The following is a 55,880-nucleotide window of genomic DNA, read 5'->3' as shown; positions in this document are numbered from 1 at the left end:
GTGTGCACGATCGCGCCCAGCTCGCGACGGAGCTGGGCGGAAACGCGATCGGTGCGATGGAACGACTTGGTCGGCATGACGTCGGCACCTTACAGCGTGCGCTGGACCTCGATGCGTTCGAAGCATTCGATCTGGTCGCCCGGCTTGACGTCGTTGTACGCCTTGACGCCGATACCGCATTCGGTGCCGTTGCGCACTTCGTCGACGTTCTCCTTGAAGCGGCGCAGCGATTCCAGCTCGCCCTCGAAGATGACGGTGTTGTCGCGCAGCACGCGGATCGGCTTGTGGCGCTTGACCACGCCCTCGACCACCATGCAGCCGGCAACCGCGCCGAACTTGGAGCTGCGGAAGACATCGCGGACCTCGGCGGTACCGATGATCTCTTCGCGGATCTCCTTGCCCAGGATGCCCGACGCGACCTGCTTCACCTGGTCGATCACGTCATAGATGATCGAGAAGTAACGCAGGTCGACGCCGTTGCCCTCGATCACCTTGCGCGCCGACGCATCGGCGCGGACGTTGAAGCCGATGATCGTGGCCTTGGACGTCGCGGCGAGCGTGGCGTCGGATTCGGTGATGCCGCCGACGCCGCCGCCGATCACGTTGATGCGGATCGCGTCGGTGGACAGGCCGGTGAGCGCTTCGCGCAGGGCCTGGACCGAACCATGCACGTCGGCCTTGACCACCAGGTTCAGCGTCTGCTGGCCGGCACCCTCGCCCATCTGGGCCATGATGTCTTCCATGCGGTTGCCCGCCTGCGCGACCAGGCGCGATTCGCGGCGCTTGGCGTCACGCTGCTGCGCGACGTCCTTGGCCAGGCGCTCGTCCTCGACCACGACGAAGTCATCGCCGGAATCGGGCACGCCCGACAGGCCCAGGACCTGCACCGGGATCGACGGGCCAGCGGCGTTGACCTGCGAGCCGGTTTCGTCGAACAGCGCACGCACGCGGCCGTACTGCACGCCGCACACGAGGTAGTCGCCCTTCTTGAGTTCGCCCTGCTGCACCAGCACCGTTGCGACGGGGCCGCGGCCCTTGTCGAGGGAGGATTCGATCACCACGCCGGTGGCGCGGCCGGTCGGCACGGCCTGCAGCTCGAGCAGCTCGGACTGGATCAGGATCGCGTCGAGCAGGTTGTCGACGCCGGCGCCGGTCTTGGCGGACAGCTCGACCATCTGCGTGTCGCCGCCGAAGTCTTCGGCCACGACTTCTTCGGCCAGCAGCTCGTTCTTGACGCGCAGCGGATCGGCGTCGGACTTGTCGATCTTGTTGATCGCCACGATCAGCGGCACCTTGGCCGCCTTCGCGTGCTGCACGGCTTCGCGCGTCTGCGGCATCACGCCGTCGTCCGCGGCAACCACCAGCACCACGATGTCGGTGAGCTTGGCGCCGCGTGCACGCATCTGCGTGAACGCCGCGTGGCCCGGGGTATCCAGGAAGCTGATGACACCCTTGGGCGTTTCCACGTGGTACGCGCCGATGTGCTGGGTAATGCCACCGGCTTCGCCCGAGGCCACCTTGGTGCGGCGGATGTAGTCCAGCAGCGAGGTCTTGCCGTGGTCGACATGGCCCATGATCGTGACCACGGGCGGGCGCGCCGTCTTGTCGCCCTGGGTCTCCTCGACATGGGCGAGCAGCGCGTCTTCGGCGGTGTTCTCGCTCGCCTTGACCACGGTGTGGCCGAGTTCCTCGGTCACCAGGGCCGCGGTGTCGTGGTCGATCGACTGGTTGATGGTCGCCATCACGCCCATCTTGAACAGCGCCTTCACCACGTCGCCGCCCTTCAGCGCGAGCTTCTGCGCGAGGTCGGCCACGGTGATGGTTTCGCCGATGGCCACTTCGCGCACGATGGGTGCGGTCGGGCGGGTGAAGCCGCTGCCGGAGCGCGCCTGCTCGGCCTGGCGGCGTTGCGGCTTGGCCTTGCCCCGGGCACCGGTCGAACGGCGTGCACGGTCGGATGCGCTCAGGTGCATCTGGCCGGCGAAGCGGTTGGTGCGTTCGTCATCCTCGACCGTCGCGACCATCGCGTGCGAGCCACGGGTCTTGTGCGCGGGCGCGCCACGCGCCTCGGGCGCGCGCGCCGGCGCCGGCTTGGGATGGCCATGGCCGTGCGCGGGCTTGCGCACCGGCGCGTCGTCTTCGCCCGCCACGGCACTGGCATCGGCGAGCTTGGCCTTTGCCTCTGCCTCGGCCTTGAGGCGCGCAGCCTCCTCGGCTTCCTTGCGGGCGCGCTCGATCTCCTCGGCGCGACGCTTGTCGACTTCGGCGAGCTTCTGCTGCTCGGCGAGGTTGCGCTGCTTGGATTCCTCCAGCTTGCGCAGGATCTCGGCGCGCTCGTCGGTAACCGGATCGCCCGACTTCTCGGTCGGCTTGACCAGGGTGACCTTCTTGCGCACGACGACGTCGACGGTCGCCTTGCTCTTGCCGCCGCCGACGGTCAGTTCTTCCTTGCGGCTGCGATTGAGCGTGATCTTCTTCGGCGCCTCGCTGGCTTCGGCGGTGTCCGCCTTGCCGTGCGAGCGCTTGAGGAAGCCAAGCAGCTTGACCTTCTCGATGCTGGTCACGACCTGGTCGGGGCCGCTGAAGGTCATGCCGGCCTCGGCCAGCTGCTCCAGCAGCTTCTCGACCGGCGTATTCACCAGTTCAGCGAGCTTGCGGATGGTGGTTTGCTGCGACATTCGGTTCCGTGTCCTCGTGGCGCGGGACGCATCCCGCGCGTGATGGAGCGATTCTAACGTGTGGCTACCGGCCCGCCCTTCCGGGCGCCGGATCGGGTGTTACTCGAACCAGTGCTTGCGCGCTTCCATGATCAGCGCCTTGGCCCGGTCCTCGTCGACGCCCTCGATATCGGTCAGCTCGTCGGTCGCCAGGTCGGCCAGGTCGTCGCGCGTGATCACGCCGCGCGCGGCGAGCGTGAAGGCGAGTTCCTCGTCCATGCCCTCGACTTCGAGCAGGTCGGCGGCCGGCTGGTGCTCGTCGAGCTCCTCCTCGGCGGCCAGCGCTTCGTTGAGCAGCGCGTCGCGGGCGCGCGAACGCAGCTCCTCGACGATGTCCTCGTCGAAGCCCTCGACCGCGAGCAGCTCGCCGACCGGGACGTAGGCGATTTCCTCGACCGTGTTGAAGCCTTCCGACACCAGGATGCCGGCGATTTCCTCGTCGACCTCGAGCTTGTCCATGAACAGCTGTCGCGCGGTGGCCTGCTCGGCTTCCGACTTGGCGGTGACCTGGTCCTGGGTCATCACGTTGAGCTGCCAGCCCGACAGGCGGCTGGCCAGGCGCACGTTCTGCCCACCCTTGCCGATCGCCTGGGCGAGGCGGTCCTCGGCCACGGCGAGATCCATGGAGTGCTTCTCTTCATCGACGATGATCGACTGCACTTCGGCCGGTGCCATCGCGTTGATGACGAACTGGGCCGGGTTGTCCGACCACAGGACGATGTCGACGCGCTCGCCATTGAGTTCGTTCGACACCGCCTGCACGCGCGAACCGCGCATGCCGATGCAGGCGCCGATCGGATCGGTACGGTTGTCGTGCGCCTGCACGGCGATCTTGGCGCGGTCGCCCGGATCGCGGGCGCAGGCCTTGATGGACACCAAGCCCTGGCCGACTTCCGGCACTTCGAGCTTGAACAGTTCCATCATGAATTCCGGCGCCGCGCGGCTGATGAAAAGCTGCGGGCCGCGCGGTTCGGAGCGCACGTCGAACAGGTAGCCGCGGACGCGGTCGCCGGTACGCAGCACGTCGCGCGGAATGCCCTTGTCCTTCGGGATGATCGCTTCGGCGTTGCCGCCAAGGTCGACGTAGATGTTGCCGCGCTCGGCGCGCTTGACGACGCCGGTGACCAGCTCGCCGACGCGGTCCTTCCATGCGTCGACGACCTGCGCACGCTCGGCTTCGCGCACGCGCTGCACGATCACCTGCTTGGCGGCCTGGGCGGCGATGCGGCCGAATTCCGGGTTCTCGATCTGCTCTTCGATGTAGTCGCCGAGCTCGACGCCTTCGGCCTCGTCGACGGCATCCATCATGCGGATCTGGCGGTCGGGCGACTCCATAACGACGTCGTCGGCCACGACTTCCCAGCGGCGGAAGGTTTCGTAGCTGCCGTCCTTCGAGTCGATAGCGACGCGCACCAGCACGTCCTGGTCGTGGTAGCGCTTCTTGGCGGCGGACGCCAGCGCAGCCTCGATGGCCTCGAAGATGACCTCGCGCGGGACGCCCTTTTCGTTGGCGACCGCATCAACGACCAGCAGAAGTTCCTTGCTCATCTTTACTTACTCCGCACGGGACGGCTTGCTCGCCGCCGGCTTGTTGGTGGATTTCTTGCCCTTGGCCGGCCCCTTCCCCGGCTTGGGTTTTTCGGCGCTCAGGCCCAGCGCTGCCCAGTCGGGAACCAGGCGGGCCTTCTCGATGTTGTCGGCGCGCACGGTGAACTCGCTGCCGTCGACATCGAACGTGATGTCCTCACCCGTCACGCGCACGATCTGGCCCTGCAAGCGGCGGCGGCCATCCTGCGGCAGGCGCAGGACGACCTTTGCCGATTCGCCGGCAAAGCGCGCGAACTGTGCGGCGCCGAAGAGCGGGCGATCGATGCCGGGCGAAGATACTTCCAGCGTGTAATGGCTGCTGATCGGGTCCTCGACATCGAGCTGGGCGGAGACTTCCCTGCTTACCGCCTCGCAATCCTCGATGGTCACCGCGCGCGGCTCTTCGCCTTGCGCGGCGTCGGCGGGAACATCGATGTACAGGCGCAGCATCGCGCCACCCGGCGAGGGCAGGTATTCGGCACCGAGCAATTCCAGGCCCAGCGACGCTACGGTCGGAGCGAGCAATGCGGTGATTTCGTTGGCCTTGTCCGTCATGTCTTCCCTAGGAAGTCCCGTTACCCGGGCGCTTGCATGGAGAGTGCGAAATCGTTCGTGCCTTGCTTGAAACTGACAACCGGATGAACCGATCAGCGCGCGCAATTCAGAAACGCAGAAACAACAAGGGGCCCAACGGGCCCCTTGTCCGTTACAACTGGATTTCGGTGCAGTGGCGCCTGTGCCGGCATCACTGCAAAGCCCGAGCCTTGCGACTAAAAAGAAAAGCCTCCTGAGAGGCCTTTCTCCAGCCGAAGCTGGTAGCGGGGGTAGGATTTGAACCTACGACCTTCGGGTTATGAGCCCGACGAGCTGCCAGACTGCTCCACCCCGCAGCAGGAGCGGAATTATGACGGCTTGTGAAATTCCTTGCAAGCCATCCGATGAACAAAAATTACAGCCGTGGCCCACGCCGACGGAAAACAGGCGTTTTCACGCGCCGAACGCGTACTTGCACCAGGCCATGATCGGGCTCCAGGCGAAACCCAGGGCCAGCAAAGCCAGCGCATTGACGCCGAACAGCACGCGCAGCGGGCGGTCCTCGTTGGGCGCGTGCTGCTCGCCCTGCGGCTCTTCGAAATACATCGCCTTGACCACGCGCAGGTAGTAGAACGCGCCGACCACTGCGAACACCAGGCCGACCAGCGCCAGCCACCACAGGCCGCCCTCGAACGCCGCGCGGAGCACCGCCAGCTTGGCCCAGAAACCCAGGAAGGGAGGCACGCCCGCCAGCGAGGCCATGACGCACAGGATCAGTCCAGCCAGCCAGGGATTGCGGGCGTTCAGACCGCGGTAGTCGTCGATGTTGTCGGCCTCGAAGCCCTTGCCGGCCAACACCACGATCGCGCCGAAGGCCGCCGCCGACATCACCGCATAGCTGATCGCATAGAACAGCGCGGCCGCCATGCCCTGCTCGCCGCCGCCGGCCAGGCCCAGGAACAGGAAGCCCACGTGGGATACGGTCGAATACGCCAGCAGGCGCTTGAAGTTGCTCTGCACCAACGCGCTGAGGTTGCCGATCACCAGGGAGGCGACGGCCAGCGCCGCCAGCAACAGACGCCAGCGGTCGTCGAGCGGGCCGGCGCCGGTTTCCAGCAGGCGGAAGGCCATGCCGAAGTAGGCCAGCTTGGGCGCCGAGCCGATGAACAGCGTGATCGGGGTCGGCGCGCCGTGGTAGACGTCCGGCAGCCACATGTGGAACGGCGCCGCGCCGAACTTGAAGGCTATGCCCGCGACGGCGAACACCACGCCGGTCAGCAGCAGGGTCATGTTCTCGGTCGCACCGGCGGCCGCACCGATCGTGGCCAGATCGAGGGTGCCGGTCGCGCCATAGATCAGCGACATGCCGTACAGGATCAGACCCGAGGCGAGCGAACCCAGGACGAAGTACTTGATCGCCGCTTCCGAGGCGATGGGGCTGTCGCGGTCCACGGCAACCAGCGCGTACGAGCACAGCGCGAGCATTTCCAAGCCCAGGTAGACCATCACCAGGCTGCCCGCCGACACCAGCAGCATCATGCCGGCGATCGCAAACAGCATCAGCACCGCGATCTCGCCCTGGTAGAGGTTGCGCTGGCGCAGGTAAGGCCAGCCATAGACCAGCGCGAACGCGCTGACGCCGCAGATCGCAACCTTCATCACGTCGGCCGCCGTGTCGCGCACGAACATGCCATTGAGCACCGTGCCCTGCCCGCCCACGCCGGTCGCGATCATCCCGATGACGACCGCGAGCGTCGCGATCGACAGCACGTGGGTGACCACGCGGTGGCGCGCGTCCAGGAACAGGTCGAGCATCAGCCAGGCGAACGCCGCACCGACGAGCACCAGCTCGGGCAGCAGCGGCATCAGGTCGGCAAGGGTGGGCGTGGTCATCTGCATGTCTGGATCTCTAGCGGCACGGCGCGCGGCGCCTTACAGCTTGGAAGTGGCGATCTGGGTGGCGAGGTTGGCGATCGAGGGTTCCATCAGGTCGGTGAGGGGCTTGGGCCAGATGCCCAGCACCAGCACGCCGGCCGCGAACACCCCGAGCACGATCGCCTCGCGGAAATTGATGTCTTCCATCTCGGCCACGTGGGCGTTGCCGACCTCGCCCCAGATCACGCGCTTGACCAGCCACAGCGTGTAACCGGCGCCGATGATCAGCGTGGCGGCAGCGGCAAAGGCGATCAGCGGGTGCTTCTGGAAGCTCGACAGGATCACCATGAACTCGCCGACAAAGCCGGAGGTGCCGGGCAGGCCCGAGTTGGCCATCGCGAACAGCACGAAGAACGTCGCGAACCACGGCATGACGTTCACCACGCCGCCGTAGTCCTTGATCATGCGGCTGTGCATGCGGTCGTACAGCACGCCCACGCAGGTGAACATCGCACCCGAAATGAAACCGTGGCTGATCATCTGCACCATCGCGCCCTGCAGGCCGAGGCGCGCGGCATCGTAGTTGCCGTAGTCGCGGACCAGGGCGAAGGCGATGAACGTGCCGAGCGTGACGAAGCCCATGTGCGAAACCGACGAGTACGCGATCAGCTTCTTCATGTCGTCCTGGACCAGCGCCACCAGGCCGACGTAGATCACCGCGATCAGGCTCAGCACGATCACGAAGGTTGCCCATTCGGTGCCAGCGTCAGGGACGATGGGCAGGGTGAAGCGCAGGAAACCGTAGCCGCCGATCTTCAGCATGATCGCGGCCAGGATCACCGAACCCGCGGTCGGCGCCTCCACGTGCGCATCCGGCAACCAGGTATGGACCGGGAACATCGGCACCTTGACCGCGAAGGCCGCGAGGAAGCCCCAGAAGATCCACTTCTGCTCCTCGGCCGTGAGCTGCAGCGCGTACATGTCGGCGAGCTGCCAGCTGCCGCCCTTCAGATACATGTAGATCAGCGCGGCGAGCATGAACACCGAGCCGATGAAGGTGTACAGGAAGAACTTCACCGCCGCGTACACGCGACGCGGCCCGCCCCAGACACCGATGATCAGGAACATCGGGATCAGCATGGCCTCGAAGAACACGTAGAACAGCATCGAGTCCAGCGAGGAGAAAACGCCGACCATCAGGCCTTCGAGGATCAGGAACGCGGCGTAGTACTGGCTGACGCGTTTGTCGACCGAGCCCCACGCCGAGATCAGCACCAGTAGCGAGGTCAACGTGGTCAGGCCGATCAGCGCGACCGAGATGCCATCGGCGCCCAGGCTGTAGCGGATGTCATACGCCGGGATCCACGCGTGCTCTTCGCCGAACTGCATGCCCGGGTTGGGGTAGTCGAAGCCGGTGAACAGCAACACGCTCAGCAGGAGCGTCGCGAAGGCGACAGCGAGGCCGAACCAGCGGGCGCCGTTCGCGCGCTCGTTGCCGAAAGCGAGGGTGAAGAAGCCACCGATGATGGGCAGCCAGATCAGGAGGCTAAGCAAGGGCCAGGAGGTCACGTTGCGAGGTCCTTGTTGTAATCAGCGCCAGTAACGGATGACGGCGGCCAACGAAATAATCAGGCCGATGATCATCGCGAACGCGTAGTGGTAGAGGTAGCCGGTCTGGCCGCGGCGCACCAGGCCGGCGGTGAACTCAGTGAGACGGGCACTGGCATTGACCAGGCCGTCGATCACATTGGTGTCGAACCATCGCGACAGCTTGCCGATCAGCACACCGCCGCCGGCGAAGCCGCCAATCCAGAGCGAGTCCATGCCGTACTTCTCCTCAAGGATGCGCACGGGCAGCGAGAACGCCTTGCGCAGCTTGCCCGGCAGCTCCGGCCTGACCAGGTACAGGAAGGTCGCCAGTGCGAAGCCAGCGAAAGCCAACCAGAACGCCGGCGCGGTGAAACCATGCAGGGCGAACTTGACCGGGCCATGGAATTCCTGGGCCAGCTTGCCGACGGTGTCCTGCGCGGCCGGGAGGTCGATCGAGCCCAGGAAGAACGGCAACTGCCTGGCGTGACCCATGACGTCGGTGCCGAACAGCATCGGACCGACGGTGAAGAAGCCGATGAGAACGGACGGAATCGCCAGCAGGACCAGCGGCAGCGTCACCACCCACGGAGATTCGTGCGGCGTATGCGCGTGCTCGTCATGGCCATGATCCGCGTGCGCATCATGCTCGTGCGCCAGCGCGGCTTCGTGCTCGGTCGAGTCCGCTTCCGGAGCCACGTAGTGGTCCGGCGCCGGGTCATGGAAGTGTTCCTTCCCGTGGAAGGTCATGTACAGCAGGCGGAAGCTGTAGAACGAAGTGACGAACGCGCCCAGCAGCACCGCCCAGTAGCCGTAGGTCGCCACCCAGTTGTGCGCTTCGTGGGCGTGCTCGGCGGCGGCCTCGATGATGGTGTCCTTCGAGTAGAAGCCACTGAAGAACGGCGTGCCGACCAGGGCCAGCGTACCGATCACCATGGTGATGTAGGTGATCGGCATGTACTTCTTCAGGCCGCCCATGCGGCGCATGTCCTGCTCGTGGTGCATGCCGATGATCACCGAGCCGGCGCCGAGGAACAGCAGCGCCTTGAAGAAGGCATGGGTCATCAGGTGGTACACGGCGGCCGAATACGCCGACACGCCCAAGGCAACGGTCATGTAGCCCAGCTGCGACAGGGTCGAGTAAGCGACCACGCGCTTGATGTCGTTCTGCACGATGCCGATCAGACCGGTCCAGAACGCGGTGGTTGCGCCGACGAACAGCACGAAGTTCAGCGCGGTCTCGCTCAGCTGGAACAGCGGCGACATGCGCGCGACCATGAAGATGCCCGCGGTCACCATCGTCGCGGCATGGATCAGCGCGGAGATCGGGGTCGGGCCTTCCATGGAGTCCGGCAGCCACACGTGCAGCGGCACCTGCGCAGACTTGCCCATGGCGCCGATGAACAGGCAGATGCAGATCACCGTGGCGACCGACCATTCATGGCCGTTGATGATCGAGATGCCGGTGGTGGCGATCGTCGGCGCGTTGGCGAAGACGGTGGCGTAATCGAGCGTGCCGAACATCAGCAGCACGGCGGCGATGCCTAGCAGGAAGCCGAAGTCGCCCACCCGGTTGACCAGGAACGCCTTGAGGTTGGCGAACACCGCGGTCGGGCGCTTGAACCAGAAGCCGATCAGCAGGTACGAGACCAGGCCCACCGCCTCCCAGCCGAAGAACAACTGCAGGAAGTTGTTGCTCATCACGAGCATCAACATCGAGAACGTGAACAGCGAGATGTAGCTGAAGAAGCGCTGGTAGCCCGGATCCTCTTCCATGTAGCCGATGGTGTAGACGTGCACCAGCAGCGAGACGAAGGTCACTACCACCATCATCATCGCGGTGAGCTTGTCGATCATGAAACCGACGTGCGCATCGATGCCGCCCACCTGGAACCAGGTATAGACGTTCTCGTTGAACGGCGCGGCACCCTGCGAGACCAGCTGCCACAGCACGTACATGGACAGCGCGCAGCTGACCGCCACGCCGCCGATGGTGACGCTGTGGGCGCCGACGCGGCCGATACGGCGGCCGAACAGACCAGCGAGGATCGCGCCCAGCAAGGGCGCGAGCACGATGATCAGCAGATGGGTTTTGGAGATGGCCATTTTTTATCCGTTGATCAGCCGTGTTGCGCGGACCATGAACTTTCTTGTTTCTAGCGCTGCCATCCATGGCTAAACCGAGCGGGCTTTCGGAAAGCCCGGCCCGGACATCCTGTCCGGGCGTTCGCCGGCACGCGAGCCAGAGGCTCGCGAGCGCGCCGACTCACCCCTTGAGCGTGTCGATCTGAGCGACGTTGATCGTGTGGCGGTTGCGGAACAGCGTGACCAGGATCGCCAGGCCGATCGCGGCTTCCGCGGCCGCCACGGTCAGGATGAAGAACACGAACACCTGCCCCGCCGCGTCGCCCAGATGGCGCGAGAACGCGACGAAGTTGATGTTGACCGAGAGCAGCATCAGCTCGATCGACATCAGCAGGATGATCACGTTCTTACGATTCAGCACGATGCCGGCGATGCTGATGCAGAACAGCGCGGCGCCGAGCGCCAGGTAGTGCCCCAGGGCTACGCCCTCACCCAACAGACTCATGGCTGTACCTCCTCGCCCGCGGCCGGGGTTTGCGGCTTCACCGCATCCATCTTCACCATGCGGATGCGGTCGCTGGCGCGCACCCGCGCCTGTGCGGACGGATCCTGGTGCCGGGCGCCCGGACGGCGACGCAGGGTCAGCATCACCGCGGCGATCACCGCCACCGTCAGGATCACCGCGGCGACCTCGAACGGCAGCATGAAGTCGGTGAACAGCGCATTGGCCAGCCACTTGGTATTGGGGATGTCACCGAGGTTGTCGGCAAAGGGCGTGGCCATCGCGGCCTTGGCGCCGATCAGCGTCAGCATTTCGGCCAGCATTACCACGGCAACGATCAACCCGAACGGCAGGTAGCGGACGAAACCTTCGCGCAAGGGCGCGACGTCGATGTCCAGCATCATCACCACGAACAGGAACAGCACCATCACCGCGCCGACGTAGACCAGGATCAGCGCGATGCCGAGGAACTCGGCGCCGGAGATGATCCAGGTGCAGGCGACGGAGAAGAAGGTCAGCACCAGCAGCAGCGCGGCATGCACCGGGTTGCGGACTGAGATGACGCCCAGCGCCGCGATGGTGGCCATCGCCGCGAAGGCAAGGAAAGCAATCTGCACGAAATCCATGGCAGGCCTCAGCGGAACGCGGCGTCGGTGGCGCGGCGCTCGGCGATTTCGGCCTCGAGCCGGTCGCCAATCGCCAGCAGCTGCGGCTTGGTGATGATGTTCTGGCCGCGCTTCTCGAAGTGGTATTCGTGGATATGGGTTTCCACGATCGAGTCGACCGGGCAGGACTCTTCGCAGAAGCCGCAGAAGATGCACTTGAACAGGTCGATGTCGTAGCGCGTGGTGCGGCGAGTGCCGTCGGCGCGCTTTTCAGAGTCGATCGTGATGGCCAGCGCCGGGCAAACGGCCTCGCACAGCTTGCACGCGATGCAGCGCTCTTCCCCGTTGGGATAGCGGCGCAGCGCATGGATGCCGCGGAAGCGCGGCGACTGCGGCGTCTTCTCCATCGGGTACATCAGCGTGTACTTCGGCTTGAACAGGTACTTCAGCGTCAGCCAAAGCCCCTGGCATAGCTCGATGAGCAGCAGGCTCTTGAAGTAGGAAACGATGCGGTTCATGTGGGTCTCAGCGTTTCCCGTGTCACTCGAACGGCAGGAAGATCTTGTAGTACGCCAGCAGCGCGGTGACGCAGATCCAGGCGATGGTCAGCGGAATGAACACCTTCCAGCCCAGGCGCATGATCTGGTCGTAGCGGTAGCGCGGGAACGAGGCGCGGAACCAGATGAAGCAACTGGCGAAGAAGAACACCTTGGCCAGCAGCCACCACCAGCCACTGCCGAGGACGACCGACAACACCGGCACGTCCGCAATCCACGCGGCCGGAATCGGCGACAGCCAGCCGCCAAGGAAGAACAGCGAGACCAGAAAGCTGATCAGGATCATGTTCGCGTATTCGGCCAGGAAGAACAGCGCGAACGCCGAACCCGAATACTCGACCATGTGACCGGCGACGATTTCCGACTCGCCCTCGACCACGTCGAACGGCGCGCGGTTGGTTTCAGCCACGCCCGAGATGAAGTACACCACGAACAGCGGCAGCAGCGGCCACATGAACCATTCGAAGACGCCGGCATTGCCGGCCTGCGCCATCACGATGTCGGTGAGATTGAGGCTGCCCGCGGCGATCAACACGCCGACCATGGCGAAGCCCATCGCGATTTCGTAGCTCACCATCTGCGCTGCGGCACGCATGGCGCCGAGGAAGGCGTACTTCGAGTTCGAAGCCCAGCCGGCGAGGATGATGCCGTACACGCCCATGGAGGTCATGGCCAGCAGGTACAGCAGGCCCGCATTGGCATTGGACAGCACAAGCTTCGCGTCGAACGGCACCACCGCCCAGGCGGCGAACGCCGGCGCCAGCGCCAGCAGCGGCGCGAACTTGAACAGGAACGGCTGCGCGCGCGTGGGCTGGATGACTTCCTTGAACAGCAGCTTGAACACGTCGGCGAAGGCCTGGAGGATGCCCTTGCCCACGTACATCGGGCCGCGACGCACGTGCATCCAGCCGATCAGCTTGCGCTCCCACACGACGTAGAACGCAACCGTGATGATCACCGGCATGGCGATCAGCAGGATCCTCAGCACGATCCAGGCGACATTGCCGCCGGGGCCGAAGCCGAGCATCCAGTCGCGGAAAGTATCAACGGCCTGCATCACGCCCTCCCCGCCTGCACGCGGCCCACGCCAAGCGGCGCGGTGGCGCCGTGGCCGCTTTCGATCCAGACCGTCCCGCGCGCGACCCGGTCGCTAACGATGACCGGCAACGTCGCCGTACCGGCGGCAGCGGTGAACTTGCCGATCACGCCATCCCTGAAGCCGAGTGCTTCCGCATCGGCCGGGTGCATCACGGCCTGCGGCTCCAGGTTGAGCGGATGCGCCTGCAGGTTCGCGGCACGACGCACCACGGCGTCGCTGCGGTAGATCGCCGCGCTCACCGCGAGCTCGAGCCCTTCGCCGGCGATGCTCGGCGCGGCACCGGCCACCACGTGCGCATCCTGGCGATGAATGCCGGCACGCAGGCCAGCCAGATCGGTGAAGTCGAAACCGGCAGCGCCCAGCTCGCCACCCAGGGCGCGCAGCACGCGCCAGCCGGCGCGTGCGTCGCCCGGCAGCTTGCCGCCAGCGACGGTGGCCTGTTCGAGACCTTCGAGGTTGGTCAGCGTCGCTTCGATTTCCGGCAGCGCGCCGATCGGCAGGATCACATCGGCGACGGCGCGGGTGGAGCGGCAGGCGAACTGGCTGAACGCGACGACCTGTGCGGACTTGAGCGCCTGGTTGGCGGTCGCGGTGTCGGCGAAATCCAAGCCCGGTTCGATGCCGTACAGCACGTAGGCCGAGCGCGGCTGCGCCAGCATCGACTGGGCGTCGCGCGACCGCGGCAGCACGCCGTGCTTGGCCAGGCCCACGGCGTTGGCGCCCTGCGGGATACGGCACAGACTCGCGTTGGTCGCGGCGGCAAACTCAGCGGCAGCCTTGCGGACCGCCGCGGCGTACGGGCCGCTTTCGGCCACGCCACCAATGATGACGACGGCACGCGTCGCGTTCTTCAGCGCATCGCGCAGGCCGGCGTCGGCCAGCGTCGCAGCCATCTGCGACGGCGCGACAAGGCGACTGCTCGCAGCCTTGAAGGTGAAGTCGAAGTCGACCGGATTGACCACATGCACCTTGGCGCCACGCGTCCACGCCTTGCGCACGCGAGCGTGGAGCAGCGGGACCTCCTGGCGCAGGTTGCTGCCGACGATGACGATGGCATCGGCATTGGCAAGATCGGAGACCGGCATGCCGAAGGTCTCGGCGACGGCGGCATCCGACAGGTCGTGCTGGGAGATGCGATGGTCGATATTGCCGGTGCCCAGCGCCTCGGCCAGCCGTGCCAGCAGCGTGCCCTCTTCGTTCGAGGTCGCCGGGTGCACCAGCACGCCGAGGTTGTCGGCGCCGTTGTCGCGCAGGATCTTCGCGGCCTTGGCCAGCGCCTCGTCCCACGAAGCTTCGCGGAAGTCTTCACCGTCCCTGATGAGCGGGCGGGTCGCGCGGTCGGCGGCGTACAGGCCCTGGTGCGAGTAGCGGTCGCGGTCCGACAGCCAGCACTCGTTCACGGCTTCGTTGTCGCGCGGCACGGTACGCAGGACTTCGCCCCGACGCACATGCAGGAACAGGTTGCTGCCGAGCGCATCGTGGTAACCCAGCGATTCGCGCGCGGTCAGTTCCCACGGACGCGCCTTGAACTGGAACACCTTGTTGGTGAGCGCGCCGACCGGACAGACGTCGATGACGTTGCCGGACAGTTCGGTGGTCAGCGGCTTGCCGTCGAAGGTACCGATCTGCAGGTTCTCGCCGCGGTACATGCCGCCCAATTCGTAGGTGCCTGCGACTTCCGCGGTGAAGCGCACGCAGCGCGTGCACTGGATGCAGCGGGTCATCTCGGTGGCGACCAGCGGACCCATGTCCTCGTCCGGCACCACGCGCTTGCGTTCGGCGAAGCGGCTCACCGAACGGCCGTAGCCCATCGACAGGTCCTGCAGCTCGCACTCGCCGCCCTGGTCGCAGATCGGGCAGTCAAGGGGATGGTTGACCAGCAGGAACTCCATCACATTGCGCTGCGACTTCAACGCCTTTTCGCTGCGCGTGGTGACCTTCATGCCGTCCATCACCGGGGTGGCGCAGGCCGGCGCCGGCTTGGGCATCTTCTCGACTTCGACCAGGCACATGCGGCAGTTGGCCGCGATGCTGAGCTTGTCGTGGTAGCAGAAACGCGGGATCGCGATGCCGGCCTTGTCGGCGGCACTGATGATCATCGAGCCCTTGGGCGCGGCGCACTCGACGCCGTCGATGAAGACGGTGACGTGGTCCGGCGGCAGGTTCGGGTTAATTGGTTGCGCGCTCACGCTGCAACTCCTTCAAACGAAGCGACGCAGCCCCTTGAGTCAAGGGGCGAATTGTTCGCTTGCGAACAATTGGGGTTGTGGAAGCATGCAGCGCTCATGCGGCTACCTTCTCCACGACGGTGCCGGCGCGCTGGTCGTCGACCAGGAAGCGCTTGTTCACGATCGCGTACTCGAATTCATCCCAGTAATGGCGCAGGAATCCCTGCACCGGCCACGCGGCGGCTTCGCCGAACGCGCAGATGGTGTGACCCTCGATCTGGCCGGCGGCGGCGCGCAGCATCTGCAGGTCCTCCAGCGTGGCCTGCTTCTCGACGATCCGGGTCAGCATGCGGTACATCCAGCCGGTGCCCTCGCGGCACGGCGTGCACTGGCCGCAGCTTTCCTTGAAGTAGAAGCGCGCGATGCGCTGGCAGGCGCGCACCATGCAGGTGGTGTCGTCCATCACGATCACGGCGCCCGAACCCAAGCCGGAACCGGCTTTCTGGATCGAGTCGTAATCCATGGTGAGGCCCATCATGGTCTCGCCCGGCAGCACCGGCATCGAGGAACCACCCGGGATCACGCCCTTGAGCTTGCGGCCGTCGCGCATGCCGCCGGCGAGCTGCAGCAGCTCCGCGAACGACGTGCCCAGACGGATCTCGTAATTCCCCGGACGGGCGACGTGGCCCGACACCGAGAAGATCTTCGGACCGCCGTTGTTCGGCTTGCCCAGGTTGAGGAACCACTCCGAACCATTGCGGATGATGGCCGGCACCGAGGCGTAGGTCTCGGTGTTGTTGATCGTGGTCGGCTTGCCGTACAGGCCGAAATTGGCCGGGAACGGCGGCTTGTAGCGCGGCTGGCCCTTCTTGCCTTCCAGCGACTCCATCAGCGCGGTCTCTTCGCCGCAGATGTAGGCGCCGGCGCCGAGCGCGTTGTAGATGTCGATGTCGATGCCGGAGCCGAGGACGTTCTTGCCCAGCCAGCCGTGCTTGTAGGCCTCGGCCAGGGCTTCCTCGATGTGCTCGAACGGCTCGTGGTGGAATTCACCGCGCAGGTAGTTGTACGCCGCGGTCGAACCGGTCGCGTAGCACGCGATCGCCATGCCCTCGATCACCGCATGCGGGTTGTAGCGCAGGATGTCGCGGTCCTTGGCGGTGCCCGGCTCGGACTCGTCCGAGTTGCACAGGATGTACTTCTGCGTGCCCGAACCCTTGGGCATGAAGCTCCACTTCAAACCGGTCGGGAAGCCCGCGCCGCCGCGGCCGCGCAGGCCGGACTGCTTGACCATCTCGATGACGGCCGCAGGATCGATCTTCTCGGTGAGGATCTTGCGCAGCGCGGCGTAACCGCCGGTCTTGAGGTAGTTCTCGTACGACCACGGCTTCTCGAAGTGCAGCGTCGTGTAGACGACGTTGTGCTCCTGCGGAACCGGGCCGACCGGGCCGTAGCCCTGGGAGTAATCGTGGCTGCCGTGATGGTTGTCGTGCGCCATTACCCGAGCCTCACTTCAGACCGTCGAGCAGCTCGTCCACCTTCGCGGTGTCGAGCTTCTCGTGGTAATGGCCGTTGATCACGACGACCGGGGCGCCGCAGCACGCGGCCACGCACTCTTCCTCGCGCTTGAGGTAGACGCGGCCGTCGGCGGTAGATTCGCCCAGCTTGCAGCCGAGCTTCTTCTCGGCGTGCCTGACCAGGTCTTCGGCGCCGTTGAGCCAGCAGCTGATGTTGGTGCAGAAGGCGACGTTGTTGCGGCCGACCTTCTCGGTCTCGAACATCGAATAGAACGATGCGACCTCATAGGCCCACACCGGCGGCAGGTCGAGGTACTTGGCGACCGCGGCGATCAACTCGTCGCTCAGCCAGCCGTCGTTCTGCTCCTGCGCGGCGTGCAACCCCTGCAGCACGGCCGAACGCTTGCGATCCGGCGGGAACTTGGCCAGCCAGTGGTCGATGTGCGCGCGGGTCTTGTCCGACAGTACGACCATCGGATCGACATTGCGGGCGTTTTCGAAGTTGCCAGTGGCCTTCATCGGTCGATCTCACCAAACACGACGTCGTAGGTACCGATCATCGCCACCACGTCGGCCAGCATGTGGCCCTTGACGATCTCGTCCATCGACGAAAGGTGCGCAAAACCTGGCGCACGCAGCTTGCAGCGGAACGGCTTGTTGGCGCCGTCGGAAACCAGATAGCAGCCGAACTCGCCCTTGGGCGCTTCCACCGCGGCGTAGGCTTCGCCAGCAGGGACGCAATAGCCTTCGGAGAACAGCTTGAAGTGGTGGATGAGGGCTTCCATGTCGTCCTTCATCTCTTCGCGCTTGGGCGGCGCGACCTTGAAGTTGTCGACGATTACGGGGCCCGGATTGGCCTTCAGCCACTTCACGCACTGCTGGATGATGCGGTTGGACTGGCGCATCTCGGCGACGCGGACCAGGTAACGGTCGTAGCAGTCGCCGTTGACGCCGAGCGGGATGTCGAAGTCGACTTCCGCGTACTTGGCGTAGGGCTGCTTCTTGCGCAGATCCCAGGCGATGCCGGAGCCGCGCACCATCGGGCCAGTCATGCCCCACGCGAACGCCTGCTCCGGCGAGACCACGCCAATGCCGACGGTGCGCTGCTTCCAGATGCGGTTGTCGGTCAGCAGCGTCTCGTATTCGTCGACGCGCTTGGGGAAGTCTTCGGTGAAGCGCTCGAGATAATCCAGCAGCGAGCCTTCGCGCCATTCGTTGAAGCGCTTGAGCGACTGGCCCTTGCGCCACGGCGATTCCTTGTAGCGCGGCATCTGCGCCGGCAGGTCGCGGTAGACGCCACCCGGGCGGTAATAAGTCGCGTGCATGCGCGCGCCGGAGACCGCTTCGTAGCAGTCCATCAGCTCTTCGCGCTCGCGGAACGCGTACAGGAACACCGCCATCGCGCCGAGGTCGAGCGCGTTCGAACCCACCCACATCAGGTGGTTCAGGATGCGCGTGATCTCGTCGAACATCGTGCGGATCCACTGCGCACGCTCGGGCGCCTCGATGCCGAGCAACGTTTCGATAGCACGCACGTAGGCATGCTCGTTGCACATCATCGACACGTAGTCCAGTCGATCCATGTAGCCGATCGACTGGTTGAACGGCTTGGATTCGGCCAACTTCTCGGTGCCGCGATGGAGCAGGCCGATATGCGGATCGGCGCGCTGCACGACTTCGCCGTCCATCTCGAGGATCAGTCGAAGAACGCCGTGCGCGGCCGGATGCTGCGGACCGAAGTTCAGCGTGTAGTTGCGGATCTCGGCATTGAGGACGCCGGAACCATTGGAATTGGACAGCACGGAGCTCACTTCTTCACCTCCGCCTTCTGCGCGGCTTCACCGGCGGCGGTTTCGTAGCGTGCGTCGTCGCGGATCACGCGCGGGACGAGCACGCGCGGCTCGATCGATACGGGCTCGTACACGACGCGCTTCTTCTCGGCGTCGTAGCGCACTTCGACGTTGCCGATCAGAGGGAAGTCCTTGCGGAACGGATAGCCGACGAAACCGTAGTCGGTCAGGATGCGGCGCAGGTCCGGATGGCCTTCGAAGACGATGCCGAACAGGTCGAAGGCCTCGCGCTCGAACCAGTTGGTTCCGGCCCACACCGAGGTCAGCGAAGCCACCACCGGCAGGTCGTCGTTTTCGGCGAAGGTCCGCAGGCGCAGGCGCTGGTTGTGCTGGTACGACAGCAGGTGCGCAACCGCGGCGAAGCGGCGTTCGGGCGCACTGGCGGCGCCGTTCGGGACTTCGCCCCATACGAAGCGGCCGGCGCTCTTGCCTTCCACGCCACGCGAAAAGCCTTCCGAGGACACGTCGGTGTCCCACTCGTCGCTGCCGTAGCTGAGGTAATCGACGCCACTGACGTCGACGCACTGCTCGAAGCCGAATTCGTCGCGCAGCGCGGTGGCCGCGGACAGCCAGGCATTTGCGGCGACGTCGATCGTCACTTCACCGCGAGGCTCGGCAACGGTGACGAGCGCGTCGGGAAAGCGCTCGCGCAGGCGGTCGGCGAAGGAGGATGCGGTTTCCATGTCAGCGCACGCCCTGCTTGTGCTCGCCGAAATTGGTGCCGCGGCGGATCTTCTTCTGCAACTGCAGGATCCCGTAGACCAGCGCCTCGGCGGTCGGCGGGCAGCCCGGCACGTAGATATCGACCGGGACGATGCGGTCGCAGCCACGGACCACGGCATACGAGTAGTGGTAGTAGCCGCCACCGTTGGCACACGAGCCCATCGAGATCACCCACTTCGGGTCGGGCATCTGGTCGTAGACCTTGCGCAACGCCGGGGCCATCTTGTTGACCAGGGTGCCGGCCACGATCATCACGTCGGACTGGCGCGGCGAGGGACGGAACACCACGCCATAACGGTCGAGGTCCAGGCGCGCGGCGCCGGCATGCATCATCTCGACCGCGCAGCAAGCCAGGCCGAAGGTCATCGGCCACATCGAGCCGGTGCGTGCCCAGTTCCACAGCGTGTCGAGATTGGTGGTGACGAAGCCTTGCTGCATCACCGGGTTCTGGTCTTCGGGCAGCAGCAGATCGTCCAGCCGCCCTTCCGGCAGCGGGTTGTGCATCAGCCCGGAAACGGTGCCACCGATGGTCTGGATCACTCCCATTCGAGCGCGCCCTTCTTCCACACGTAAATGAAGCCAATCACCAGCAGCGCGAGGAACACGCCCATTTCGACGAGGCCGAACACGCCGAGCTCGCGGAATACCAGCGCCCAGGGAAAGACGAAGGCGATTTCCAGGTCGAAGACGATGAACAGGATGGCGATGAGGTAGTAGCGCACGTCGAACTGCATGCGCGCATCCTCGAAGGCGGCAAAGCCGCATTCATAGGGCGAGAGCTTCTCGACAGAGGGGCGCTGGGGGCCGAGCAGGCGGCCCACTACCAGCAGGGCGACGCCGATGCCACCGGCGACGATCAGGAACAGCAGGGTCGGCAGGTATTCGGCCAGCACTCGCGTTCTCTCGGCTATGCCGCTTCGAAGCGGCGTTGGCTCGGCATCTGGGTGCCGTCGTTGCTTACGCTGAAGGGGCCGCACGCCGTGCGAACCCCTTCAGAAGTTTGGTGCCCAAGGGGGGACTCGAACCCCCACGACCTAAGTCGCTACCACCTCAAGGTAGTGCGTCTACCAATTCCGCCACCTGGGCTTGAAACGTTCGGCCGTCCCGGCCGCTTCCGATCACCGCCGAAACTTTGGCGCTGACTGGCACCCGACTACTCCGTGCCGGGCTGGAAAGATGCATATGGTACCGCGTTTACCCCGATCAGCCGCCAGATGCGGGCTGTGCCGGAGCAGGCTGTTGCTGCGTCGCCGGCGCGGGATTCGCCGGGGCCGCATTGCTGGCGGGCGCGGCGGGAACCGTCGTGGCAGGAGCGCTCGAAGCCGGAGCCGCCGGGACACTGGCCGGCGCCGACGGGATCGCGGCGTTGCCCGAAGCGGGCGCGGCCGGCGCCGCCGGCACTTCCGACATCAGCCCCTTCTCTTCGGTGACCGGGCCGGAGACCTTGCTGCCATGGCTCGCGTTCCAGGCCATGAACAGGCTGATGACGAAGAAGGCGACGGCCAGCCACTTGGTCGACTTCGACAGGAAGTTCGAAGCACCGCGTGAACCGAACACCGTGCCCGACGCGCCCGCGCCGAAGCCCGAACCCGCCTGCGCACCGGCGCCGCGCTGCATGAGGATCAGCGCGATCATCGCGATGGCGATCAGCACATAGATGACGTTGAGGAACAACAGCATCGTGGAAGAACTCTTTAGGTTATGCCGCCGCGGCGACGATGGCATTGAAGTCGGCAGCGACCAGCGAGGCCCCGCCTACCAGGCCGCCGTCGACGTCCGGCTGCGAGAACAGCGCGGCCGCGTTGTCGGCCTTCACGCTTCCGCCGTACAGGATCGGCAGCGAGCCAGCGATTCTAGCATCGTATTGCGCGATTTCGCCACGGATGAATGCGTGGACTTCCTGTGCCTGCTCCGGCGTGGCGGTTCGGCCGGTACCGATCGCCCAGACCGGCTCGTACGCGATGATGGCGCCCTGCACCGCGGCGGCCCCATGTTCGAGAATGGGACCGAGCTGCTCCTGCAGGCGCCATTCCATCTGACCGTTCTCGCGTTCGCCCAGCGTCTCGCCGACACACAGGATGGGCACCAGTCCGGCCGCCTTGGCGGCGAAGAACTTGCGCGCCACCACGGCACTGCTCTCGTGGTGATGCTGTCGGCGCTCGGAGTGCCCGACCAGGCCATAGCGTGCACCGACGTCGACCAGCATGGCCGCCGACACTTCCCCGGTGTACGCCCCCTTCTGGTTGGCGCTGACGTCCTGCGCGCCAAACTGCAGGCCGCGTCCCTCGTAGCGATCGACAAGCTCGCCCACGTAGGGCAGCGGCGGCAGGATGATGCGCTCGACGCCCGCAGGCGCATCCACGACTGCAACCGCATCGAGCAGTTCGAGGGCGAACTTGCGGTCGCCATGCAGCTTCCAGTTTCCGGCGACGATCTTGCGGCGCATGGCTGACCTCGAATGCGAAAGGCGCGCAGTTTACAGCGGGCCGGGCCTTTCCTCAGCCCGCGGACTGCCAGAATAGGCACAACGCCCTGTCGGCCGTCGCACCATGCCTGTTTCGATCTCTCCCCGCCTGCCCATCCTGCCGTACCGCAAGCCCACCGAAGGCCGGGACTACTGGCTGCTTGACGATGCGCTGCCCAATCCGGACGAGGTGCGCGCGCGCTTCCTCGCGCGCACCGACTGGTACGAGGGGTATCCGCACAAGCCGGAAAGCTGGCCCGGGCTGCGCGCGATGCCGGCACTGGAACCGGACGAACTGGCGCGCCTTGAGGACCAGGTCAGAAAGGCAACGGGCGCGTTGAAGCTGTGGGTGGAGAGCGCCGGCGACGCCGGCACGCTCAACCACAACTGCGTGCAGGTGGTCGGCTACAACGAATGCGAGCCGCGGCCCCACACCGATTCTCGCGCGCTGTGCCGCTATGCGGCGGTGCTGTACCTCAACCCGAACGTGCCGGACGAATGCGGCACCAGCTTCTACCGGCAGCGCCTGCCCGGCGGACAGCGCGGCGGCAACCTCGTGCAGCCGCCGCACAACAACCTGGTGGAGGCGCTGGGCACGCGTTTCGTCGACATCGGCGCCTTCGCCGAGGACGTCGCGATTCCGCACCGCTACAACCGCCTGCTGGTGTATCGCGCCAACCTGATCCACAGCGCGACCGGCTACTGGGGCCACACGCTCGAGAAGAAGCGGATGGCGGCGGTGTTCTTCTGGATGGCCTGACGGCCCTCCCCGCCCGCGGCGGAGAGGGCGCGACGCTTACTTGAGCTTGATCTCGGCCAACCGCTCTTCCAGATAACCGTGGGCGGTGATGGGCTCCGGGTAGCGGCTCGGATTATCCGAGGTGATGCACGAAGGCAGCACGTCGATCAGGAAATCCGGGTTCGGGTGCAGGAAGAACGGCGTCGAATAACGCGGCTGGCGCGCCTTCTCGCCCGGCGGATTCACCACGCGATGGGTAGTCGACGGATACACGTGGTTGGTCAGGCGCTGCAGCATGTCACCGATGTTGACCACGATGGTGTCCGCGTCCGCGGTGAACGGCACCCACTCGCCCTTGCGCGACTTCACTTCCAGGCCTTCCGAGCTCGCACCGACCAGCAGCGTGATCAGGTTGATGTCCTCGTGCGCGCCGGCGCGCACGTTCGGGATGTCGTCGGTCGTGATCGGCGGGTAGTGGATCGGACGCAGGATCGAGTTGCCGAAGTCGGTCTTGTCGGCAAAGTAGGTTTCCGGCAGGCCGATGTGCAGCGCCAGCGCGCTCAGCACGCGCGAACCCAGCTGGTCGAGCGCCTGGTACAGGCCATAGGCGAGCTCGCGGAACTCGGGAATCTCCTCGGGCCACAGGTTCGCCGGCATGACGTCCGCGTACTTCGAATCGCGTGGGATTTCGCGGCCCACGTGCCAGAACTCCTTGAGGTCGAAGTACTTGGAATCCTTGGCCGTCTCGATGCCGAACGGCGTGTAGCCGCGCGCGCCGCCGCCGCCGGGGACGTGGTACTTGCGCTTCACTTCGTCCGGCAGCGCGAAGAAGCGCTTGAAGACGTCGTACGAACCGTCGATCAGCGATTGCGGAATGCCGTGGTTGCGGATGCCGGCGAAGCCCCACTCACGGTAGGCCGCACCGAGTTCGGCGACGAAGGCCTCGCGGTCGGTGTCGAAGCGGCGGATGTCGAGGGTCGGGATCTGGCTCATGAAAGTTGCTGTCTTGTTCGGAAGGTGGACTGTGCCGCAGCGGCGCCGGAAGCGGCTTGACCGGGGTCAAACCGCGGCCAATCGCACGGCTGTGGCGAGGTTGTCGAGGATGGCATCGACCAGGGCCGCATCATCGGCCTCGACGGTGACGCGCACCACCGGTTCCGTGCCAGATGGGCGCAGGAAGGCGCGACCACGGCCGGCCACGGCGGCCTGCGCGTCCGCGAGCGCGGCGAGCACGGTGGGCGCCTCGGCGGGCTTCACCACACCCGGGGTGTAGCGCACGTTCACCGTCTTCTGCGGCACGCGATGCAGCCCCTGCAACGCCTCGCGCAGGGACAGGCCGCGACGGCGCAGGACTTCCAGCACCTGCAGCGCGCTGACGATGCCATCACCCGTACCGCTCCGGTCCAGGCACAACATGTGCCCCGATGCCTCGCCGCCGAGCACGCCACCGTTGGCCACGAGTTGCTGGTGCACATAGCGGTCGCCGACCTTGGCGCGGATGAAACCGATGCCGTCCTGCTCAAGGGCGCGCTCGAGGCCGTAGTTCGTCATGAGCGTGCCGACGACGGGGCCGGCCAGCCGGCCGCTCTCCTTCCAGTCGCGCGCCAGCACGTACAGCAGATCGTCGCCGTCGCGTACGCTGCCGTCGCCGTCGACGAACATGACCCGGTCGCCGTCGCCATCGAACGCGATGCCAAGATCCGCCCCGGTCTCGCGCACGCGCGCCGCCAGGGTCTCCGGATGCGTCGAGCCAACGCCGTCGTTGATGTTGAGCCCGTTCGGGTCTACCCCGATGGCATCGACGCGGGCACCGAGCTCGCGCAGCACCAGCGGGCCCAACTGGTACGTGGCACCGTTCGCGCAGTCCATCGCGATGCGCATGCCGCCCAGATCGAAGCCCTTGGGCACGGAACTCTTGCAGTGCTCGATGTAGCGGCCCAGCGCGTCGCGCGTGCGCACAGCCTTGCCGAGCTGCTCCGACGCCACGGTGTGGAACGGTTGCTCCAGCGCGGCCTCGATGGCCAGCTCCGTCGCGTCGTCCAGCTTCTCGCCCTCGGCCGAGAAGAACTTGATGCCGTTGTCGTAATGCGGGTTGTGCGAAGCGGAAATGACGATGCCACCGTCGGCACGCATCGAGTGGGTCAGGTGCGCGACGGCGGGCGTCGGCATCGGCCCCATCAACTGCACGTCCACCCCGGCTGCGACCAGGCCCGCTTCCAGTGCGGCCTCGAACATGTAGTTCGAGATGCGCGTGTCCTTGCCGATGATCACCTGCGGCTTGCGCCAGTCACGACGGCCTTCGTACGCACGGGTCAGCGCGTAGCCGTAGGCGTTGCCGAGGCGCAGGACGAAGTCGGCCGAAATCGGACCTTCGCCGACCCGTCCGCGGATGCCGTCGGTGCCGAAGTACTTGCGGCTCAAGCAGCGACCTCGGGATCGTCCTGCGGCGCGGGCTGCTTCATCATCAGCGCGAGCAGGTGCGCAAGGCGGTCGCGCATTTCGCGACGGTCGCAGATCTGGTCGACGGCGCCGTGGTCGAGCAGGAATTCCGAGCGCTGGAAACCTTCCGGCAGCTTTTCCCGCACGGTCTGTTCGATCACGCGCGGGCCGGCGAAGCCGATCAGCGCTTCAGGCTCGGCCATGTTGATGTCGCCAAGCATGGCGAACGAGGCCGAAACGCCGCCGGTGGTCGGGTGCGTCATCACCGAGATGTACGGCAGGCCCTTGGCGCGCAGGCGTGCCAGCGCCGCGGACGTCTTGGCCATCTGCATCAGCGAGAACAGGCTTTCCTGCATGCGCGCGCCGCCGCTGGCGGAGAAGCACACGAACGGGCAGCCGAGGTCGGCGGCGCGTTCGGCCGCCAGGGTGAAGCGCTCGCCGACCACCGACCCCATCGAACCGCCCATGTAAGCGAAGTCGAACGACGCGGCGACCAGGTCGCGGTCCTTCAGCTTGCCCTGCATGGCCACCAGCGCGTCACGCTCGCCAGTGGACTTCTGCGCGGCCTTGATGCGGTCGGAGTACTTCTTCTGGTCCTTGAACTTCAGCACGTCGGTCGGGCCGAGTTCGGCACCGATTTCGCCGGTGGTGTCCGCATCGAACAGCGAGGCCAGCCGCGCACGGGCGCGGATCGGCATGTGGAAGCCGCACTTCGGGCAGACCTCGAGGTTTTCCTCGAGCTCCGGGCGATAGAGCACGACGCCGCAGCGGTCGCACTTCTCCCAGAGGCCCTCGGGCACGCTGCGGCGCTTGGCCGCGCCGGATTCGGTCCGGATGCCGGAGGGCATGAGTTTCTTCAGCCAGGACATGCGTTGGGTGTTCCCCTGTTAAGGCGCTAATGGCGAACGCCCAGTTTAGCGCGAGCAGGGTCCCGCCGGTCCCGGGGCCGGTTTTGTGTGGCGCGGGTCGCAAAAATCGTGTTTCCGGGCACCGCTAGGCGTCGAGCGCGGCACGCAGGGGGCGCAGGAACCCGCCCGCGGCGGCCACCGGATCGGTGCTGGCCTGCAAGGCGGCGACCAGGGCACTGCCCACCACGACGCCGTCGGCTTCGCGGGCCATCGCCCGCGCCGATGCCGCGTCCTTGATGCCGAAACCCGCCGCGACCGGCACCGTGCTGCGAGCCCGGATCGCCTGGAGACGGTCGGTGGCCGCGGCGGTGTCCAGGCGGTCGGCGCCGGTCACGCCGGCAAAGCTGACGTAGTAGAGGTAACCGCCGGCTTGCCCGCACAGCGATGCCAGGCGCGCGTCGCTGGTCGTGGGCGCCGCCAGCAGGATCAACGCGAGGCCATGGGCCGCGAAGGCGGTGCGGAACTCCGCAGCCTCCTCGGGCGGTAGGTCCACCAGCAGGACCCCGTCGACGCCAGCGGCGACCGCCTCCAGGGCGAAGCGGTCCGCGCCGCGGATCTCCACGGGATTGAGATACCCCATCAGCACCACCGGGGTGTCCACATCACCTTCGCGGAAGGCGCGCACGCAGTCCAGCACGTACGACAGCCCGGCCCCGCGCGCGAGGGCGCGTTCCGAACTGCGCTGGATCGTGGGCCCGTCCGCCATCGGATCGGAGAACGGCACGCCCAGTTCGATCACGTCGGCGCCCGCTTTGGCCAGCGCGTGCATCACCGGCACTGTCGCCTCGAGCGACGGATCGCCGGCGGTAAGGAAGGGAATCAGGGCCTTGCGCCCTTCGGCTTTCAGCTGGGAGAAGCGGTTATCGATGCGATTCATCGGCATGCGGGATTCAGAAGGTGATGCCTTCGCGGCCGGCGATCGTGTGCACGTCCTTGTCGCCGCGACCGGACAGGTTGCACAGCACGATCGCGTCCTTCGGCAATTGGCGCGCCAGCTTGATGGCCTGCGCGATGGCATGGCTGGATTCGAGCGCGGGCAGGATGCCTTCCGTACGCGCCAGCCGATGGAACGCGGCCAGGGCTTCGTCGTCGGTCACGCCGACGTACTGCGCGCGGCCGGTGTCCTTGAGGAACGCGTGTTCCGGGCCCACGCCCGGATAGTCCAGCCCCGCCGAAACCGAGTGCGTTTCGATGATCTGGCCATCGTCATCGCATAGCACGTAGGTGCGGTTGCCGTGCAGTACGCCCGGACGGCCCGCGGCCAGCGATGCGGCGTGGTGACCGGTGGCGATGCCCTCGCCCGCCGCCTCGGCGCCGACCAGGCGAACTCCTTGGTCGTTGAGGAAGGCATGGAATACCCCGATCGCGTTGCTGCCGCCGCCGACGCAGGCCGTGACCACATCCGGCAGGCGTCCGTATTCGGCCAGCATCTGCGCGCGCGCTTCGCGGCCCACGACTGCGTTGAAGTCGCGGACCATGCGCGGGTACGGATCGGGACCCGCGACGGTGCCGATGATGTAGAACGTGTCGTGCACGTTGGTGACCCAGTCGCGCATCGCCTCGTTGAGCGCGTCCTTCAGCGTCGCCGAACCGCTGGTCACGGGCACCACGGTCGCGCCCAGCAGCTTCATCCGGTAGACGTTGATCTTCTGGCGCTCGATGTCGGTAGCGCCCATGTAGACCACGCACTCCAGCCCCAGCCGCGCCGCGACGGTGGCGGATGCGACGCCGTGCTGGCCCGCGCCGGTCTCGGCAATGATGCGGGTCTTGCCCATGCGGCTGGCCAGCAGCGCCTGCCCGATGGTGTTGTTGATCTTGTGCGCGCCGGTGTGGTTCAGGTCCTCGCGCTTGAGCAGGATGCGGGCTCCGCCGACCTCCCCGCTCAGGCGCTCGGCGTGGTAGATCGGGCTGGGCCGGCCGACGTAATGCGCGAGATCGGCTTCGAAGGCGGCGATGAAGTCCGGATCCACGCGGGCCTCGTCGTAGGCCTGCGCCAGCGCCTCGAGCGGCCCGATCAGGGTCTCGGCTACGAACCGCCCGCCGAACCGGCCGAAATGGCCGGCGGCGTCAGGAAATGCGTGGAAGTCCTGGATCTCGGGGGAATTCATCGGGTTGGACGGATGGGCGGGAGGTTTTACTTTATCGCGCATGCAGGCCCGCCCAAATCGATAAAATCTGGCCGTTCTGTCAGGAAAAGTCACAGATATGAGCCGCGACCTGCCCCCGCTCAATGCCCTGCGCGCCTTCGAGGCCGTCGCCCGCCTGGACAGCGTCAGCCGTGCCGCCGTGGAGCTGCACGTCACCCATGGGGCCATCAGCCGCCAGTTGCGGGGGCTCGAGGAAGCGGCTGGTACGCCGCTGTTTGTCCGCCAAGGCCGCGGCCTGGTCCTGACCGCCGCAGGCCGGCGGTTGCACCAGGCAGCCGAATCCGCCTTCGCCCCGCTGCGCTCGGCCTGGACCGAACTGCAGCAACGGCCCGCGCACGCGCCATTGGTACTGGGCTGTCCGGGCAGCGTCTTGGCCCGATGGGTCATTCCCCGGCTGGAGCGGCTCGCGCGCGAACAGCCGGAGCTGAAGTTGCACCTCTCCGCGAGCGACTCCGTGCCCGATGAATCCATGGCCGGACTCGACGCCGCCCTGTTGATTTCGCAGCCGCCGTGGCCCTCGCGATGGCAGGTGCATGCCCTCGCGCCCGAACGCATCGGCCCCGTGGTCAGCCCGCGCTACACCGGGTTCGAACGCTTGCGCTCCGCCCCGCCGGAAGTACTGCTGGAAGTACCGCTGCTGCATACCGCATCGCGGCCGCAGGCCTGGGGCGAGTGGGCGCGTCGGGCGGGCTTGGAGCCGGCCTCGCTGCAGCTCGGCACCGGCTTCGAGCACCTCTACTACCTGCTCGAGGCCACCGAAGCCGGGCTCGGTGTGGCTATCGCACCCGAACCGCTGGTAGCCGAAGACCTGGCCTCAGGCCGGTTGGTGGCGCCGTGGGGGTTCATCGCCACGGATGCGCAATGGGTGCTGTGCTCGCCCAGGCGCCGCGAAGATCGCAGGATCGCCAGGCTGGCGACATGGCTGCGCGAGGTCCTGGCGGAAGCGCACTGACCCGTCAGTCGTGGTGGCAATCCGCGCGCCGCGCCTCTTCGACGAAACGCCGCATGCAGTCGCCATCCTTGATACCTGGCGACAGCTCTATGCCAGTCGACACGTCCACGCCCCATGGCCGCGTCGCGGTGATCGCGTCGAACACGTTGTCCGGAGTAAGCCCACCTGCCAGCAGCCACGGCTTGCCCGGATCGGGCGGAATCTGCGCCCAATCGAAGGTCTTGCCACTGCCGCCCTCGCCACCCTGCTCATGGCTGTCGAAGAGGAATCCCGCGGCACCCGGGTAACGTGCCCGCAGCGGCATGGACGGCTGGCCATTGCCGTTGCCATTGCCTCCCATGGCGACGGCCTTCACGTAAGGCACGCCGAAGCTGCGGCAGAACGCGTCGTCTTCGCTGCCGTGGAACTGCAACAGACTGGGCCGCACGTGGCGCACGATCTCGCGCACCTCGTCCTGCGAATTGTCCTTGAACAGGGCGACCGAATCGACGAATGGAGCGAGTGCCGTGCGCATCGCGCGCGCTTCCTCCGGCTCGACGCGCCGCTTGCTGTGGTGTGCGAATACGAACCCGACTGCATCCACGCCCAGCTCGCTTGCCAGGCGGACATCACCGGCACGGGTGACACCGCAGAACTTGATGCGCGTGCGGAAATAATTTGGCTTCACGGTCACGGTCTCCTCATAGGCGAACGTGCGCAGGCAGGCCGAAGCGCTCGACGACATCGGCGGGATAGCGTGGCCCAAGGAAGACCAACCCGCTCGCCGGCGCCGTCGGCCCGGCTCTGGTGCGGTCGCGCCCGGCAAGCAGTTCGGCGATCCAGCCCTCTGCCGCATCGCCGCGCCCGACCACCAGCAAGCTTCCGACAATATTGCGCACCATGTGGTGAAGAAAGGCGTTGGCCTGCACTTCCACCGTCACCACCTCGCCATCACGCGACACCGTGATCTCCTGCAGTTCGCGCCGCGCATGCGGGGCTTGGCAGTGCACGGTACGGAACGCGGAGAAGTCGTTCTCCCCCAGCAGGGCCTGCGCCGCGCGATGCATGGCGCGGGCATCGAGGGGGCGGCGCTCCCAGGTCAGCACCTGGCGGTTGAGCGCGGGCCGGATCGCACGGTTGAGGATGGCGTAGCGGTAGCGCCGCGCGCGCGCGGAAAACCGCGCGTGGAAATCCCCCGTCACCGGCACGCACCACAGCGCACCCATGGCGGGAGGCAGCTTGCTCGTCGTGCCGAGCACCCAGCCGCGCGGGTCGCGCAGCACCGGGCTGTCGAAGTGGATGACCTGGCCCGCCGCGTGCACCCCGGCATCGGTGCGTCCGGCGCAGATGGTTTCGATCGGTCCGCCCGCCACGAACGACAAGGCCTCCTCGAGCACCGACTGCAGGGTGAGGTACCCCTCCGGATCACTTTCGCCGTGCTTGCTCAGGCGCTGCCAGCCGCTGAATTCGCTGCCGTCGTATTCGATCCCCATGGCGTAGCGCTGCATGGACGGCGCGGGTACGGCGGTGTCAGGCGGGACGTGCGACATGCGTTCCGTAATGCCGTGGGAGCGGCACGCTCAATTCCGGTGAGCCTGCAGGCCTGGCATCACGCAAGGCCGCGGCGGTGAGGCGCCGAACGCAGTCCGGCGCGCGAATTCATTCCAGTTCGCGCAGCATCCGCTGCGCTTGTTGGCGCGCAGCGTGGTCGCCATTGATCACGATCTCGCCGAGCAGCTGGCGTGCGCCAGCGAGATCGCCGAGGTCGAGGTATGCGCGCGCCAGTTCCAGGCGCTCATGGGCGGCCTGTGCGGCCGGGTCGAGCAGGTCGCGTTGCGCGTTGCCGGTATGCCACGCGGGTGCCGCACGGACGGGCGGCTCGGCCGCGCGCGTTGCGACGGCAACCGGTGCGGCGGTAACGGCTTCTATCTCGGGCTCGCGCACTTCGGCCTCTTCGACCCGCTCGGGCTCCACCCTTGGAGCGAACGCATCGGCGATCGAGGGCGTGGCCGCGGCGCCGGGCGCGCGGAAACTCGGCTTCGCCGCGTCGCGACGGCGGAGGAACCAGGCCAGCAGCGCGCCGACAAGTAAGGCCCCGCCGATGCCAAACACCCAGGGCAGCGCCGAAGCCTGCGTCTGCTGCTTCTGCGTTGCGGCAAGGCGCTGCTGCGCGGCAGCCAGCTCGCTGTCCTTCATCGCGAGCAGTTGCTGCTGCTGGTTCTGCAGCTTCTCCAGTTCGGCGACGCGGCTCTTGAGCTCCTGCGTTTCGGCCTCGCGCGCGGCGAGAGTTTCCTTGGTCTGGGTCAGTTCCTGCTGCAGCATCGCGCCCTCGCCTCCGGCGCTGAAGCCGGACTGTGTGCCCGCCTTGGTCGCATCGCTGGCGCCAGGCGGAACGATTTCCAGCCGTGCATCGGCAACGCGCTTCGAGGTGGAAGTGGAAGCGGTGGAGGCCGGCGACGGCCGGCCTTGGGCGGGCGCCGCCGCCGAAGCCACGTCGGCATCCGCAGGCTGTGGCGCAGCGCGGCGCGAGACGCGCCATTCCTGGATCTGGGTATGGACGATGGCGCTGGCTTGATGGGCATCCAGCTCGGTCATCGCGTCGCCGCCGGGCATCCGCAACACGGCGCCCGCTTTCAAGCGATTGATGTTGCCGTCGATGAAGGCTTCGGGATTGGCGCGCAGCAGCGCGATCATGGTCTGGTCGAGCGTACCGGTGCCGCCCACGCGGGTCGCGATCGCCGACAGCGTGTCGCCACTGCGCACTTCGAGGTCGCTGCCGTCCAGCTCGGAGCGGGCCATCGGCGCCGGCGCCGTGGCTACCTGCGGCGGCGGGGCCGTCGGTGCGATCGCGGTGCTCTGTTCCTGCGGCGCCGGTGCGGTGGGAGCGGCCTCGGTCGGCGCGGCCTCGGTCGGGCCGGGCTCGGGTTGCGGTTCGGTTGCGACGGCGGGTGGTTCGGCCGGGCGTTCGATTACGGCGGGCGCTTCGACCACCGGCGCGGCGATCTCGGGCTGCAGCGGTGCCGAAACCGTACGCGGGGCGTCCACCAGCGCCGAATACTCGCGCACGAGGCGCCCCTGCCCCCAATCGACCTCCACCAGGAAGGTCAATAGCGGCTCGCTGACCGGCTGCGTGCTGGTGACGCGGATGACCGGATTGCCGCGGGCGTCCAGGGCCTGGGTGAACTGCAGTTCCGCGATGATGCCGATCGGCGGGCGCAGGCCGATGCGGGAGAACGTTTCGGGCGAAGCGAGGCCCGCCTGGAGTTGCTCCAACTCGGTCGGATCGCTGCTGACGATCGGAATCTCGGCCAGCAGTGGCTGCCCGATCTTCGACTTGACTTCGATCTGGCCCAGCCCGAGTGCGGACGCGCCGAAGCTGGCGAACGCCGCCACAAGCGCCAGAACTGTTCCCGCGATTCGTTTCACGACCGGCCTCTCGGCTATCCCCGGGGCGACTCTAGCCCCCAGTGCAGGCGGTTTGCAATGAAGCTGCCGCAAATGATTGAGCGGGTTCAGATTTCCGTCGCCGCGCCGGCACGAGTCGCGGCGGCAGCCGCGACCCCCTCCGCGATCAACCTTCGGCGATCACCAACTCGGCCAGCTGCACCGCGTTGGTCGCGGCGCCCTTGCGGATGTTGTCGGCCACGACCCACATGTCCAGGCCGCGCGGGTGCGACACGTCCTCGCGCAGGCGACCGACGTAAACCGGATCGCTGCCCGAGGCGTGGGTGACCGGAGTCGGGTACCCACCGGCCTTGCGCTCGTCCACCACTACCAGGCCCGGCTGCGCGGCGAGCAGCTCGCGCGCCCGGTCGACGCTGATCTTCTCGCGGGTTTCGATATGCACGGCCTCGGAATGGCCGTAGAACACGGGCACCCGCACCACGGTGGCATTCACCAGGATGCTGTCGTCGCCGAGGATCTTGCGGGTCTCGGTGACCAGCTTCCATTCCTCGGTGGTATAGCCGTTGTCGAGGAAGTCGCCGCCGTGTGGGATCACGTTGAAGGCGATCTGCACGGGATACACCTTCGGCTCCGCGTCCTGGAAGTTGAGCAGCGCGGCCGTCTGACGACCCAGTTCCTCCATCGCCTTGACCCCGGTGCCCGACACCGACTGGTAAGTCGCGATGTTGATGCGCTCGATGCCCACGGCCCGGTGGATCGGAGCCAGCGCGACCATCAGCTGCATGGTCGAGCAGTTGGGGTTGGCGATGATGCCGCGCGGACGGTTCTTCGCCGCTTCCGGGTTCACTTCCGAGACCACCAGCGGCACGTCGGCGTCGCCGCGGAAGCTCGAGGAGTTGTCGATCACCACCGCGCCGGCGGCGGCGAACTTCGGTGCATATTCCTTCGACACGGCGCCACCGGCGGAGAACAGAGCGATATCGACGCCGGTCGGGTCGAACTTCGCCAGGTCCTCGACGACGAGCTGGCGGGCGCCGAAGTCGACCTTGCTGCCAGCGGAACGCTCGCTGGCGAGGACGTGCAGCTTGCCGACCGGGAACTGGCGCTCGGCCAGCACCCTCAGCATGGTTTCGCCGACAGCGCCGGTGGCGCCGACTACGGCAACGGTATAGGTCTTGCTCATTGCTTAGCTGTTCCTGTGGTGTGGCGGCCGGTGGCGTCTGGGATTGTGCGCCCTGCCGGTCGTGGAATTGGGTTGTCGGGCGAAACGATCGCGCGGCGCGGCTGCAACAGGCGCTTGTCAGGCCTGGCGGCGGGAAGCTGCAAGCAACCGGCCGCTACCGTTTCTTGCCGGTTGCTTTCGCGGGAACGCGTGGCATTACCTCGCCCACGTCGCCGCACTGGGCACGGTGGCGCAGGGCCTGGTCCATCAGCACCAGCGCGACCATGGCTTCGCAGATCGGAGTGGCGCGGATGCCGACGCAGGGATCGTGGCGGCCCGTGGTCACGACCTCCACCGCATTGCCGTCGGTATCCAGGCTTTGCGCCGGCAGGCGCAGGCTGGAAGTCGGCTTGAACGCCGTGGACACCCGCAGCGCCTGGCCCGTGCTGATGCCGCCGAGGATGCCGCCGGCGTGATTGCTCAGGAATCCTTCCGCGCTGATCTCGTCGCGGTGTTCGCTGCCCCGCTGCGCAACGGAAGCGAAGCCGTCGCCGATCTCCACGCCCTTCACCGCATTGATCGACATCAGCGCCGCCGCCAGCTCGCCGTCGAGCTTGCCGTAGATCGGCTCGCCCCAGCCTGGCGGCAGGCCTTCGGCAACGACGTCCACGCGCGCGCCGACCGAATCGCCGGACTTGCGCAGGGCATCCATGTAGCTTTCCAGCTCATCGACCTGCGTCGCATCGGGCCAGAAGAACGGGTTGGACTCGACCACCGCCCAGTCGACATTGTCGGCATCGAAGCCGCGCGGAGCGACATCGCCGATCTGCGACAGGTAGCCGCGCACCTGCACGCCATGGCGTTCGGCCAACCACTTCTTCGCGATCACCGCCGCCGCGACGCGCATCGTGGTCTCGCGCGCGCTGGAGCGCCCGCCGCCGCGCGGATCGCGGATGCCGTACTTCTGCCAGTAGGTGTAATCCGCGTGACCCGGGCGGAACTGCGCGGCGATGTTCGCGTAGTCCTTGCTGCGCGCATCGGTGTTGCGGATCAGCAGTGCGATCGGCGTACCGGTGGTGACGCCTTCGTAGACGCCACTGAGGATCTCGACTTCATCCGCCTCGTGCCGCGCCGAGGTGTGGCGGGTCTTGCCGGTGGCGCGGCGCTCCAGGTCGTAGCGGAACTCTTCCGGCGAGATCGCGATGCCGGGAGGACAGCCGTCGATCACGCAGCCGATCGCCGGACCGTGGCTCTCGCCGAAGGTCGTCACTGCGAACAGCCTGCCGAAAGTGTTGCTGGCCACGTGGGATCCTGGTGCCGCCGCCTGCGACGAAACGTTCGGCGCGGAGTGAAGTGGGCGGGTTAAGGCCTTGAAATATACGGGAAACCGGCCAGCGCGGAGCGCACCGGCTTATGCGATGTCGCTATTGCCCGCCGCGCATCAGCCGCGCGCGTCGGCCAGTTCCTTGATCCGGGCGCGGTGTTCGACCAGGTCGTGCCGCTCGACCACGAAGATGCCCATCTGCCCGACCTTGAATTCCACCCACGCCATCGGCAGCTCCGGCAGCAGCGCGGCCAGCGCCTGCTCGGCCTCGCCCACCTCGCAGATGAGCAACCCGTTCTCGCTGAGGTGTTCCGGCGCGTCGCGCAGGATCTTCAGGGCCAGGTCGAGGCCGTCGTCGCCCGCGCGCAGGCCCAATTCGGGCTCGTACGAGTACTCCTTCGGCAGCGCGTCGGTCTCGGCGTTGGTGACGTAGGGCGGATTGGTGACGATCAGGTCGTACACCTCGCCCTCCAGGCCATTGAACAGGTCCGACTTGCGCAGGGTGCAATTGCCCGCCTGCAGGCGTTCCTTGTTCTCCGCGGCCAGGGAGAGCGCATCGTCGTTGATATCCGCGCCGTCCACCTGCCAGTTCGGGTGGTAATGCGCGGTGGCGATGGCAATGCAACCCGAACCCGTGCAGAGGTCGAGTACGCGTTCCACCTCGCGCCCGCCGAGCCACGGTTCGAACCCCGCCAGGATCAGCTCGGCGATGGGCGAGCGCGGCACCAGCGCGCGGCGATCGCTCTTGAAGTTCAGGCCGGCGAACCAGGCCTCGCCCGTCAGGTAGGCCGCCGGAACGCGTTCGGTGATCCGGCGCTCGAACAGCGCCAGCACCTTCGCCTGCTCCCCGGCGGTGACGCGCGCGGCGCCGTACACCGGGCTGAGGTCGTGCGGCAGGTGCAGCGCGTGCAGTACCAGCTGCGTCGCTTCGTCCAACGCGTTGTCGTAGCTATGGCCGAAGGTCAGCCCGGCTTCGTTGAAGCGGCTGCCGCCGTAGCGGATCAGGTCGATGATCGAGACCTGCTCGAACGTCACCTGTTCGAAGCGGGGGGACTGGACGGCCACGGCGGCTCTGCACGGAAAAGGGCCGCCAATTATACGGGTCGCCCGGCGGCAACCTGGCCCGTCGGGATCGCCCGGTATCATGGCGCCCGCTCTTGAAGGAACCGGCATGTTCAATCGCACCACCCTCTACGTGCTCATCGCCGCGCTGGCGGCCGCTTTCGGCCTGCTGGCGGCCCGCGCCTGGTTCACCCACTCGCCCGCGGCCGCCCGCCCCGCCCTGAAGGCCGCGCGCCTGTTCGACCCGCCGCGCGAGCTGCCGGGCTTCTCCCTGCGCCAGTCCGACGGCACGCCGCTCGTGCCCGGCGAACTGAAGGGGCACTGGACGCTGGTGTTCCTGGGCTTCACCCATTGCCCGGACGTATGCCCGACCACGCTGGCGCAGCTGGCCGGCGCGCAGAAGCAATGGGCGGTGCTCCCGGAGGCCACCCGCCCGCGCGTGCTGTTCGTGTCGGTGGATCCTGAGCGCGACACGCCCGATGCCATCGGCGAATACGCCCATGCCTTCCACCGCGACACCCTCGCGGCGACCGCAGACGTGCCCGCGCTGGAGACGTTCGCGCGCTCGCTCAGCATGGTCTTCGCGAAGGTACCGGCCGGCAGCGGTGCCCCCGACCAGTACTCGATGGACCACAGCGCCTCCCTGGCGGTGCTCGACCCGCAGGGGCGGCTCGCCGGCTTCATCCAACCGCCGTTCGAGCCCAAGGACATTGCCGACGACATGACCGCATTGAGCGAGGACAGCAAGTGAGCCCCATCACCGCCCTTACCTACATCCTGCCGCATCGGCTGCTGTCGTCGCTGGCGCGCAGGCTGGCGTACTCGCGCAACCCTGCGATCAAGCAATGGCTGATCGACACGGTGACGCGCAAGTTCGGCGTCGACCTGGCCGAAGCGGCGAACCCCGACCCGACCAGCTATCCCACCTTCAACGCGTTCTTCACCCGCGCGCTCAAGCCCGGCGCTCGCGTCGCCGATGCCGATCCGCGCGCATTGCTGATGCCGGCCGACGGCAAGATCAGCGAATGCGGCCACATCGGCCGCGCCGACGAAGGCGTGCTGCACGAGGACGCCGGCCACATCTTCCAGGCCAAGGGCCACGGTTTCACCACCGCCGAACTGCTGGGCGACGCGGACGCCGCGCGTGCCTTCGACGGCGGCGTGTACGCCACCGTGTACCTGTCGCCCAAGGACTACCACCGGGTGCACATGCCCTGGACCGGAACGCTGCGCGAAACGGTCCACATCCCGGGCCGCCTTTTCAGCGTCGGGCCCGACGCGGTGGGATCGGTATCGCGCCTGTTCGCCCGCAACGAGCGCCTCGTGTGCCACTTCGATTGCGATTTCGGGCCGATGGCGGTGGTGATGGTCGGCGCACTGCTGGTGTCAGGCGTGGAGACAGTGTGGGGCGGCGTCGAAATCCCTCCGTATGGCGGGCCGGTGACGACCAAGGACCATCGCGGCCGCAACCTCACCCTGCAGCGTTTCGCCGAAATGGCGCGCTTCAATTACGGTTCGACCGTGATCGTGCTGCTGCCCAAGGGCGTGGCCGAGCTGGCGCCGGAGCTGCGCGCACAACTGCCAGTGAAACTCGGATCGCGCCTTGCAACAATCGCCTGACAGGCAATACCCGATCGACACCACCGCGTCGCATACAAGGAGGCTTCAATGAGCAGACTGAGTTTCGCTGGATCCGTTCTCGCCCTCGGCTTGGCAGTGGGCGCGCTGTGTCCGTCCGCATCGGCGCAGACGGCGGCACCCGTCTTGAAGAAGGGCATCGTCGTCCAGGGCGGGCGGGAAGCGATCGGGCCCAAACAGGACGACCCCCGCGCCGTCAGCGAAGGTGGCTGCGACGACGGCGGCACGATCCGGCCTGCAACCGGCAGCAACGATCCGGCTGCGACGCAGGGAATCATCGTGCAGGGCGGCCTGGAAGCCATCGGCCCGAAGCAGGACGATCCACGCGCCGTGGCTGGCGCATCCACCGGCGCGCGCGCCATCGGTCCCAAGCAGGACGATCCACGCGCGGTTGGCGGCTCCACCGCCACGCGCGCCATCGGGCCGGAGCAAGACGACCCGCGCGCGCCTTCTGCGGCCTGCCAGCGCAAGAAGGCCAAGAGCTGACGCGGGGCACGGCATCGCCAGAAATCGGAAAAGGCGGCCATCGGCCGCCTTTTTCGTCACCAACCTGCGTTCGTCTACTGCCGGCGCACGGACAGCCCGATCAGCACCTGCGCGATCCAATAGGTCGCCAGCACCAGCACGACCGCCGCGGGAAACGGCGCCACGAAACGATCGATCGCGAGACTGGCGTCGGAAGCGACGAAGAAGACGCCGCCCAGTGCCGCCGTGGCGCTGGCGCGGTCCCGCAGCACGCACCAGGCGGCCGCCGCCTGTGCGGCCATCGCCGAGAGCAGCAGCACGTAGATCGCGACCGGCGGTTTCAGGCCGGCGGGCAAGTGCGGCCACAGGATCGCCGAGACGGTGAGCGCAATAGCCAGGTAGAGCAGGAAGGGCCACGTGGTGGCCAACGGCTTGGCGCGGCTACAGAACGCGACCAGGTAGGCCACGTGCGCGAACAGGAAACTGGCCAGGCCGAACACGAACCAGTCCGGCCCGCGCGATGCCTGCGGAAGCATCAGGAAGATGTCGCCCAGCGTGGACAGCAGCAGGCCGGCCAGCACGGCATTGCGGTAGCGACCGGCGCCGTGGCCCGCGACCACCACCATCGCCGCGACCAGCAGCGTCGCCAGTGGCTTGCAGGCGTAGTGCAGCCAACGCAACTCCGGAACGACCGCGCCAGCGATCGCGAGGCCCGAGACCAGCGCAACGGCCACGACCCAGCGCGAATCGCCCGCGCGCATGGGCGCCAACGTGTCCACGAGCATTCCCCTCTCCCTGTGGTCCTGCTTACTCGCCGCACCCATCCAGCTTCAGTTTCTGCCCCGGTCGGAGGGCGAAGCGCGGTCCCTTGATCTTGTTGACCCTGGCCAGTTCGCCCGTGTCGCACTGGAACCTCTGGGCGATGACCGTGAGCGTCTCGCCGCGCTGCACGCGGTAGTCACGCGGCCGCCGGGGCTTGCTGGGCTTGGGCTTTTCGACCTGCCGGACGACAGGCGCCGGCGCTGTCTCGCCCGCGCCTTCGACTTCTCCAGCCCCGTTCATGCCGACCGTCGTGACCGGCCCCATGCGCACCACCGCGGTATTCGGATCGCTCAACACCAGGGTGCGTGCGAGCTCCGCGCGCGGTCCGGACGTGCACCAGCGGTTGTACAGGCCCACGATCTTGGTCGTTGCGTTGAGCGTGGTGCCTGCCGGCAGCCAGCTTTCGGCCTGGTAGCGCGGATTGAGGTTGCGCAGCGCGCGCATGTAACCCTCACGCTCGCCGCGATTGCCCAGGCAGATGGTGAGCTGGTAAATCGAACTGGGCTGCGCCAGGCGCAGCGGCGCGGGCTTGGCGTCCACCTTGGGAAAGCTCAAGCCATATTCGCGCGGGTGCAGGAACAGCCAGGCCGCGGCGATCACCATCGGCACGTAGTCCTGCGTTTCGGACGGGAACTGGTTGTAGACCCCGGCTTCCCAGAAGTTTCCCCCGCTGCCCTGGTACACGCGCAGCGCGCGGCCCTCGCCGCCGTTGTACGCGGCCAGCGCCAGTTCGATGCTGCGGTTGAGCTGGCCCATGCGCTCGTTGAGATACGCGGCGCTTGCTTCCGCGGCGCGGCGCGGGTCGTAGCGCGTGTCGAAGCCGGTGCCGTCATCGCCCAGGCCGAAGCGCCGTCCGGTCGTGTACATGAACTGCATCGGCCCGGCGGCGCCGGCGCGCGAGGTCGAATGGACCTTGCCGTTGGATTCCTTGGCCATGATCCCGAACAGCAGCGCTTCGGGCAGGCCCGCGCGCTCGTACTGCGGCCACATCAGGTGGCGCATGTACTGGTAGTTCTCGTAGCTGCCGATCAGCGGGCCGCGCATGTCGGTCAACCAGCGCCGGATCCCGGCCTGCACCGCCGGATTGAACTGCACCATCTTGTCGAAGCGGTGGTCATCCGCCAGCAGGTGCGCGGCGCGCGCCGCCTCGGGGACGTCCGCGGCGAGCGTGTTCGAATGGTCGTCGTCTTCCGGCTCATCCTCGGAGGCATCGGCTTCGGCGTCGGCATTGAGCTTCAGCAAGCGCTTGTAGCTCGCCAGCATCGTGGGCACCGAGCACCCGCGCTGCTTGATGCACTCGGCGATGACGTCCTCCATGTCCTCGAGGGCGGCATCGCTCTGCTTCTGGCCGTCCGGATCGGCGTTGCCGATCTGCACCATGGCATCGCGATACTTGGATTCGGCCGCCTGCATGCGCTGGTTTAGCGCATCGACGTTGGCCTGGTCGCGGCGCGAGAGCGCGGCGGCATTGCCGGAAATCGCGGCCAGCACGGCCACGGCGAGCAGGGAGCGGGACAACTGCGGCATGGGAGAAGTGTGCGTGGGGGTCTGGGGAGGGTAGTCCCCCGGCGGCCGCGGGGGCAATGGCGAAAAACGCGCCATCGCGCATGCAGTCGCCGGAATGCGACATCCGTCCGGACGCGACGGAACTTCGACGCCGCACCAGTGGCACGGGGTTGGTGTGCACGGAACGGCGAAAGTTCGACGCTGGCATAGAATCCCTCCACCTTCCGCCCGGACCCACCCATGGCAGACAACGCGGCTTCTGTGAACGCGATCCTCATCGGCAAGGCGGTCACCGCCCCCGATTCCCTGCCGGAGACGCATGGCCAGGTCTTCCTGCAGGGCCGCCTGGGCAATCGGCATGGCCTGGTCGCCGGCGCCACGGGCACCGGCAAGACGGTCACGCTGATGACGATCGCGGAAGGTTTCTCGCGCATGGGCGTGCCGGTGTTCCTTGCCGATGTGAAGGGCGATGTCGCCGGCCTGGCGGTGCCCGGCGCACTGAACGAGAAGCTGCAGGCACGCATCAACGAGATCGGCATCGCCGATTACGCCAGCGAGGCCAGCCCGGTCGTGTTCTGGGACCTGTTCGGCAAGAGTGGCCATCCCATCCGCACCACGGTCAGCGAGATCGGCCCGACCCTGCTGTCGCGGATCCTGGAGCTGAACGACACCCAAGGCGGCGTGCTCGACATCGTCTTCAAGCTTGCCGACGACCGCGGCCTGCTGCTGCTGGACCTGGAGGACCTGCGCGCCCTGCTCGGCCTGGTCGCCGATGAACGCAAGGACATCTCCACCTCGTACGGACTGGTCAGCACGCAATCGATCGGCGCGATCCAACGCGCGCTGCTGCGCCTGGAGCAGGAAGGTGGCGAGATGTTCTTCGGCGAGCCTGCGCTGGACCTCGCCGACCTGATGCGCACCACGACCAACGGCCGCGGTGTCGTCAACGTGCTCGCGTCGGAACAGCTGATCCTGAAGCCGCGCCTGTACTCCTCGTTCCTGCTGTGGCTGCTGTCCGAGCTGTTCGAACGCCTGCCCGAGGTCGGCGACCTCGACAAGCCGAAGCTGGTGTTCGTGTTCGACGAGGCGCACCTGCTGTTCGACGACGCGCCGCCGGCCCTGCAGCAGCGCGTCGAACAGGTCGTGCGCATCATCCGTTCCAAGGGCGTGGGCGTGTATTTCTGTTCGCAGTTTCCCGACGACGTCCCCGACGAGATCCTGGGCCAGCTCGGCAACCGCGTGCAGCACGCACTGCGCGCCTTCACCCCACGCGACCAGAAGGCAGTGAAGACCGCCGCCGAAACCTTCGTCGCCAACTCCAGGCTCGACGTGGCCGAGGCGATCTCCAAGCTGGGCACCGGCGAAGCGCTGGTGTCGACGCTGCAGGACAAGGGCGTGCCGATGCCGGTGGAGCGCACGCTGATCGCGCCGCCGCGGTGCCGCATGGGTGCGATCACCGACGCCGAACGCGCCCAGGTGCGGGCCACCAGCCCGGTCGGCGCCAAGTACGACAACGCGATCGATCGCGAGTCCGCCGCCGAGATGCTGGCGAAGAAGGCCGAGGTCGCGACCACCAAGGCGGACGCGCCGGCGGCGAAGACGCGCGAACAGGACGATGCGGAAGACGCCGGCTTCGGCCAGGCGGTGAAGGATGCCGTCTTCGGCACCAGGCGCCGCCAGGGCATGGTCGAGACGATGGCCAAGCAGACCGCGCGCACCGTCGGCAGCCAGATCGGACGGCAGATCCTGCGCGGAGTGCTCGGTGGGATCTTCGGTGGGCGTCGCTGAACCACGCGTCGCGATTGCTGCACCGCAGGGTTGACGCTGGGGCGGCGGTTGCACTCGAATGCGCGCTTCGTGCTGGGGCCGGCACTCACTCAACAGGGAGTTCTTCGATGAATCGCAAGTTGTTGCTTGTTGCCGTGCTGTCCACTGTCGCCTTCGCTGCGTGCAAGCCGCAGGCACCGGCCGAACCCGCAGCGCCGGTCGCGCCGGCAGCCCCAGCCGAACCCGCGCCGGTGGCCGTCGAATCCGCGCCGGCTGCGGCGCCCGCGGACGTTCCGTTCGACACCAAGGGCTTTGCCGGCGTCTTCACCGGCACCCTGCCTTGCGCCGACTGCCCCGGCATCGACACCAAGGTCATGCTGAACCGCGACGGCACCTACATGCTCGACGAGACCTACCAGGGCAAGCCCGGCAATTTCTCGGGCGACGGCACATGGACCGCCGAGGAAGGCGGCAAGCGCATCCGCCTGGATCCGAATTCCAAGAGCCTCGAGGATCGCCTGTTCGCGGTGGCCTCGCAGGACCAGATCGAGGCACTGGACAAGGCCGGCAACGCCATCGACTCCAAGGCGCCGCACTCGCTCAAGCGCACTGGCCCGGCGACGAAGTAAGCGCACCGCGTCCTTCACGAACTTTTTGCGCAATGCGAAGGCAGCCCGCCAGAATGGGCTGCCTTCTTCTTTGGAGTCCCGCATGGGCCGCTGGCGTCCTCCCGCCGAGAAAAGCACCGCGCTGATCACGCGCGAGGGCCACGCGCGCCTGAAGGCGGAACTCGACGAACTGTGGCGGGTGAAGCGGCCCGAAGTGGTCAGGGCGCTGGCCGCCGCCGCGGCCGAAGGCGACCGTTCGGAGAACGCCGAATACACCTACCGCAAGAAGCAACTGGGCGAGATCGACCGCCGCGTCCGCTACCTGTCCAAGCGCCTGGAAGTGCTGCGCGTGGTGGGCGAGGCGCCGGGCGACCGCGAGGCCGTGTTCTTCGGGGCGATGGTGGAAGTCGAAGAGATCAACAGCGGCGACACCCACCGTTACCGCATCGTCGGGCCCGACGAGACCGATGCGAAGCTCGGCCACATCAGCATCGATTCGCCGCTGGCGCGGGCGATGCTGAAGAAGCGCCTCGACGACGAGTTCGAGGCGCATCTGCCCGGCGGCGTGCAGCGCTTCGTCATAGTCGAAGTCGACTACACCGCCTAGCGCGCCGGCGGCTCGCCATCGTTGCGGTCGCGCCTGGCGATTCGTTCGTAGTCCTCGCGCAGCCGGTCCAGTTCGCCTTCCTCGCGCTCCTCCAGGTCCATGAGGCGGTTGTGCGCCCCGCGCGTGGCCCGGATCAGCTCATCGAGCTTGATCTGCATGGCCTCGGTATCGCGGTTCTGCGTGTTCTGGATCAGGAAGACCATCAGGAAGGTGATGATCGTGGTGCCGGTGTTGATCACCAGTTGCCAGGTGTCGCTGAAACCGAACAGCGGACCGGTGACACCCCACGCCAGGATCACCAGCAGGGCGATTCCGAAACAGGCCGGTCGGCCGGTGAATCGCGACGCCGCCTTCGCAAGGCGGGTGAAGCCGTGTGAATGATCCATCGCTCTGCTCCCACGGGTTATCCGCAAAAAGTATGCATGCACGATGCCAGTACGGCGTCGATACCGCACGCATCGGCACGCATGGCCGTTCCGTGACGCAGGCGGCGTTCAACGCTGCGAACGCGCTCGTCGCCCATGCGCGCCCTCGACCGGGGACCGCCGCCGGCACGCCCCGGCCGGCCTCTTGGCCGGCGTCTTCCGGAAACCCGGAAAAGGAGCACGTAATGAACGCTACGGCCCGCCATGCAGCAAGGCTGCTGGCTCCGGCACTATTGCTCGTGGCCGCGCTGGTCCCAGCGCCTGGCGTCGCACAGGAGCCTGGCGAAGTGATGGTCTCCATCTATCGGGTGGCGCCCGGCAAGCACCTGGACTTCCTTCGCTGGCAGGCGGCGCGAGATGCCGCGGGATCCGAAGCGGGGGTGGCCGCGACCCAGTGGTACGCGCACCTGGATGGCGACAGCTGGGATTACCTCAGCATCGGCCCCACCACCACCGACGAACAGGACGACAAGGTCGAATCGATCCTCAAGGGCCGGAAGCTCACGACCGGCTTCAAGGCGTCGATCGAATTCCGCACCATGATCGCGTCGCACACGGACACCCGTGCGCGTGGGCCCACGACCGCCGCCGCGCTGGTCGAGGCGGGCAAATAGCGTCTGCCAGCCGCGACCGGCACCGGCTTGCAACCCGCTGCCGGTCGCGTCGCGGGCGTGTCGTTCGGCGCCCGGTAGCGACACGCTCAGTCGGCGAACGAAACCTCGCCGTACAGGTCGTGCTCGTCGCTGCCCATGATCTCGACATCGACGAATTCGCCGGGCTTGAGTCCGGCTTCGAAACCGTTCTGGATCTGCACCAGGCCATCGATCTCGGGCGCATCGGCCATCGAACGGGCGATCGCGAGCTCGCCGTCGATCGCGTCCACCAGGCATCGCTGCACGGTGCCGACCTTCGCCTCGAGCTTGGCGGTGGAAATCTCGGCCTGGCGCTCCATGAAGCGGGCCAGTCGCTCCTGCTTCACTTCCTCGGGCACGCCATCGGGCAGGCCGTTCGCCGCCGCGCCTTCGACCGGCGAGTAGGCGAAGGCGCCTACGCGATCAAGCTGCGCTTCGTCGAGGAAGTCCAGCAACTCCTCGAATTCCGCTTCGGTCTCGCCGGGGAAGCCGACGATGAAGGTCGAACGGATGGTGAGCTCCGGGCAGATCTCGCGCCACTTGTGGATGCGTTCGCGCACCTTGTCCACGGCGCCCGGGCGCTTCATCAGCTTGAGCACGCGCGGGCTCGCATGCTGGAACGGGATGTCCAGGTACGGCAGCAACTTGCCTTCCGCCATCAGCGGAATGATCTCGTCGACGTGCGGATACGGGTACACGTAGTGCAGGCGCGTCCAGATGCCGAGTTCGGACAGGCCCTCGCACAGCGCTTTCATCCGGGTCTGGTAGGCCTTGCCCCGCCATTCGCGCTCGGCGTACTTCATGTCCACGCCGTAGGCGCTGGTGTCCTGCGAGATCACCAGCAGTTCCCGGACCCCGCCCATCGCCAGCTTCTCGGCTTCGCGCAGCACCTGGTCGACCGGACGCGACACCAGGTCGCCGCGCATCGAAGGGATGATGCAGAAGCTGCAGCGGTGGTTGCAGCCTTCGGAGATCTTCAGGTACGCGTAGTGTTTCGGCGTGAGCTTGATCCCGATGTCGCCGGTGTCGAGCCCAAGCGGTCGACGCGGCACCAGGTCGATGAAGGGATCGTGCTTCGGCGGCAACGCCTTGTGCACGGCAGCCATCACACTGGCGTAGTCCTGTGGCCCGCTGATCGACAGGACGCCCGGATGCGCTTCGCGGATCACTTCCTCGCGCTTGCCCAGGCAACCGGTGACGATGACCTTGCCGTTCTCCGCCATTGCCTCGCCGATCGCATCCAGCGATTCGGTGACGGCCGAATCGATGAAGCCGCAGGTGTTCACGACGACGACGTCGGCGTCGTCGTAGCTGGGCACGAGGTCGTAGCCTTCGACCTTCAGCTGGGTGAGGATGCGTTCGGAATCGACCAGCGCCTTGGGGCACCCGAGGCTGACGAAACCGACTTTGGGATTGGCAACGGACATGGACCGGAAATTTCCAGAAAAAACAGGCAATTGTACCTGCTCGCGACGCCGCGGACCTGCATCTTGCGGGGCACCGCCGCAAAGCGGTTAAGTAGGCTCTCTCCCATTGCCTGACCACGCCGATGAGCCGCTGGATCGACCTGAATACGCCCCATGGACCGGTCCGGGCTTGGCGCGCGGATCCCACGGGCCCCTCGCGCGGCGCCGTGGTGGTGCTGCAGGAGATCTTCGGGGTCAATCCGCACATCCGGACGGTGACCGAACGCCTCGCCGCCGAGGGCTTCGTTGCCCTGGCGCCCAGTCTGTTCGATCCCGTCGAGACCGGCGTTGAGCTCGGCTATGGCGAGGCCGAGGCCCAGCGCGGCGTGGATCTGCGCAATCGACTCGGCTTCGACCGCGCCGTGGATGTCGTGGCCGCAGCGGACGACCTGCTGGAATCGGAAGGCCTGCGCACCGGCGCGGTCGGTTTCTGCTGGGGCGGCAGCGTTGCCTTCCTTGCCAATACGCGCCTGGGCCTGCCGGCGGTGAGTTACTACGGCGCGCGCAGCGTGCCCTTCCTCGACGAGCCCGCGCGCGCCCCGCTGATGTTCCATTTCGGCGCACGCGACAAGAGCATCCCGCCGGGCGACATCGAGTTGCATCGCGCCAGGCAGCCGGCGGCGCGGATCTTCGTCTACGAGGACGCCGACCACGCCTTCAACCGCGACGTCGACAACAGCCACTACCATGCAGCCAGCGCGGCGCTTGCCTGGCAGCGCACCCTGGATTTCCTCGCTGAGAACCTGCGATGAACCGCACGCCTCCCCCCGTCGGCTGGCACCTGCATCCGCAACTCGCCGACGACACGCATCCGGTCGCGCACTTCGCGCTTTGCGACCTGCAGCTGATGGACGACGCCAACCATCCATGGCTGATCCTGGTGCCGCGCGTGGAGAACGCGGTGGAGTGGATCGACCTCGACGAGGCCCAGCAGGCCGAACTGACCCGCGAAATCGGCCGCGCCTGCCGCGTGCTGCAGTCCGTGTTCCAGCCGCACAAGCTCAACGTCGCCGCATTGGGCAACGTAGTGCCGCAACTGCACGTGCACGTGATCGCGCGCTTCCGCGAGGACATCGCCTGGCCCCGCCCCGTGTGGGGCATGGCGACCGCGCAACCGTATTCGCCCGAGGAACTGGTGCGACGGATCGAACGCCTGCGCGCGGCGCTGACGTGAGTCCGCCGTCCGGCCCGGACATCGAGGCCCTTGCCGACGACGCCCTGCTGCTGCGCCTGGGGGATCGCATCGATCCCGCGATCAATGCCCGGGTCCATGCGCTTTGCGAGCGCATCCGCGCGCTGCGGCCAGCGTGGCTGCGCGACCTGGTGCCTGCCTACGCGAGCATTGGCGTGTTCTTCGAACCGCTGATGATCGGGGCCGACGATGTCGCACGCTGGCTTCGCGGTCTGCAGGAGGACGATGCACATCAGGCCGCGGCCACGTATGCGCCGCGCACGGTGGAGATTCCGGTGCGCTACGGCGGGGAGGACGGACCCGATCTCGCGAGCGCCGCGTCCGAGCTCGGCCTGACGCCGGCGCAACTCGTCCAGCGGCATGCCGCGGGCGAGTACACCGTGGCGATGATCGGGTTCGCGCCCGGCTTTCCCTATTTGCTCGGCCTGGACCCGGCGCTGGCCTTGCCACGCCTGTCGACGCCGCGAACCGTCGTGCCCGCCGGCAGCGTCGCCATCGGCGGAGCCCAGACCGGCATCTATCCGCGCGAGAGTCCCGGCGGCTGGCGCTTGATCGGACGCACGCCGCTGGCGCTGTTCGATCCGGCGAGCAGTCCGCCTGCCCTGCTCGCGCCCGGCGACCGCGTCCGTTTCCTCGTCGTCGAGGACACGGCATGACGCTGCGCATCATCTCGCCCGGCCCGCTGACGACGGTCCAGGACGCGGGACGCCGCGGCTGGCGGCACCTCGGCGTCGCCGTCTGTGGCGCGCTCGATCCCGCGGCGGCGACGCTCGCCAACCTGCTGGTGGGCAATGGTGCGGATGAAGCGGTCCTTGAATTGACCCTGCATGGACCCACCCTGCAGTTCGATCATCCGCTGCGCCTGGCGATCTGCGGGGCGCGTGTCGGCGGGCGCTTCGACACGATCGACGGCGAGCGCTTCGCCGTCGATTCGGGGCGTCCGGTCGACCTGCCCGCGGGCACGTTGCGCATCGGCGCATTGCGCGATGGCGCGCGCGCGTGGCTGGCCTTCGCCGGCGGCCTCGACGTCGCACCCGTGCTCGGCAGCCGCAGCACCGACTTGCGCGGCGGCTTCGGTGGCCACGACGGGCGCGCCCTGCGCGCCGGCGACGAGCTGTCGCTGTGCGTCCCGCAAACCCGCGTGCCCGCGCGGGCAACGATGCCGAAATGGTGGGTCGATCCGCATTTCGACGAGCGCGGACGGCCGATCCGCTACGTGCCGGCGACGGGTTGCGACGGCGTGCGCCTGGACGGACGCGCGTGGCAGGTCGGGAATCGCAGCAACCGCCAGGGCCTGCGGCTCGAGGGCGCGGCCTTCAACGGCGAACGCGCCGAAGAGATCTCGGCACCCGTGGCACCGGGCACGGTGCAGTTGCCTCCCGACGGCCATCCCATCGTGCTGCTGGCCGACGCGCAGACCGTCGGCGGCTATCCACGCCTCGGCCATGTCGTCGCGGCCGACCTGCCGCGGCTCGCGCAGCTGCGCCCTGGCGAAACCGTGCGATTCCAGTCCTGCGACATGCAAACCGCGACGCGCCTCGCTTGCGCCGCGCGCGCACGGGTCGCCAGAATCGCACTGATGATCGAACAACAACTCAGGGGAAATCGCCAATGAAGGGCAACATCGTCGCAGCGCTCGTGCTGATCATCGTCGGCACGCTGTTCCTGCTCAGGAACCTCGGCTTCCAGGTTCCCGGCCTCGGCCACCTGATCTCGACCTGGTGGCCGGCGATCCTGATCGTGGTCGGCCTCGGACTGCTCTTCAACCGGAAGTAGCACGCAGCCATCGTGCGCATCGACTTCAATTGCGACCTGGGCGAAGGCTGCGGCGATGACGCCGCGATCATTCCGCTCATCACCTCCGCGAGCATCGCGTGCGGCGCGCACGCCGGGGACGCAGCGACGATGCGCACGACCTTGCGGCTGTGCCGGGAGCATGGCGTGGCGGCCGGCGCGCATCCCTCCTATCCCGACCGTACCCACTTCGGCCGCATCGAAATGCCGCTCTCGCCCGTCGAGATCGAGCAGCTCGTCGGCGAGCAGATCGCAACGCTCGCGGCCATTGCGGAAAGCGAAGGCATCCGGCTCGCGCACGTGAAACCGCATGGCGCCCTGTACAACGTCGCCGCCCGCGACCGCGCGGTGGCCGATGCCATCGCGGCGGCGGTCGCGCGTTTCGATCCGCAACTGCGCCTGTTCGGGCTCTCCGGCTCGCAACTGCCGGCGGCCGGCGAAGCCGCGGGGCTTCGCGTTGCGCATGAGGTGTTCGCCGAACGCCGCTATGAAGCCGGCGGCACCCTCACCCCGCGCAGTCGCGCCGACGCCGTGATCCACGGCCTCGACGAAGCCATCGCGCAGGTCTGTGGCTTCGTTCGCGACGGCGGCGTGGTCGTGCGCACCGGCGAACGCGTGGCGCTGCGCGCCGACACGCTCTGCCTGCACGGCGACCGCGCCGATGCGGCCCAGTTCGCCCGCGCGATCCGCGCGGCGCTCGAGGCCGACGGCATCCGCATCCTTCCGCCGGGAGCAGACGCATGAATTACTGGCCCCTGCTTGGCGTCGCCGTCGTGGTGCTCGGCTTCGTGCTGCGGCTCAACCCGGTGATCGTCGTGGTCAGCGCCGGCCTGGTCAGCGGCCTGGCGGCGGGGATGACCCTGCCCGACCTGCTGGCCCTGCTCGGCGAGAGTTTCGTCTCCAATCGCGCGCTGCTGCTGTTCTGCTTCACCCTGCCGACGATCGGGCTGCTCGAGCGCGCAGGGCTGCGCGAGCACGCGCTTGCATGGATCATGCGGCTCCGCGGCGTCACCATGGTCCGTCTGCTGGTCACGTATCTCGGGGTACGCCAGTTGCTGAGCATGGTTGGCCTGATCGACATCGCCGGACATGCGCAGACCGTGCGCCCGCTGCTCGCCCCGATGGCGGAGTCGGCCGCGGACAAGACCCAGGGCGGGCTGGATCGCGCGCAGACGCAACGGGTGCATGCGCTGGCCGCGGCGACCGACAACGTTGGCCGCTTCTTCGGCGAGGATGTGTTCCTGGCGTTCGGTGCGGTGCTGCTGATCCAGGGATTCTTCGCCCAGCACGGCATCGCGCTGCGGCCGGAACAGATCGCGCTGTGGGCGCTGCCCACCGCGATTGCCGCGTTCTTCATCCACGCCATCCGCATCGTCGTGTTCCAGCGCCGCCTGCCACGCAATGCCTTGCCCGGGGGCGAGCATGCTGCGGATTGAGCATTTCTACGTCGTACTGGCCGCGTTCCTGCTGTACGCGGGCTGGCGCAACCTGCGCGAGAAGCGCTTCGCGCACGCGGCGTTCTGGAGCCTGATCGCGGTCCTGTTCGCCAGTGGCGAGTCGATCCTGGCCGCGAGCAAGGGCGGCGACAAGCTGCCGGCGCAGATCGCCGGCGCGGCCGTGATCGCACTGGCGCTGCTGGCGACGCGCATGCGCCGTGAACACATCGCCGAAGCGCCCGAGGAGCAACGGCGCACCTCGGCGCAACGCCTGGGACACAAGCTGTTCGCACCCGCCCTGCTGATTCCGCTGGTGACCGTGCTCGTCGTGCTGGTGGGCGCGAAGCTGCGCGTCGGCGCGACGCCCTTGTTCGCGGAAGGCAACATCACCCTGCCCGCATTGGCCTTGACGAGCATCCTGGCCGCGTTCGCGGCCATCGCCACCACGCGCGAGCGTCCGGTCCAGGCTGCCGTCGAAGGCCGCCGCCTGCTCGACACCATGGGCTGGGCCGCCCTGCTGCCGCTGGTGCTGGCCACGCTCGGCGGCGTCTTTGCCGCCAGTGGCGTGGGCGAAGCGGTGTCGTCGCTGGTGACCGCGGTGATCCCCGCCAACAGCCGCGTCGCCTGCCTGCTCGCGTTCGGCCTGGGCATGGTGCTGTTCACCGTGATCATGGGCAACGCGTTCGCCGCCTTCCCGGTGATGATGGCCGGCATCGGCCTGCCGCTGCTGATCCAGCGCCACGGCGCGGATCCCGCCGCGCTCGGCGCCATCGGCATGGTGACCGGCTACTGCGGCACGCTGATGACTCCGATGGCGGCCAACTTCAACCTGGTCCCCGCGGCGTTGCTCGAGCTCGACGATCCCAACGCGGTGATCCGCGTGCAGTTGCCGACCGCGTTCGCGTTGATGGCGGTCAACCTGCTGCTGATGTACTGGCTGGTGTTCCGGTGAGCGAGACGAAACGACCATCGATCCTGTTGACCGGATTCGCGCCATTCGGCGGCGAAACCGTCAACCCGAGCTGGCAGGCAGTGCAGCAGCTGCATGGGCGTTATCTTCGCGGCCACCGCGTCGTCGCACGGCAATTGCCGGTGGAATTCGGCACGGCGTTGCAGGAGCTGCGCGCAGCCATCCGTGAAACCAGGCCCGAACTGGTGCTGTGCGTGGGCCAGGCGGGCGGGCGCGCGGCGCTGTCGCTGGAGCGCGTGGCGATCAACGTCGACGACGCACGCATTCCCGACAATGCCGGCGCCCAGCCGATCGATGCGGCGGTCGTCGCCGGCGGTCCCGATGCGTATTTCACCGGCCTGCCGATCAAGGCCATGCTTGCGGCGCTTCGCGAAGCCGGCATTCCCGCGGAGGTGTCACAGACTGCGGGCACCTACGTCTGCAACCATGTCTTCTACGGACTGATGCATGCGCTGCGCAATCGCCGCATCCGCGGCGGCTTCATGCACATCCCGTACTCGCCCGAGCAGGCCGCGCTGCATCCCGGCGCCCCCGGCCTTCCGGTCGAAACCGTAGTCCGCGCCCTGCGCATCGCGTTGCAGGTCGCGCTCGAAACCGGCGCCGACCGCAAGCTCGCGGCGGGCGCCGAACACTGAAATCAACGGAGTTGCCATGCGTACGTCCCTGCTTGCCGCTGCCCTCGTCCTTACCGCCTTCGCCCTGCCTGCGAATGCCGCGCTGTTCGGGAAGAAGCCCGACACCTCGGCGGAGGAAGCCGCCGCGGCCAACCTTCCCGCCGTGACGATCTGGGTGGACGCCAGCTGGGGGTTCCGCAACCAGGGCGCCGCGAACAACCTGACCAAGGCGCACTCGGCATTCGCCGCGCGCGGCTACAAGGTGGTCAGCGTCGAGCCGTACATCGAGAACGGCGACCTGCAGGGCTTCTTCGTCACTTACCAGAAGCCCTGACGTCGCGACGGCCGCCCGCAAGGCGGCCATCGAGTCAAGTGATTAGCGGGCGTTGATGACCTGGGTGCCCGCCACCAGGTCGTGCAGACAGCGCTTGTCGCTATCCAGCAGGGCACCGCGGCTGGCCAGGTCGGGGCCATGCACTGGGTCGGCCACGACGGACTGCGGGCTTTGGTACGGGTTGTGCTCCATGCTCGACCCCTGTGCGATGAAGCGTCACGTACGCGGCAGGGTGACGCCCACCTGTCCCTGGTACTTGCCGCCGCGATCCTTGTACGAGGTCTCGCAGACCTCGTCGGACTGGAAGAACAGCATCTGCGCGACGCCTTCGTTGGCGTAGATGCGCGCGGGCAGCGGCGTGGTGTTGCTGAATTCCAGCGTCACGTGGCCTTCCCATTCGGGCTCCAGCGGGGTGACGTTGACGATGATGCCGCAGCGCGCGTAGGTGCTCTTGCCCAGGCACACCACCAGCGTGTCGCGCGGGATACGGAAGTACTCGACCGTGCGCGCCAGCGCGAACGAGTTCGGCGGGATCACGCAGAAATCGCCCTCGACGTCGACGAAGCTGCCGCTGTCGAAGTGCTTGGGGTCGACGATCGTGGAGTTGATGTTGGTGAAGATCTTGAACTCGCGCGAGCAGCGCACGTCATAGCCGTAGCTGGAAGTGCCGAAGCTGACGATGCGCTGGCCATCGGCGGCCGTCTTGACCTGGCCCGGCTCGTACGGCTCGATCATGCCGTGTTGTTCGGCCATGCGACGGATCCAGCGGTCGGACTTGATGCTCATGCGTTACGGCGTTCCGGGCGAAAGGAAGGGCGATTCTAGCCGCTCTTGGCGGGTACGGCCCCGCGACCACTGCCCCGGAAAAGGCGAAGGCCCGGCGGATGCCGGGCCTTCGTTGCTCTTGAGAGCCGGGTGGATCAGAAGCCGCTGGCGTTCAGGCGGCCACCGGTGACCGTCTTGTTCTGCAGCGAGGTGGTCGGCACCGCCGATCCCAGGATCGCCGCCTTGACGTCGGCCGCGGTGGCCCCCGGATGCGACGACTTGTACAGCGCGGCGGCACCCGTCACGTGCGGAGTCGCCATCGATGTGCCGCTGTAGCTGGCGTAACCCGAGACCACGTTGCCCTTCGAACTGACGGGCACCGTCGAGTAGATCGCCGAACCCGGCGCGCCGATGTCCACCGTGGTCCGTCCCCACTGCGAGAAGCTCGACAGCGCGCCGGCGTTGGTGATCGAGGCCACCGCGATGACGTTCGCGTTGGGATAGTTCGACGGGTAGCTGGCCGTCGCGTCGTTGTCGTACGCGTCGTTGCCCGCGGCCGCGATGAACAGGATGCCGGCGGTGTCGGCACGGCCGATCGCGTCCTGCAGGCCCTGCGAGAAGCCGCCACCGCCCCACGAGTTGTTGGTGGCGACGATGTTCATGCCGTGGCGGGTCTTCAGGTCGGTGATGTAGTCCACCGCCTTGATCGCATTGGCGGTCGTGCCGCCGCGGCGGCCGAGGAACTTGGCGCTGATCACCTTCGCGCCGCTCCAGCACACGCCGGCCACGCCCTTGCCGTTGTTGCCGACGCCGGCGATGGTGCCGGTGACGTGCGTGCCATGGTCGTCGTTGGCGCCGCCCGAGTTGATGTTGTTGCTGCCGCCGTCGAAGTCCCAGCCGCGGGTGTCGTCGACATAGCCGTTGCCGTCGTTGTCGACGCCATCGACCGGGTCGTACGGGTTGGTCCACACGACGTTGGCCAGGTCTTCGTGGTTGTAGTAGATGCCTTCGTCGATCACGCCGACATACACGCCCGAACAGTCGGTATGGCCACCGCCCCACGCTTCCGCGGCCTGCGAGCCGTACTGGTTGGTGGGGGTGGTCGCATCGCCGTACATGCCCCACAGCGAGCCGTTGGCCACGTAGGTGTCGTTGGAAATGGCGTTGTGGTGGTAGGTCCAGTTCGGCTCCGCGTATTCGACGGCCGGATTGGCGCTGAGGGAACGCACGGCGGCGGCCATGTCCTTGCCGGTCGGGAGGCGCAGCAGCGCCAATTCGCCCTTCCTGGCATTTCCTGCACGCACGGTGTCGGCCTTTTCGGCGCCCAGCGCCTGGCGCACGGCGGACTGCTGCGAGACGGTCGAGCCGTCGCGGAACTTCACCAGCAGTTCGCCGGCTTCGTGAGCCTTGCCGGCCTTGAGGCCCGCCAGCACGAGGTCGGGACGGCCACCGGCCAATGCGGCGGACGACAGACCGAGCGTGGCGATCACAGCGGCGGAGAGCGCCGCAGTGCGGAACGGATGCTTCATTTGATGGACCCTCAGGAGTGAGCTCGAGTCACGCGGCCGGCCCAGGGCCGCGCAGGGAAACGTGGCCCGTGGCCGCGTCGAGTCCGACTGTAAGGGGCGCAATTCGCTGGCTGCATGTTGCGATGCAGCAGGCGCAGCAGGGCCAAATCAGCCCAGAAGCGACACGGCGAGGGGTCTGGCGACCTGCGGGCGCTTGGCAAGCTCGATCGCCACCCGACGGGCGGCCATCCGGAAGTGATCGGCGGCGGCAGTCTTTCCCGCCGCGACAACGATGGGCACGCCGGTATCGCCCTGTTCGCGCACGTTCGCATCCAGGGGCAGGCTGCCAAGCAGCGGCACGCCGTACTGGGCCGCCATCCGCTGGCCGCCGCCCTCGCCAAAGATGTGTTCGGCGTGGCCGCAGTTGGAGCACACGTGCACGGCCATGTTCTCGACCAGTCCGAGCACCGGCACGTCCACCTTCTCGAACATCTTCAGCGCCTTGCGTGCATCCAGCGTGGCCACGTCCTGTGGCGTGGTCACGACCACCGCACCGGCGACCGGGATCTTCTGCGCCATCGTGAGTTGGATGTCGCCGGTGCCCGGCGGCAGGTCGAGGATCAGGTAGTCCAGGCTTTCCCCTTGGGAGCCGCCCCAGCGCGTTTCCGTCAGCAACTGGGTCAGCGCCGACGTCGCCATTGGGCCGCGCCAGATCATGGGCGTGTCCTGGTCGACCAGCAGGCCGATCGACATCGCCTCCACGCCGTGGGCCCGCATCGGCTCGATGGTCTTGCCGTCCGGACTGTCGGGACGGCCGGTGAGGCCCAGCATCAACGGCACGCTGGGACCATAGATGTCCGCATCCAGCACTCCGACGCGGGCGCCATCGGCGGCCAGCGCGAGGGCCAGGTTCACGGCCACCGTCGACTTGCCCACCCCGCCCTTGCCGGAACCCACCGCGATGATGTTGCGGACATTGGGAAGAGGAGAAAGCTTCTCCTGCACGGCGTGGCTGGCGATCCGGGAATTCAGCGCGAAGCTCGAAAGCGTGTTGCCGGAGTCCTCCGCCATGCGCTGGGCCATGTCGCGCAACCAAGGCTCGAGCCAACTTCCCGGGAAGCCAGCGGTGACCTCGACGGCCACGCGCCCACCGGATTCGGCGACCCGCACCTTTACTCCCGACTGGGACAGCGTGACCCCCATTCCGGGCAAGGTGAGTTCGGAAAGGCGCGATTGCATGGGTGCGTTCAATGGAGTTCGACCAGGCGCGGCGTCATGCCGCTCTGCAACATTCTAGGCCCGCGGAACGCCACGCCCAAGGCGAATGAACGGGTCAGGCACGAGTTT

At 67.2% G+C, this 55,880-nt stretch carries 57 protein-coding genes and 2 tRNA genes (1 of these 59 only partly in view); 19 read left to right on the top strand and 40 right to left on the bottom strand.

Annotation, left to right across the window (positions count from 1 at the left end):
* From rbfA to tpiA, 22 genes are all read right to left on the bottom strand, one after another.
* Positions 1-77, bottom strand: partial view of a 30S ribosome-binding factor RbfA gene (gene rbfA, locus BP05_RS01200; RefSeq protein ID WP_496359627.1) — the beginning only. 295 nt of this gene lie to the left of the window's left edge; the window shows 77 of its 372 coding nt (coding positions 1-77); its start codon is at positions 75-77; its stop codon lies off the left edge, out of view.
* A 12-nt stretch (positions 78-89) separates the two neighbouring features.
* Positions 90-2,678 carry a translation initiation factor IF-2 gene (infB, locus tag BP05_RS01195; protein ID WP_496359625.1) on the bottom strand — a complete coding sequence of 863 codons (2,589 nt, stop codon included), beginning with the start codon at positions 2,676-2,678 and terminating at the stop codon, positions 90-92.
* A gap of 99 nt (positions 2,679-2,777) precedes the next feature.
* Complete coding sequence (gene nusA / locus BP05_RS01190) at positions 2,778-4,265, bottom strand: transcription termination factor NusA (protein WP_496359623.1); 1,488 nt, start codon at positions 4,263-4,265, stop codon at positions 2,778-2,780.
* Between the two features lie 6 nt (positions 4,266-4,271).
* The gene (gene rimP, locus BP05_RS01185) at positions 4,272-4,859 is read right to left on the bottom strand and encodes a ribosome maturation factor RimP (RefSeq protein WP_496360596.1); all 588 of its coding nucleotides are present in this window, start codon (positions 4,857-4,859) and stop codon (positions 4,272-4,274) included.
* A gap of 258 nt (positions 4,860-5,117) precedes the next feature.
* Positions 5,118-5,194, bottom strand: a tRNA-Met gene (locus BP05_RS01180).
* A 97-nt stretch (positions 5,195-5,291) separates the two neighbouring features.
* Complete coding sequence (gene nuoN / locus BP05_RS01175) at positions 5,292-6,731, bottom strand: NADH-quinone oxidoreductase subunit NuoN (protein WP_496359621.1); 1,440 nt, start codon at positions 6,729-6,731, stop codon at positions 5,292-5,294.
* Positions 6,732-6,770: 39 nt separating this feature from the next.
* Complete coding sequence (locus BP05_RS01170; RefSeq protein ID WP_496359619.1) at positions 6,771-8,282, bottom strand: NADH-quinone oxidoreductase subunit M; 1,512 nt, start codon at positions 8,280-8,282, stop codon at positions 6,771-6,773.
* A gap of 21 nt (positions 8,283-8,303) precedes the next feature.
* Positions 8,304-10,406 (bottom strand): NADH-quinone oxidoreductase subunit L, encoded by a 2,103-nt coding sequence (nuoL, locus tag BP05_RS01165; RefSeq protein ID WP_496359617.1) that lies wholly within the window; start codon positions 10,404-10,406, stop codon positions 8,304-8,306.
* A gap of 160 nt (positions 10,407-10,566) precedes the next feature.
* On the bottom strand, positions 10,567-10,890 hold the full coding sequence (gene nuoK, locus BP05_RS01160) for an NADH-quinone oxidoreductase subunit NuoK (RefSeq protein ID WP_496359615.1): 324 nt from the start codon (positions 10,888-10,890) through the stop codon (positions 10,567-10,569).
* Complete coding sequence (locus tag BP05_RS01155; protein WP_496359613.1) at positions 10,887-11,513, bottom strand: NADH-quinone oxidoreductase subunit J; 627 nt, start codon at positions 11,511-11,513, stop codon at positions 10,887-10,889. Before BP05_RS01155 ends, nuoK begins: the two co-directional genes overlap by 4 nt.
* An 8-nt stretch (positions 11,514-11,521) precedes the next feature.
* Positions 11,522-12,010: an NADH-quinone oxidoreductase subunit NuoI gene (gene nuoI / locus BP05_RS01150; protein WP_496359611.1), complete on the bottom strand. Its 489-nt coding sequence runs from the start codon at positions 12,008-12,010 to the stop codon at positions 11,522-11,524.
* Between the two features lie 22 nt (positions 12,011-12,032).
* Complete coding sequence (gene nuoH, locus BP05_RS01145) at positions 12,033-13,106, bottom strand: NADH-quinone oxidoreductase subunit NuoH (protein WP_496359609.1); 1,074 nt, start codon at positions 13,104-13,106, stop codon at positions 12,033-12,035.
* A complete protein-coding gene (nuoG, locus tag BP05_RS01140) occupies positions 13,106-15,337 on the bottom strand; it encodes an NADH-quinone oxidoreductase subunit NuoG (protein ID WP_496359607.1) in 2,232 nt (743 codons plus the stop codon). Before nuoG ends, nuoH begins: the two co-directional genes overlap by 1 nt.
* A gap of 94 nt (positions 15,338-15,431) precedes the next feature.
* A complete protein-coding gene (nuoF, locus tag BP05_RS01135) occupies positions 15,432-16,811 on the bottom strand; it encodes an NADH-quinone oxidoreductase subunit NuoF (RefSeq protein WP_496359605.1) in 1,380 nt (459 codons plus the stop codon).
* A gap of 10 nt (positions 16,812-16,821) precedes the next feature.
* A complete protein-coding gene (gene nuoE, locus BP05_RS01130) occupies positions 16,822-17,349 on the bottom strand; it encodes an NADH-quinone oxidoreductase subunit NuoE (RefSeq protein ID WP_496359603.1) in 528 nt (175 codons plus the stop codon).
* A complete protein-coding gene (locus BP05_RS01125; RefSeq protein ID WP_496359601.1) occupies positions 17,346-18,641 on the bottom strand; it encodes an NADH-quinone oxidoreductase subunit D in 1,296 nt (431 codons plus the stop codon). The genes nuoE and BP05_RS01125 overlap by 4 nt, the downstream gene beginning before the upstream one ends.
* On the bottom strand, positions 18,638-19,363 hold the full coding sequence (locus tag BP05_RS01120; protein ID WP_496359599.1) for an NADH-quinone oxidoreductase subunit C: 726 nt from the start codon (positions 19,361-19,363) through the stop codon (positions 18,638-18,640). The genes BP05_RS01125 and BP05_RS01120 overlap by 4 nt, the downstream gene beginning before the upstream one ends.
* Position 19,364: 1 nt before the next feature.
* Entirely contained in the window at positions 19,365-19,949 is a 585-nt protein-coding gene (locus BP05_RS01115; protein WP_496359597.1) for a NuoB/complex I 20 kDa subunit family protein, read from the bottom strand.
* Complete coding sequence (locus tag BP05_RS01110; RefSeq protein ID WP_496359595.1) at positions 19,940-20,296, bottom strand: NADH-quinone oxidoreductase subunit A; 357 nt, start codon at positions 20,294-20,296, stop codon at positions 19,940-19,942. Before BP05_RS01110 ends, BP05_RS01115 begins: the two co-directional genes overlap by 10 nt.
* A gap of 108 nt (positions 20,297-20,404) precedes the next feature.
* Positions 20,405-20,489: transfer RNA gene (locus BP05_RS01105), tRNA-Leu, on the bottom strand.
* 117 nt (positions 20,490-20,606) lie between these two features.
* Complete coding sequence (gene secG, locus BP05_RS01100; protein ID WP_496359593.1) at positions 20,607-21,083, bottom strand: preprotein translocase subunit SecG; 477 nt, start codon at positions 21,081-21,083, stop codon at positions 20,607-20,609.
* Between the two features lie 19 nt (positions 21,084-21,102).
* A complete protein-coding gene (gene tpiA / locus BP05_RS01095) occupies positions 21,103-21,849 on the bottom strand; it encodes a triose-phosphate isomerase (RefSeq protein WP_496359592.1) in 747 nt (248 codons plus the stop codon).
* A 103-nt stretch (positions 21,850-21,952) separates the two neighbouring features.
* On the opposite strand from tpiA, the gene BP05_RS01090 reads away from it, so the two are divergent.
* Positions 21,953-22,627, top strand: a complete 675-nt coding sequence (locus tag BP05_RS01090; protein ID WP_496359590.1) for a DUF6445 family protein — start codon at positions 21,953-21,955, stop codon at positions 22,625-22,627.
* 36 nt (positions 22,628-22,663) lie between these two features.
* On the opposite strand, the gene BP05_RS01085 is transcribed toward BP05_RS01090, so the two are convergent.
* From BP05_RS01085 to trpB, 5 genes are all read right to left on the bottom strand, one after another.
* Complete coding sequence (locus tag BP05_RS01085; RefSeq protein WP_496359588.1) at positions 22,664-23,599, bottom strand: isopenicillin N synthase family dioxygenase; 936 nt, start codon at positions 23,597-23,599, stop codon at positions 22,664-22,666.
* Positions 23,600-23,665: 66 nt separating this feature from the next.
* Positions 23,666-25,027, bottom strand: coding sequence for a phosphoglucosamine mutase (gene glmM, locus BP05_RS01080; RefSeq protein WP_496359586.1), 1,362 nt, complete (start codon positions 25,025-25,027; stop codon positions 23,666-23,668).
* Entirely contained in the window at positions 25,024-25,914 is an 891-nt protein-coding gene (gene accD / locus BP05_RS01075; RefSeq protein ID WP_496359584.1) for an acetyl-CoA carboxylase, carboxyltransferase subunit beta, read from the bottom strand. The genes glmM and accD overlap by 4 nt, the downstream gene beginning before the upstream one ends.
* 124 nt (positions 25,915-26,038) lie before the next feature.
* Positions 26,039-26,830: a tryptophan synthase subunit alpha gene (trpA, locus tag BP05_RS01070; RefSeq protein WP_496359582.1), complete on the bottom strand. Its 792-nt coding sequence runs from the start codon at positions 26,828-26,830 to the stop codon at positions 26,039-26,041.
* A 13-nt stretch (positions 26,831-26,843) separates the two neighbouring features.
* Entirely contained in the window at positions 26,844-28,061 is a 1,218-nt protein-coding gene (gene trpB / locus BP05_RS01065; RefSeq protein WP_496359580.1) for a tryptophan synthase subunit beta, read from the bottom strand.
* A 97-nt stretch (positions 28,062-28,158) separates the two neighbouring features.
* On the opposite strand from trpB, the gene BP05_RS01060 reads away from it, so the two are divergent.
* On the top strand, positions 28,159-29,052 hold the full coding sequence (locus BP05_RS01060; protein ID WP_496359578.1) for a LysR family transcriptional regulator: 894 nt from the start codon (positions 28,159-28,161) through the stop codon (positions 29,050-29,052).
* Between the two features lie 4 nt (positions 29,053-29,056).
* Here the strand turns inward: BP05_RS01060 and BP05_RS01055 are convergent, their stop codons facing one another.
* From BP05_RS01055 to prmB, 6 genes are all read right to left on the bottom strand, one after another.
* Positions 29,057-29,719: a phosphoribosylanthranilate isomerase gene (locus tag BP05_RS01055; protein WP_496359576.1), complete on the bottom strand. Its 663-nt coding sequence runs from the start codon at positions 29,717-29,719 to the stop codon at positions 29,057-29,059.
* A gap of 13 nt (positions 29,720-29,732) precedes the next feature.
* Positions 29,733-30,539 carry a tRNA pseudouridine(38-40) synthase TruA gene (truA, locus tag BP05_RS01050; RefSeq protein WP_496360594.1) on the bottom strand — a complete coding sequence of 269 codons (807 nt, stop codon included), beginning with the start codon at positions 30,537-30,539 and terminating at the stop codon, positions 29,733-29,735.
* A 151-nt stretch (positions 30,540-30,690) separates the two neighbouring features.
* Positions 30,691-32,457, bottom strand: a complete 1,767-nt coding sequence (locus tag BP05_RS01045) for a motility hub landmark protein FimV (RefSeq protein ID WP_496359574.1) — start codon at positions 32,455-32,457, stop codon at positions 30,691-30,693.
* A 145-nt stretch (positions 32,458-32,602) separates the two neighbouring features.
* The gene (locus BP05_RS01040) at positions 32,603-33,619 is read right to left on the bottom strand and encodes an aspartate-semialdehyde dehydrogenase (protein ID WP_496359572.1); all 1,017 of its coding nucleotides are present in this window, start codon (positions 33,617-33,619) and stop codon (positions 32,603-32,605) included.
* A gap of 154 nt (positions 33,620-33,773) precedes the next feature.
* Positions 33,774-34,901, bottom strand: coding sequence for a chorismate synthase (gene aroC, locus BP05_RS01035; RefSeq protein WP_496359570.1), 1,128 nt, complete (start codon positions 34,899-34,901; stop codon positions 33,774-33,776).
* A gap of 138 nt (positions 34,902-35,039) precedes the next feature.
* Positions 35,040-35,987: a 50S ribosomal protein L3 N(5)-glutamine methyltransferase gene (gene prmB / locus BP05_RS01030; RefSeq protein WP_496359568.1), complete on the bottom strand. Its 948-nt coding sequence runs from the start codon at positions 35,985-35,987 to the stop codon at positions 35,040-35,042.
* 106 nt (positions 35,988-36,093) lie between these two features.
* Here prmB and BP05_RS01025 point away from each other — a divergent pair, with 106 nt between their 5' ends.
* The 3 genes from BP05_RS01025 (at position 36,094) to BP05_RS01015 (ending at position 38,108) form a co-directional block, all read left to right on the top strand.
* The gene (locus BP05_RS01025; RefSeq protein ID WP_496359566.1) at positions 36,094-36,735 is read left to right on the top strand and encodes an SCO family protein; all 642 of its coding nucleotides are present in this window, start codon (positions 36,094-36,096) and stop codon (positions 36,733-36,735) included.
* Positions 36,732-37,604, top strand: coding sequence for an archaetidylserine decarboxylase (asd, locus tag BP05_RS01020; RefSeq protein ID WP_496359564.1), 873 nt, complete (start codon positions 36,732-36,734; stop codon positions 37,602-37,604). The genes BP05_RS01025 and asd overlap by 4 nt, the downstream gene beginning before the upstream one ends.
* A 144-nt stretch (positions 37,605-37,748) precedes the next feature.
* Positions 37,749-38,108: a hypothetical protein gene (locus BP05_RS01015; RefSeq protein ID WP_496359562.1), complete on the top strand. Its 360-nt coding sequence runs from the start codon at positions 37,749-37,751 to the stop codon at positions 38,106-38,108.
* 74 nt (positions 38,109-38,182) lie between these two features.
* On the opposite strand, the gene BP05_RS01010 is transcribed toward BP05_RS01015, so the two are convergent.
* Both BP05_RS01010 and BP05_RS01005 read right to left on the bottom strand, forming a co-directional pair.
* The gene (locus BP05_RS01010) at positions 38,183-38,872 is read right to left on the bottom strand and encodes a lysoplasmalogenase (protein ID WP_496359560.1); all 690 of its coding nucleotides are present in this window, start codon (positions 38,870-38,872) and stop codon (positions 38,183-38,185) included.
* Between the two features lie 22 nt (positions 38,873-38,894).
* Complete coding sequence (locus BP05_RS01005; RefSeq protein ID WP_496359558.1) at positions 38,895-40,436, bottom strand: transglycosylase SLT domain-containing protein; 1,542 nt, start codon at positions 40,434-40,436, stop codon at positions 38,895-38,897.
* A 219-nt stretch (positions 40,437-40,655) separates the two neighbouring features.
* On the opposite strand from BP05_RS01005, the gene BP05_RS01000 reads away from it, so the two are divergent.
* From BP05_RS01000 to greB, 3 genes are all read left to right on the top strand, one after another.
* Positions 40,656-42,203, top strand: coding sequence for a helicase HerA-like domain-containing protein (locus BP05_RS01000; RefSeq protein WP_496359556.1), 1,548 nt, complete (start codon positions 40,656-40,658; stop codon positions 42,201-42,203).
* A 107-nt stretch (positions 42,204-42,310) separates the two neighbouring features.
* Positions 42,311-42,811 (top strand): copper resistance protein NlpE, encoded by a 501-nt coding sequence (locus tag BP05_RS00995; RefSeq protein ID WP_496359554.1) that lies wholly within the window; start codon positions 42,311-42,313, stop codon positions 42,809-42,811.
* A gap of 82 nt (positions 42,812-42,893) precedes the next feature.
* Positions 42,894-43,397, top strand: a complete 504-nt coding sequence (gene greB, locus BP05_RS00990; RefSeq protein WP_496359552.1) for a transcription elongation factor GreB — start codon at positions 42,894-42,896, stop codon at positions 43,395-43,397.
* Here the strand turns inward: greB and BP05_RS00985 are convergent.
* Complete coding sequence (locus BP05_RS00985; RefSeq protein ID WP_496359550.1) at positions 43,394-43,783, bottom strand: low affinity iron permease family protein; 390 nt, start codon at positions 43,781-43,783, stop codon at positions 43,394-43,396. The two genes, greB and BP05_RS00985, sit on opposite strands and share 4 nt — an antisense overlap.
* 224 nt (positions 43,784-44,007) lie before the next feature.
* On the opposite strand from BP05_RS00985, the gene BP05_RS00980 reads away from it, so the two are divergent.
* The gene (locus tag BP05_RS00980; protein ID WP_496359548.1) at positions 44,008-44,436 is read left to right on the top strand and encodes a hypothetical protein; all 429 of its coding nucleotides are present in this window, start codon (positions 44,008-44,010) and stop codon (positions 44,434-44,436) included.
* Positions 44,437-44,522: 86 nt separating this feature from the next.
* On the opposite strand, the gene rimO is transcribed toward BP05_RS00980, so the two are convergent.
* Complete coding sequence (gene rimO / locus BP05_RS00975) at positions 44,523-45,881, bottom strand: 30S ribosomal protein S12 methylthiotransferase RimO (RefSeq protein WP_496359546.1); 1,359 nt, start codon at positions 45,879-45,881, stop codon at positions 44,523-44,525.
* A gap of 122 nt (positions 45,882-46,003) precedes the next feature.
* Here rimO and BP05_RS00970 point away from each other — a divergent pair, with 122 nt between their 5' ends.
* From BP05_RS00970 to BP05_RS00925, 10 genes are read left to right on the top strand one after another with little or no spacing between them, the layout of a single operon-like run.
* Positions 46,004-46,672 carry a dienelactone hydrolase family protein gene (locus BP05_RS00970; RefSeq protein WP_496359544.1) on the top strand — a complete coding sequence of 223 codons (669 nt, stop codon included), beginning with the start codon at positions 46,004-46,006 and terminating at the stop codon, positions 46,670-46,672.
* Complete coding sequence (locus BP05_RS00965) at positions 46,669-47,094, top strand: HIT family protein (RefSeq protein WP_496359542.1); 426 nt, start codon at positions 46,669-46,671, stop codon at positions 47,092-47,094. The genes BP05_RS00970 and BP05_RS00965 overlap by 4 nt, the downstream gene beginning before the upstream one ends.
* Entirely contained in the window at positions 47,091-47,768 is a 678-nt protein-coding gene (pxpB, locus tag BP05_RS00960) for a 5-oxoprolinase subunit PxpB (RefSeq protein ID WP_496359540.1), read from the top strand. The genes BP05_RS00965 and pxpB overlap by 4 nt, the downstream gene beginning before the upstream one ends.
* Positions 47,765-48,727 (top strand): 5-oxoprolinase subunit C family protein, encoded by a 963-nt coding sequence (locus tag BP05_RS00955; protein ID WP_496359538.1) that lies wholly within the window; start codon positions 47,765-47,767, stop codon positions 48,725-48,727. The genes pxpB and BP05_RS00955 overlap by 4 nt, the downstream gene beginning before the upstream one ends.
* Positions 48,724-48,888 (top strand): LiaI-LiaF-like domain-containing protein, encoded by a 165-nt coding sequence (locus BP05_RS00950; RefSeq protein WP_496359536.1) that lies wholly within the window; start codon positions 48,724-48,726, stop codon positions 48,886-48,888. The genes BP05_RS00955 and BP05_RS00950 overlap by 4 nt, the downstream gene beginning before the upstream one ends.
* 12 nt (positions 48,889-48,900) lie before the next feature.
* Positions 48,901-49,650 (top strand): 5-oxoprolinase subunit PxpA, encoded by a 750-nt coding sequence (locus BP05_RS00945; RefSeq protein WP_496359534.1) that lies wholly within the window; start codon positions 48,901-48,903, stop codon positions 49,648-49,650.
* Positions 49,647-50,342: a DUF969 domain-containing protein gene (locus tag BP05_RS00940; RefSeq protein ID WP_496359531.1), complete on the top strand. Its 696-nt coding sequence runs from the start codon at positions 49,647-49,649 to the stop codon at positions 50,340-50,342. Before BP05_RS00945 ends, BP05_RS00940 begins: the two co-directional genes overlap by 4 nt.
* Positions 50,329-51,294, top strand: a complete 966-nt coding sequence (locus BP05_RS00935; RefSeq protein WP_496359530.1) for a DUF979 domain-containing protein — start codon at positions 50,329-50,331, stop codon at positions 51,292-51,294. The genes BP05_RS00940 and BP05_RS00935 overlap by 14 nt, the downstream gene beginning before the upstream one ends.
* The gene (pcp, locus tag BP05_RS00930) at positions 51,291-51,947 is read left to right on the top strand and encodes a pyroglutamyl-peptidase I (protein WP_496359527.1); all 657 of its coding nucleotides are present in this window, start codon (positions 51,291-51,293) and stop codon (positions 51,945-51,947) included. The genes BP05_RS00935 and pcp overlap by 4 nt, the downstream gene beginning before the upstream one ends.
* A 16-nt stretch (positions 51,948-51,963) precedes the next feature.
* A complete protein-coding gene (locus BP05_RS00925) occupies positions 51,964-52,260 on the top strand; it encodes a hypothetical protein (protein ID WP_496359526.1) in 297 nt (98 codons plus the stop codon).
* A gap of 216 nt (positions 52,261-52,476) precedes the next feature.
* On the opposite strand, the gene dcd is transcribed toward BP05_RS00925, so the two are convergent.
* From dcd to apbC, 3 genes are all read right to left on the bottom strand, one after another.
* Positions 52,477-53,046 carry a dCTP deaminase gene (gene dcd, locus BP05_RS00920; protein ID WP_496359524.1) on the bottom strand — a complete coding sequence of 190 codons (570 nt, stop codon included), beginning with the start codon at positions 53,044-53,046 and terminating at the stop codon, positions 52,477-52,479.
* A gap of 134 nt (positions 53,047-53,180) precedes the next feature.
* On the bottom strand, positions 53,181-54,554 hold the full coding sequence (locus tag BP05_RS00915) for a S8 family peptidase (protein WP_496359522.1): 1,374 nt from the start codon (positions 54,552-54,554) through the stop codon (positions 53,181-53,183).
* A 147-nt stretch (positions 54,555-54,701) separates the two neighbouring features.
* On the bottom strand, positions 54,702-55,772 hold the full coding sequence (gene apbC / locus BP05_RS00910) for an iron-sulfur cluster carrier protein ApbC (protein ID WP_496359520.1): 1,071 nt from the start codon (positions 55,770-55,772) through the stop codon (positions 54,702-54,704).
* Positions 55,773-55,880: the final 108 nt, after the last annotated feature.

This window comes from Lysobacter oryzae DSM 21044 (assembly GCF_059568595.1).
Note: the sequence above shows the minus strand (reverse complement) of the source record. Positions and strands in the feature narration are given on the sequence as shown.

Excerpts from the sequence above, each read along its gene's own strand:
- infB (WP_496359625.1), bottom strand. The coding sequence starts at position 2,678 with ATGTCGCAGCAAACCACCATCCGCAAGCTCGCTGAACTGGTGAATACG.
- nusA (WP_496359623.1), bottom strand. The coding sequence starts at position 4,265 with ATGAGCAAGGAACTTCTGCTGGTCGTTGATGCGGTCGCCAACGAAAAG.
- rimP (WP_496360596.1), bottom strand. The coding sequence starts at position 4,859 with ATGACGGACAAGGCCAACGAAATCACCGCATTGCTCGCTCCGACCGTA.
- nuoN (WP_496359621.1), bottom strand. The coding sequence starts at position 6,731 with ATGACCACGCCCACCCTTGCCGACCTGATGCCGCTGCTGCCCGAGCTG.
- nuoL (WP_496359617.1), bottom strand. The coding sequence starts at position 10,406 with ATGGCCATCTCCAAAACCCATCTGCTGATCATCGTGCTCGCGCCCTTG.
- nuoK (WP_496359615.1), bottom strand. The coding sequence starts at position 10,890 with ATGAGTCTGTTGGGTGAGGGCGTAGCCCTGGGGCACTACCTGGCGCTC.
- BP05_RS01155 (WP_496359613.1), bottom strand. The coding sequence starts at position 11,513 with ATGGATTTCGTGCAGATTGCTTTCCTTGCCTTCGCGGCGATGGCCACC.
- nuoI (WP_496359611.1), bottom strand. The coding sequence starts at position 12,010 with ATGAACCGCATCGTTTCCTACTTCAAGAGCCTGCTGCTCATCGAGCTA.
- nuoH (WP_496359609.1), bottom strand. The coding sequence starts at position 13,106 with ATGCAGGCCGTTGATACTTTCCGCGACTGGATGCTCGGCTTCGGCCCC.
- nuoF (WP_496359605.1), bottom strand. The coding sequence starts at position 16,811 with ATGGCGCACGACAACCATCACGGCAGCCACGATTACTCCCAGGGCTAC.
- nuoE (WP_496359603.1), bottom strand. The coding sequence starts at position 17,349 with ATGAAGGCCACTGGCAACTTCGAAAACGCCCGCAATGTCGATCCGATG.
- BP05_RS01120 (WP_496359599.1), bottom strand. The coding sequence starts at position 19,363 with ATGGAAACCGCATCCTCCTTCGCCGACCGCCTGCGCGAGCGCTTTCCC.
- BP05_RS01115 (WP_496359597.1), bottom strand. The coding sequence starts at position 19,949 with ATGGGAGTGATCCAGACCATCGGTGGCACCGTTTCCGGGCTGATGCAC.
- secG (WP_496359593.1), bottom strand. The coding sequence starts at position 21,083 with ATGCTGTTGTTCCTCAACGTCATCTATGTGCTGATCGCCATCGCGATG.
- tpiA (WP_496359592.1), bottom strand. The coding sequence starts at position 21,849 with ATGCGCCGCAAGATCGTCGCCGGAAACTGGAAGCTGCATGGCGACCGC.
- BP05_RS01090 (WP_496359590.1), top strand. The coding sequence starts at position 21,953 with ATGCCTGTTTCGATCTCTCCCCGCCTGCCCATCCTGCCGTACCGCAAG.
- BP05_RS01085 (WP_496359588.1), bottom strand. The coding sequence starts at position 23,599 with ATGAGCCAGATCCCGACCCTCGACATCCGCCGCTTCGACACCGACCGC.
- accD (WP_496359584.1), bottom strand. The coding sequence starts at position 25,914 with ATGTCCTGGCTGAAGAAACTCATGCCCTCCGGCATCCGGACCGAATCC.
- trpA (WP_496359582.1), bottom strand. The coding sequence starts at position 26,830 with ATGAATCGCATCGATAACCGCTTCTCCCAGCTGAAAGCCGAAGGGCGC.
- trpB (WP_496359580.1), bottom strand. The coding sequence starts at position 28,061 with ATGAATTCCCCCGAGATCCAGGACTTCCACGCATTTCCTGACGCCGCC.
- BP05_RS01060 (WP_496359578.1), top strand. The coding sequence starts at position 28,159 with ATGAGCCGCGACCTGCCCCCGCTCAATGCCCTGCGCGCCTTCGAGGCC.
- truA (WP_496360594.1), bottom strand. The coding sequence starts at position 30,539 with ATGCAGCGCTACGCCATGGGGATCGAATACGACGGCAGCGAATTCAGC.
- BP05_RS01040 (WP_496359572.1), bottom strand. The coding sequence starts at position 33,619 with ATGAGCAAGACCTATACCGTTGCCGTAGTCGGCGCCACCGGCGCTGTC.
- BP05_RS01025 (WP_496359566.1), top strand. The coding sequence starts at position 36,094 with ATGTTCAATCGCACCACCCTCTACGTGCTCATCGCCGCGCTGGCGGCC.
- BP05_RS01010 (WP_496359560.1), bottom strand. The coding sequence starts at position 38,872 with ATGCTCGTGGACACGTTGGCGCCCATGCGCGCGGGCGATTCGCGCTGG.
- BP05_RS01005 (WP_496359558.1), bottom strand. The coding sequence starts at position 40,436 with ATGCCGCAGTTGTCCCGCTCCCTGCTCGCCGTGGCCGTGCTGGCCGCG.
- BP05_RS01000 (WP_496359556.1), top strand. The coding sequence starts at position 40,656 with ATGGCAGACAACGCGGCTTCTGTGAACGCGATCCTCATCGGCAAGGCG.
- BP05_RS00995 (WP_496359554.1), top strand. The coding sequence starts at position 42,311 with ATGAATCGCAAGTTGTTGCTTGTTGCCGTGCTGTCCACTGTCGCCTTC.
- greB (WP_496359552.1), top strand. The coding sequence starts at position 42,894 with ATGGGCCGCTGGCGTCCTCCCGCCGAGAAAAGCACCGCGCTGATCACG.
- BP05_RS00985 (WP_496359550.1), bottom strand. The coding sequence starts at position 43,783 with ATGGATCATTCACACGGCTTCACCCGCCTTGCGAAGGCGGCGTCGCGA.
- BP05_RS00980 (WP_496359548.1), top strand. The coding sequence starts at position 44,008 with ATGAACGCTACGGCCCGCCATGCAGCAAGGCTGCTGGCTCCGGCACTA.
- rimO (WP_496359546.1), bottom strand. The coding sequence starts at position 45,881 with ATGTCCGTTGCCAATCCCAAAGTCGGTTTCGTCAGCCTCGGGTGCCCC.
- BP05_RS00970 (WP_496359544.1), top strand. The coding sequence starts at position 46,004 with ATGAGCCGCTGGATCGACCTGAATACGCCCCATGGACCGGTCCGGGCT.
- BP05_RS00965 (WP_496359542.1), top strand. The coding sequence starts at position 46,669 with ATGAACCGCACGCCTCCCCCCGTCGGCTGGCACCTGCATCCGCAACTC.
- BP05_RS00955 (WP_496359538.1), top strand. The coding sequence starts at position 47,765 with ATGACGCTGCGCATCATCTCGCCCGGCCCGCTGACGACGGTCCAGGAC.
- BP05_RS00950 (WP_496359536.1), top strand. The coding sequence starts at position 48,724 with ATGAAGGGCAACATCGTCGCAGCGCTCGTGCTGATCATCGTCGGCACG.
- BP05_RS00940 (WP_496359531.1), top strand. The coding sequence starts at position 49,647 with ATGAATTACTGGCCCCTGCTTGGCGTCGCCGTCGTGGTGCTCGGCTTC.
- BP05_RS00935 (WP_496359530.1), top strand. The coding sequence starts at position 50,329 with ATGCTGCGGATTGAGCATTTCTACGTCGTACTGGCCGCGTTCCTGCTG.
- BP05_RS00925 (WP_496359526.1), top strand. The coding sequence starts at position 51,964 with ATGCGTACGTCCCTGCTTGCCGCTGCCCTCGTCCTTACCGCCTTCGCC.
- dcd (WP_496359524.1), bottom strand. The coding sequence starts at position 53,046 with ATGAGCATCAAGTCCGACCGCTGGATCCGTCGCATGGCCGAACAACAC.
- BP05_RS00915 (WP_496359522.1), bottom strand. The coding sequence starts at position 54,554 with ATGAAGCATCCGTTCCGCACTGCGGCGCTCTCCGCCGCTGTGATCGCC.
- apbC (WP_496359520.1), bottom strand. The coding sequence starts at position 55,772 with ATGCAATCGCGCCTTTCCGAACTCACCTTGCCCGGAATGGGGGTCACG.